Origin of the sequence: Streptomyces sp. NPDC015144 (assembly GCF_043079735.1) — a bacterium.
Lineage (GTDB): Bacteria > Actinomycetota > Actinomycetes > Streptomycetales > Streptomycetaceae > Streptomyces.
This window is the reverse complement of the sequence record NZ_JBIBUU010000023.1, coordinates 56,979-106,781: the sequence shown is the minus strand read 5'-3', so window position 1 is coordinate 106,781 and position 49,803 is coordinate 56,979. Positions and strand designations below refer to the sequence as shown.

The following is a 49,803-nucleotide window of genomic DNA, read 5'->3' as shown; positions in this document are numbered from 1 at the left end:
GGTTTTTTTGGGGGGGGGGGGGGGCGCCCCCCCCTTACTCTTTTTTTACTCGCCCGCGCCCCCCCGGGGTGGGGGGGGGGGGCGCGGGGGCGGCCCCCCCCCCCCCCCCCCCCCCTTTCCCGTCCCTCAGCTCCCGGAATCGCCCCGGCGCACCGACAGCAGGTCCTCCAACTGCTCCTCGCGCGCCTGCGCGGCCACGAACAGCAGCTCGTCACCGGCCTCCAGGGTCTCCTCGGTGCTCGGCGTCAGTACCCGCTGCCCCCGGATGATCGTGACCAGCGAGGTGTCCTCCGGCCAGGCCACGTCCCCGACCTGGGTGCCGGCCAGCGCCGACTCCGGCGGCAGCGTCAGCTCGACCAGGTTGGCGTCACCGTGGCTGAAGCGCAGCAGCCGGACCAGATCGCCGACGCTCACCGCCTCCTCGACCAGGGCCGACATCAGCCGCGGCGTCGAGACCGCCACATCGACGCCCCACGCCTCGTTGAACAGCCACTCGTTCTTCGGGTTGTTGACCCGGGCGACGACCCTCGGTACGCCGTACTCCGTCTTGGCGAGCAACGACACGACCAGGTTCACCTTGTCGTCGCCGGTCGCGGCGATCACGACGTTGCAGCGCTGGAGCGCCGCCTCGTCGAGCGAGGTGATCTCGCAGGCGTCCGCCAGCAGCCACTCGGCCATCGGCACCCGCTCCACCGAGATGGCCGTCGGCGCCTTGTCGACGAGCAGCACCTCGTGGCCGTTCTCCAGCAGCTCGCCCGCGATGGAACGCCCCACCGCACCGGCCCCGGCAATCGCGACACGCATCAGTGACCGCCCTCCTCGGGCCCCTCGGCGAAGGCCGCCTCGACCTTCGCGATCTCGTCCGTACGCATCATCACGTGGACCAGGTCGCCCTCCTGCAGCACCGTCTGCGACGTCGGCAGTATGGCTTCGCCCAGCCGGGTGAGGAACGCCACGCGGACGCCCGTCTCCTCCTGGAGCGTGCTGATCTTGTGGCCGATCCAGGACGGGGTGGTGTGCACCTCCGCGAGCTGCACACCGCCGCTCGGATCGCGCCACAGCGGCTCCGCGCCCGAGGGCAGCAGCCGCCGCAGCATCTGGTCCGCCGTCCAGCGCACGGTGGCGACGGTGGGGATCCCCAGCCGCTGGTAGACCTCGGCGCGCCGGGGGTCGTAGATCCGCGCCGCGACATTCTCGATGCCGAACATCTCGCGGGCCACTCGCGCGGCGATGATGTTCGAGTTGTCGCCGCTGCTCACCGCGGCGAACGCGCCGGCCTCCTCGATGCCCGCTTCCCGGAGGGTGTCCTGGTCGAAACCGACCCCCGTGACCCGCCGTCCGCCGAAGCCCGACCCCAGGCGCCGGAACGCCGTGGGGTCCTGATCGACCACGGCGACCGTGTGCCCCTGCTGCTCCAGGGTCTGCGCGAGGGCGGCCCCCACGCGCCCGCAGCCCATGATGACGATGTGCACCTTGCGCCTACCTCGCAGTCCTGGTCGTCCGGCTGACCTGCGAAAACACCCTGCTCACACTTCTTTCTCAGCTTGCCGGGCAAACAACGGGGCAACGGTCTGTCCCGTTGCCCAGGATGAGCTTATGCGGACCGGGATGCGATGCCTCATCCGAGTGGGGCTTCGACGCGTCCCTCGACCCCGGCCACTCCTTCATGTCGGCCTCGCGCAACTCCCCGTACGGGCCCTTGAGTCCGGGGCCAACAGACATCTAACATGTCAGTTCATGGAGACCTTGCGCCCCGTCCGCCGGACACTGCTGCGGGACACCGCCTACGAGGCGATCCGCGACGCCATCGTCCGCGGCGACCTCCCGCCCGGCGCCCCCGTGCGCGACGCCGACCTCGCCGAGCGGCTGGGGCTCTCCCGCGCCCCGGTCCGCGACGCCCTCGCCCGGCTCACCGCCGAGGGCCTGGTCGAATCCAAGCCACAGAGCTATACGCGGGTGACCCGGCTGGTGCCGCGCGACGTCCGGGACGCGGCCGCCGTCGTACGCGCCATGCAGGAACTGGCCGCCCGGACCGCCGTGCCCTTCCTGGTCGACGCGGACATCACCGTGATGCGCACGGCCAACGGCCGCTTCCGCGACGCCACCCGGGCGGGGGACGTGGCGGGCGCGTTGCACGCCGACGACCTGATCCACGACGTCCTGGTCGCCGCCTGCGGCAATCGCGCGGTGGCCGCCACCATCGAGCGCTACACGCCGCTGATCCGGCGTCTGGAGTGGCGGCGGTTCGGCACGGCGGACGCGGCGCACGGGTCGGCGGAGCTGCACGACCGGCTGATCGAGGCGTGTGCGGCGCGCGATGCCGGGGCTGCGGCCCGGATCACCGCCGAGATCTGGCGGACCCTCGAAGAACTCGCCGACGACCCGGACGGGCCGGAGGGCCCGGACGAGCCGGATGGTCCGGACGAGCCCTCCACGTAGCCGGGCCCCTCCGGCCCCCGTACCCCCCCGAGCCCGGCAGCAGCGCAGTGCAGACCGGAGCAGCACCACCCCGCCCCCCTACCCACACCAGCCAGGGAGCCCCCGTGACCGCCGCACCGCCCACCTCGCCGTCCGCCCCGCACCCGTCCGCCGTGCCGTCCCTCCCCGGGCACGCGCGCTACCCCCTGCTCTTCGGCCCCTCCCCGGTCCACCGGCTCGACCGCCTGACCGAGCACCTCGGCGGCGCCGCGATCTGGGCCAAGCGGGAGGACTGCAACTCCGGCATCGCCTACGGCGGCAACAAGACCCGCAAGCTCGAATACCTGGTCGCCGACGCCCTCGCGCAGGGCTGCGACACCCTGGTGTCCATCGGCGGCGTCCAGTCCAACCACACCCGCCAGGTCGCGGCGGTGGCCGCCCGTGCCGGACTCGGCTGCGTCCTGGTCCAGGAGAGCTGGGTCGAGTGGCCCGACGCCGTCTACGACAAGGTCGGCAACATCCTCATCAGCCGGCTCGCGGGCGCCGACGTCCGGCTGGTGCGCGCCGGGTTCGGCATCGGCGTCAAGGAGAGCTGGGAGCAGGCGCTGCGCGAGGTGGAGGAGAGCGGCGGCAAGCCGTACGCCATCCCCGCCGGCGCCTCCGACCACCCGCTGGGCGGGCTCGGCTTCGCCGGCTGGGCGTACGAGGTCGCCGAGCAGGAACGCGCGCTCGGCGTGTTCTTCGACACGGTGGTGGTCTGCTCGGTGACCGGTTCCACCCAGGCGGGCATGGTCGCGGGCTTCGCCGCGCTGGAGGAGGCGGGCGGACGCCCCCGGCGCGTCCTGGGCATCGACGCCTCCGCCGAGCCCGCCCGCACCCGCGCGCAGATCGCCCGGATCGCGGCCGGCACCGCGCACCTCATCGGCGTACGCCGGGAGGTGACCGAGGCCGACATCGAACTGGACGAGCGCTACCACGCGGGCACCTACGGCCTCCCCGGCGCCGCCACCCTCGACGCGATGCGGCTCGCCGCCCGTACCGAGGGCATGGTCACCGACCCCGTGTACGAGGGGAAGTCGATGGCGGGAACGATCGACCTCGTGGGCCGTGGCGAGATCGCCCGCGATTCCACCGTCCTCTACGCCCACCTCGGCGGGCAGCCCGCGCTCAACGGATATAGCGCTCTTTTCGCCGACTCCTGAGCTCCTGTTCCGCGGTCTTCCGCTGATCTACCGGCGATCTCGCGGCGATCTCGCGGCGATCTCCGAGGGATCATCGGGTGATCTCCGGGTGATCTTCCGGAGGTGTCTCGAAGCCCGGACGGAGTGCAAGGATTTCGTTAAGGATTTCGTGGCGTTTTCGGCCGAGTGCAGGAGTTTGCAGGGTAGTGGCGGTGGGGCGGCGAAAGCCGCCGAACGGAGCGCTTACGATCCTCTGCGTGTCCAAACTGACCGACCTGCCCAAACGGATTCTGATCGGGCGGGCGCTGCGCAGCGACAAGCTGGGGGAAACGCTCCTCCCGAAGCGCATCGCACTTCCCGTCTTCGCATCCGACCCGCTGTCCTCGGTGGCGTACGCGCCAGGAGAAGTTCTCCTGGTGCTCTCCGTCGCGGGCGTGTCGGCGTACCACTTCAGCCCCTGGATCGCGCTCGCGGTCGCGGTGCTGATGTTCACCGTCGTCGCCTCGTACCGGCAGAACGTGCACGCCTACCCGAGCGGTGGTGGCGACTACGAGGTCGCCACCACCAACCTCGGGCCCAAGGCCGGCCTCACCGTGGCCAGCGCGCTGCTGGTCGACTACGTGCTGACCGTGGCGGTGTCGATCGCCTCCGGGGTGGAGAACCTCGGCTCCGCGATCCCGTTCGTCGTCGAGCACAAGACGATCTGCGCGACCGTCGCCATCGTGCTCCTGACACTGATGAATCTGCGCGGCGTCAAGGAATCCGGAAAACTCTTCGCCATCCCCACGTATCTGTTCGTGGCCGGTGTCTTCATCATGATCGCCTGGGGCGCGTTCCGGGGACTCGTTCTCAACGACACCATGAACGCGCCGACCGCCGGATTCGAGATCAAGGCGGAACACCAGGGACTCGCCGGATTCGCACTCGTCTTCCTGCTGCTGCGGGCCTTCTCCTCCGGCTGCGCCGCCCTCACCGGTGTCGAGGCGATCAGCAACGGCGTCCCCGCGTTCCGCAAGCCGAAGAGCAAGAACGCGGCGACCACGCTCGCGATGATGGGCCTGCTGGCCGTCACCATGTTCTGCGGCATCATCACCCTGGCCATGGCCACCGACGTGAAGATGGCCGAGAACCCGGCCCGGGACCTGATCAACCACGGTGTCCCGGTCGGCTCCGCCTTCGTCCAGGACCCGGTGATCTCGCAGGTCGCGGCGGCCGTCTTCGGCAAGGGCAGCTTCCTCTTCGTCGTCCTCGCCGCCGCCACCGCGCTCGTCCTCTTCCTCGCCGCGAACACCGCGTACAACGGCTTCCCGCTGCTCGGCTCGATCCTCGCGCAGGACCGCTACCTGCCCCGCCAGCTCCACACCCGCGGCGACCGGCTCGCCTTCTCCAACGGCATCGTGCTGCTGGCCGGCGCGGCGATCCTGCTGACCTGGATCTACGGGGCGGACTCCACCCGCCTGATCCAGCTCTACATCGTCGGCGTCTTCGTCTCCTTCACCCTCAGCCAGACCGGCATGGTCCGGCACTGGAACCGCCATCTGCGGACGGAGAAGGACGCCGCCAAGCGCCGCCACATGAAGCGCTCCCGCGCCATCAACACCTTCGGGGCCTTCTTCACCGGACTGGTCCTGGTCGTCGTGCTCGCGACCAAGTTCACCCACGGCGCCTGGGTGGCCCTCCTCGGCATGGTGATCTTCTACGGCACGATGACCGCGATCCGCCGCCACTACGACCGGGTCGCCGAGGAGATCGCCGCCGAGGAGACCCCGTCCGACGAGACGATAAGGCCCTCCCGGGTCCACTCGATCGTCCTGGTCTCCAAGCTCCACCGGCCCACCCTGCGCGCCCTCGCCTACGCCAAGCTGATCCGCTCCGACCAGCTGGAGGCGCTCTCCATCAGCGTCGACCCGGCCGAGACCAAGACGCTCAAGGACGACTGGGAGCGGCGCGGCATCGACATCCCGCTGAAGATCCTCGACTCCCCGTACCGCGAGGTGACCCGCCCGGTCATCGACTACGTGAAGAGTCTGCGCCGGGAGAGCCCGCGCGACGTGGTCAGCGTGTACATCCCGGAGTACGTGGTCGGCCACTGGTACGAGCACCTGCTGCACAACCAGAGCGCGCTGCGCCTCAAGGGGCGGCTGCTGTTCACCCCGGGCGTCATGGTGACCTCGGTGCCGTACCAGCTGGAGTCCTCCGAGGCCGCCAAGAAGCGGGCCAGGAAGCGTGCCGAGTGGAACGCGCCGGGCTCGGTGCGCCGCGGCCCGGTGGAACGCCGGCCCAAGGAGGCCAGCACCAAGGGCTGAGCCCCCGCCCCTCCGCCGCCTGCTTGCCCGCCCGCTCGTGGTGAACGGCCGGACGACACCCACGTAGACTGGTGGGTCGTTGTCCGGCCGTTTCCCCCTTGATCCCTGGAGCCACCCCGTCATGCAGAACGAACCCACGTTGTCGCTGGTCGGGGAGGAGTACGAGGTCGAGGTCGGTCCCGTCGCGCACGGCGGTCACTGCATCGCCCGTACCGAGGCGGGCCGGGTCCTCTTCGTCCGGCACACGCTCCCCGGCGAGAAGGTCGTCGCCCGGGTCACCGACGGCGACAGCGACTCCCGCTTCCTGCGCGCCGACGCGGTACGGATCATCGAGGCGTCCAAGGACCGCGTCGAGGCGCCGTGCCCGTACGCCGGACCCGGCAAGTGCGGCGGCTGCGACTGGCAGCACGCCAAGCCGGGCGCCCAGCGCCGCCTCAAGGGCGAGGTCATCGCCGAGCAGCTCCAGCGCCTCGCGGGCCTCACCCCGGAGGAGGCGGGCTGGGACGGCACGGTCATGCCGGCCGAGGGCGACAAGCTCCCGGCGGGCGAGGTCCCCGCCTGGCGCACCCGGGTCCAGTACGCCATCGACGAGGAGGGCCGGGTCGGCCTGCGCAAGCACCGCTCGCACGACGTGGAGCCGGTGGAGCGCTGCCTGATCGCGGCGCCCGGCGTCACGGAGCTGGGCATCGAGAAGCGGGAGTGGCCGGGCATGGCCTCGGTCGAGGCGATCTCCGCCACCGGCTCCCACGACCGCCAGGTCATCCTCACCCCGCGCCCGGGCGCCCGGCTCCCGCTCGTCGAGCTGGACAAGCCGGTCTCGGTGATGCGCGTCGACGAGCGCGACGGCGGCGTCCACCGCGTGCACGGCCGCGCCTTCGTCCGCGAACGCGCCGACGACCGCACCTACCGGGTCGGCTCCGGCGGCTTCTGGCAGGTCCACCCGCAGGCCGCCAACACCCTGGTCCGCGCGGTCATGCAGGGCCTCCTGCCCCGCAAGAACGACACGGCCCTCGACCTCTACTGCGGCGTCGGCCTGTTCGCCGGCGCCATCGGCCAGCGCATCGGCGAGAAGGGCGCCGTCCTCGGCATCGAGTCCGGCAAGCGCGCGGTCGAGGACGCCCGCCACAACCTGCAGGACCTGGACCGCGTCCGCATCGAGCACGGCAAGGTCGACCAGGTCCTCCCGCGCACCGGCATCACCGAATGCGACCTGATCGTCCTCGACCCGCCCCGCGCCGGCGCCGGCAAGGCCACGGTCAAGCACCTCTCCACCCTCGGCGCCCGCCGCATCGCCTACGTCGCCTGCGACCCGGCCGCCCTCGCCCGCGACCTTGCGTACTTCCGCGAGGGCGGCTACCGGGTGCGGACGCTGCGGGCGTTCGACTTGTTTCCGATGACGCACCATGTGGAGTGCGTGGCGATTCTGGAGCCGGTGAAGAAGGACGCCTGACCTGGGGTTTTGCGGGTGTGCGCAAACGCACCGCGCACTGTCCACCCGCTCCTCAAGCTTCTTGATGCGCTTCTGCCGTTTGAAGGCGCTGCGGGCCGGGATGGCGCAGGAGCAACTGGCTGAGGCCGCCGGGGTGTCACGATCACCAGGGTCGCCTTTGGCTCGAAGCGGCACCGTTGGAAAACTACTGGAGACGGGCTCTCCGGTAGCCGGTCTGGTCCGCCTCCGGAGTCGGTGCAGGGCTATGACTCCAGGTACCGGAGCACCGCCAGGATCCGTCTGCTGTAGCCGGTTGTGCGGGACAGGTCCAGTTTGTCGAAGACGGAGTTGAGGTTCTTCTCCACCGAGCTCAGCGAGAGGTGCAGCTTCTGGGCGATGGCGGTGTTCGTGTGGCCCTGGGCGAGGGCCTCCAGGACCGTGCGTTCCCGGGGGGTCAGTCGTGCCAGTGGGTCGCCGTGGGTGGTTCGGACGACCAGTTGGCGTACGACTTCCGGGTCGATCGCCGCTTTGCCGGCGTGGATGCGGTCGAGGGCGTCGAGGAACTCCTCGACCTGTGCCACCCGGTCCTTGAGGAGGTAGCCGACCCGTTCGGCGTTGGACGCGAGCAGCTTGGCGGCGTAGTTGCGTTCGACGTGCTGGGAGAGAACGAGCACGCCGGTCCCGGGGAAGCGTTCCCTGATCTCGACGGCCGCCCGTAGCCCTTCGTCGGTGTGGGTCGGGGGCATCCGGATGTCGACGACGACGATGTCCGGGCGCTGCTCCTCGACCTCCTTGAGCAGGGTCACCGCGTCGCCCAGCGCCGCCAGCACCTCGTGGCCCTCCTCGGCGAGCAGCCTGACCAGGCCCTCGCGCAGCAGGGTCGAGTCCTCGGCCAGGATTACGCGCATGGGAGCTCCGCGGTGATGGTGGTCGGTCCCCCGAGGGGGCTGTGGAGGTGCAGGGTGCCGTCGAGCGCGGCCACCCGGCTGCGCAGACCGGTGAGGCCGCTGCCGGTTCCGTCAGCGCCGCCGGTGCCGTCGTCCTCGACCCGTACGGTGAGGAGCGCGCCGTCGAGGGTCACCGCCACCGAGATCGCCGAGGCGCGGGAGTGCTTCGCCGCGTTCGTCACGGACTCGGACACCACGAAGTAGGCGGCGGTCTCGACCGGCCGGGGCAGCGGGCCGCCGACGTCGAAGCGGGTCCGCAGCGGAATGCCGCACCGTTCGGCGACGCCGCCGATCGCCTCTTCGAGCCCGAGGCTGTCCAGCGCCGACGGGTACACCCGCCAGGCGACCTCGCGCAGTTCGGTCAGTACGTTCCGGGACTCCTCGTGCGCCTGGAGCAGCAGTGCGGCGGCCTGCTCGGGGTCGCGGCCCCGGCGGGCCCGGCCGATCAGCATGCCGAGCGCCACCAGCCGCTGCTGCATCCCGTCGTGCAGATCCCGCTCGATGCGCCGCCGCTCGGCGTCCACGGCCGCGACGACCGCGGCCCGGCTGGCGGCGAGTTCGTCGATGCGGTGCCGGAGCAGTTCCCGTTCGGAGGGACCGAAGCACTCCCGGGTGATCCGGGCGTCGAGCGCGGCCAGTGAGCGCAGGCCCTGGACATCGAGGAAGAGCAGGACGCCGCCGAGCAGGACCTGGGTCAGCAGCTCGTCCCAGTCGAGGGTGCCCCGGACCGCACCGCCGGCCAGGAGACCCGCCAGGACGGCTCCGAAGACGAGGAATCCGACGACCACCGCGCAGAGCAGGCCCGTGAGGACGCGGATCGCGAGGTAGCGCACGACCTTCTGGTCGGAAGTCGTGTAGTGCTCGGGGAAGAGGTCGCCGAAGAAGACGGAGCGTCGGACCCGTTCGAGGGCGACCAGGCGCCGGGCGCCGGCCATCAGGATCGCCAGGGCGCTCGGCCGGGTGTGCGGCCAGAGGAGGAACGGGCCGAGAGCCGCGCCGGTGAGGAGGAAGTACAGGGCGCCTGTCAAGGCGGTCGCGCTGCCGACGAGGGTTCCCAGGCCGCGCCGGGGCCAGGACGGAACGGTCGTACGCGTGAGGGTCCCGCCCCCGCCGGAGTTGGCACCGCCGGAGTCGTCCCCACTGGAGTCGTCCCCATGGGAGCCGTTCCCGGCGGGCTCGGCCGGTGGCCGGTCGGTCGCGGTGCCTCCCAGATCCCCTTGCACGGGGCCCGAGGCTAGTGCGCCCGTGCGGACCGGGCAAGATCGTCCGGGTGGTACGGGGAGCGGGGCCGTGCCGTTCGGGCGGGAGCCGGGGGTCACGAGGCGCGGCGGTGCCGGGCCCGGCCGCGGCTGCGCAGCCGGACCGCCAGGTAGGCGGCGACGGCGACGAGGACCAGGGCCGCGACGACCTTCGACAGAATGCCGACGTACGTCTCCACGACATCCCACTGGTCGCCCAGCCAGTAGCCCGCCATGACGAGGACGCTGTTCCAGACGAGGCTGCCGAGTGTGGTGAGCATGAGGAACACCGGCAGGGGCATCCGCTCCACGCCCGCCGGTACCGAGATCAGGCTCCGGAAGATCGGCACCATCCTGCCGAGAAAGACCGCCTTGGTGCCGTGCCGGGCGAACCACTCCTCGGTACGGACCAGGTCCGACGCGTTCACCAGCGGCAGCTTTCCCCAGATCGCGTGCATCCGTTCGCGGCCGAAGAGCATCCCGATCCAGTAGAGCGCCACCGCGCCGACCACGGAGCCCAGCGTCGTCCAGAACAGTGCCGAGACCAGGCTCAGTACGCCCTGACCGGCGGCGAATCCGGTCAGCGGCAGGATGACCTCGCTGGGCAGCGGTGGGAAGAGGTTCTCCAGGGCGATGGCCAGACCGGCTCCCGGGCCGCCCAGTGTGTCGACGAGACCGGCGGCCCAGCCGGCGAAGCCGTCCGTGGGCTGCTGGGCGAGGGCCAGGGTCGTGAGGTGCATGAGCGACTCCACATCGGAGGGGAGGCGGGGCGGTTGCCCCGTTGTTCTCCCGGTTCTCCCTCGAACCTAGGAATCGCCGCTCCGCACCGGTACGCGGGTTGCCTCCCACCCCGGTGGTGTTCCCCGCACATCGACCCTGCGGTTTTCCGCAGGGTCGGACGCGCGAAAGGCGGGCGGCCCCGGGGGGTTGGGCCCGCCGGGGCCGTGACGGCCGGTCAGGACTCGGCGGGGTTTCCCCGGACGAAGTCGATGACCAGGCGGTTGAACTCCTCGGCGTGCTCGATCATCGCCCAGTGGCCGCAGCGGTTGAGCAGGACGAGGCGGGAGTCCGGGATGTTCGCCAGGAGGAACAGGGAGTTCTCGAAGGGGACCACCCGGTCGTCGCGGCCGTGGATGAGCAGGGTGGGCACGGTGATGCCGCTCAGCCGGGCCGGATCCACCCAGCGGGGCAGGGGGGCGCCCTTCGGGAGGCCCGCCACGTAGTTGGAGAGGTGCTCGGGGCGGGCCAGGGCCGCCTGGGAGCGGGCCTCGCACAGCTCGGGGGTCGCGAAGCGGGCCTTGTCGTAGCACATGATCTCCACGAGCCGGCGCATGTTCTCCGGGCTCGCGTCCCGGTACGCCTCGATGAGGACCTTCAGCCCCTCGGACGGCCCGTCACCGGCGGCGAACAGGTTGGGGATGCGCCCGACCGGCGGGCCCATGGTCACCAGGTGGCTGATCCGGTCCGGGTGCTCGGTGGCCAGCCGGAGCGAGGTCTGGCCGCCCATGGAGTTCCCCACGAAGGCGGCGCGGGGGATGTCCAGCGCGTCGAGGAACTGGATCGCGGCGTCGACGTGGTCGAGCTGGTCGACCGTGGCCGCGTCCGATTCGCCCCAGCCGGGCATGTCGACGGCGTACACGTGGAAGTGCTCGGCCAGCGCCTCGATGTTGCCGCTGAAGTTGCTCCAGCCGGTCGCCCCCGGGCCGCTGCCGTGCAGCAGCACCAGCGGATGGCCGGAGCCGGCCTCGTAGTAGCGCAGCGTCCAGTCGCGGGTCCGGACGGTCCGGGTGATCCGTTCCTTGTCGAGTGCCATCAGCTCTCTCCTCCTTCGGTGTCCAGCGGGGACGGCGCGGCGGCCAGCAGCTCGGCCACCACGCCCGGCGGGCGGTGGCCCCAGCTGTGCAGCCGGTCCAGGGTGCGCACCTGCCAGGTGGCGTCGTCGATGATCAGCCCGCCCCAGCCGTACTCGACGGAGAAGCCGGAGGGGGTGAAGACGTAGAAGCTGAACATGTGGTCGTTGGGGTGCATCCCCAGCGTCATCTCGAACGGCTGCTTGGCGTCCATGCACCGGTCGTAGGCCAGGCCCACGTCCCGGATGTCGGTGACCTCGACCATGAAGTGGTGGGTGCGCTTGGGGGACGGCATGTCGCCGAACGCGACCGTGTGGTGGCGGCCGTTGCAGTGCAGGAAGATCAGGTCGGCGACGACGCCGGGGGCCAGCTCCTCGACGATGATGTCGCTGATCCGGAAGCCGAGCAGGTCCTGGTAGAAGCCCAGGTACTCCTCACGGCTCACCCCGTGGGCCAGCAGCACCTGGTGTCCGGCGCCGCCGGGTCCGGTGACGAAGCCGCCGAGCAGCGACGCGGAGGCGAACGGGGTGTCGGCGTCGGCGAGGCCGGTGACCAGCTCGACGCGGTTGCCCATCGGGTCGGTGGTGGTGAAGATCCGGTCCACCCGGCGGGCCGCGGCGAGCGCCGGGTCCCCCTCGTCGACCCGGAGGCCGGCCGCCCGCAACCGCTCGACCAGCGCGTCGAGTTCGCCGCCGTCCTCGACCTCGTACCCGCTGGCCGCCAGGTCGTCGGCCGGTCCCCGGGTGACGATCCAGCGGTGCGCCTTCTCGTCCAGGCGCAGGCCGAACCAGTCCTCGCCGCGTTCGCCGAGCTGCATGCCGAGCAGCTCGACCCCGAAGCGTTCCCAGTCGGTGAGGTCGCTGACCTCGTAGACCACGTAGGCGAGTTCCTTGACTCCGCTCATGGGAGGTTCCTCCTTCTGAAGGGTGGTGGACGACGGTCAGGCGGGGACGGCGAGGCCGCTGGTGTCGGCGGCCGCCACGAAACGGTCGGGGCGCAGGGCCACGGCGCGTACGCCGTACCGGCGCAGCCACGGACCGAGCACGCCCTCCAGGTCGACGAGCTCGTCGGGCCCCTGGGTGTAGGCGCTCTGCGGGCGGACCGCGAGATAGCGGGTGCCGAGCGCGTCCCACTGGGCGCGCTCCGGGCCGGTCAGCAGGGTCGAGGGGTCGACGTCGTCGCCCAGCAGGACGAAGGCGTCGCCGAGCAGTTCGTCCAGGCGGGCCATCCGGCCGACGGTGTCGCCGACCACCGGCTGCGGCACCATCCGGCCGACGATGCTGGCGTCACCGACCGGGCCGCGCAGCCAGCCGGCCGTCAGCACCGGCGGCGCGATCAGCGGCGGCTCGAAGGGGGTGACGAGCGCTCCGGACGGCGGCGCGGAGAGGGCGGCCTGCTCCTCCTCGGACGCCTCCTGCTTGATCACCCGGCCGAGCCGCACGGCCAGCCCGGTGTAGAAGTCGGCGTTGGGACGGCGCTCGGCCTCGTAGGTGTCGAGCCAGGACTCGTCCAGCTCCCCGGCCAGCACCCGGCCGAGCTTCCAGCCCAGGTTGTGCGCGTCGCGCATCCCGGTCTGCATCCCGGCCCCGGCCCACGGCGGCATCAGGTGCGCGGCGTCGCCGGCGAGGAAGACCCGGCCGGAGCGCCAGGTGCGCGCCGACCGCACATGGTGGCGGTAGAAGGCGTGCTGGTGGATCTCGACGTCCTCCTCGCTCACCCCCAGTGCCTCGAGCAGCGGCCACACCTCGGTGCTGGTCGGGAAGTCGGCCTCGGTCTCGTGCGGCTTGAGCGGGATCTCCCAGCGGTGGTTCCCTGCCGACAGCGCGATGTCGACGACCGGCCGCTCCGCGTCCGTCCAGAAGGTGAGGAAGTCGCGGTCGGGCCACCAGCGCTTGGCCCGGCAGTCGATGACCACCCAGGTCACCTCGTTGGTGTCGCCGTCCAGCGGGATGCCCAGGCTCTGCCGGGTCGGGCTGCTGCCGCCGTCCGCGGCGATCGCGTACCGGGTCCGGTACCGGTGGACCTCGCCGGTGGCCGTGTCGGTGGTGGTGACCGTGACCCCGGAGCCGTCCTGCTCGATCCCGGTCACCTCGGCGCCGTAGCGGACGGAGAGCGAGTCCCCGCGTTCCTGCGCGCAGGAACGCAGCTCGGCCTCCATGACCGGCTGGTAGATGTTGTAGAAGCGGGGCCCCGCCCCGAGCGTCGACGGCGGGTGCTCGATACGCATCACCTCGTGGCCGTCGTACGTCACCCAGCGCAGCGCCCGCTGCGGGTCGATGACCTTGCCGATGCGCTCGCCGATGCCCAGGCTCTGGAAGATCCGCATGGTCCAGTCGTTGACCGTGACCGCCCGGGCCCGGGGGTAGATCTCCTTGTCCCGTTCGAAGGCGATCACTCGCGCGCCCTGCTGGGCGAGGGACAGAGCACCGACGACGCCCGTGGGCCCGTAGCCGATGACGGCGACGTCCGCGTCGAAGTTCTGGGGCATGGCGGCCTCCTTGCCGGTCGTCCCAAGTTTTGGACCGGTCGTTCAGTCCAATAGTGGGGACTGTCACACGGCTGAAAAAAGCCGGTCAAGAGGGTGCAAGCCGGATTCCGCAGAGCAGAATCAGCCGCTGTTCGGGCGCCGGACACCTAAAATCCACCCGGTCGAGCGCGGGTATGCTTCAGCGCGTGGATCCCAGGCGCGACATGACCGGCAACCGCAGAGGGCGGCGCTCCCGGGAAGAGATACTCGAGGTCGCGTCCCGCCTGATGGCCGAGCGCGGCTACGCGGCGACCACGTTGTCGGAGCTCAGCCGGGAATCGGGGCTGCCCAAGAGCGCGGTCTACCACCACTTCCGGTCCAAGGCCGGACTGCTCTCCGCGGTGATGGAGCACGGCGCCCGCGCCTTCTTCCAGGGCATGGCCCGGGCCCAGGAGAACCCGCCGCGCCAGGGGAGCGTACGGGAGCGGCTGGGGTGGTACCTCCAGCGCACCGGGGAGGTATTTCTCGCCAACCCGGATTTCCTGCGGCTGCACCTGATCCTGCTGATGAACGCCGAGGCGGGCGAGGCCGCGGAGGCCGCGGAGATCGACCGGATCCTGGACCGGGTGCGGTGGGACGGCCGTGCGCACATGAACCGCATGCTCGCCGACTCGTTCGCCGTGTACGGGGCGGAGATCGCGCAGGCCGTGGCCGACCGGCTGGACTACTTCGCCATCGCGGGCTTCGACGGGGCCTTCGTCGCCTGGCAGGCGGACCCGTCCCGCTCGATGGCCGACGCGATGGAGCTGCTGACCGACGCGGTCGCGGCCCTCGGCGAGTCGTTCGCGGAGGGGCTGCGGGCCTGAGCGCCCGAGGGCCGCGCGCGCCCGTCACCGGGGCTCGGCCAGGTCCTCCTCCAGAGCGCGCGCCGTGGCGTTCAGGGCCGCGACCAGGGACGGAAGCCGGTGGGGGTCGTAGCGCACACTGGGCATCGACACCGACAGGCCGGCCAGCGCGGTGCCCTCCCGGTCGCGGACCGGCACGCCGACGGCGATCAGGCCCCGCTCGGAGCGTTCCCGGTTCACCGCGAACCCGTTGCCCCGCAACCGCTTCAGCTCCGCACGCAGCCGGGCCGGGTCCGGCCCGTCCGCCGGGCGGTCGTGGTGCGGCGCGGTCGCGTACACCTCGTCCAGCTCCTCGTCGGAGAGGTCGGCGAGCAGGAGCAGCCCCGCCGTGGTGCGGTGCGCCGGGAACACCATGCCCTCCCGGGAGCCGACCCGCAGGGCCTGCCGGCACTCGACGCTGGCGATGAACCGGACCGTGCCGCCGGTGCGCACCGTCAGGTTCGCGGTCTCGCCGAGCAGGTCGACGACCTGGTGGAGATGGGGCATGGCCGCCGTGCGCAGCCGTGAGACCAGCGACTGGGAGTGCGCGGCGAGCTCCAGCACCGGCCCCGCCCGGTAGAGGCGGTCCTCGTCCTGCACCGCGAAGTCCCGGTAGACCAGCATCGCCAGGACCCGGTGGGCGGTGGACCGGGCGACGCCCAGCCGCTCGGCGATCTGCGAGACGGTCGCCCCGCCCTCCAGCTGGAGGATGGCGGCGGCGCGCAGCGCGTGGTCCACGCTGGCGATCGGATAGGGCGGCGGTGTCTTCAGCGGTTTGTCCATGACGGTCCTCTGATTCTGCTCTCCAGAATCTCCATGTTCTCCCACCAGACGCCGCGCAGGCTGAGCCCGTGACTGAGATCTCCATCGCCCAAGACGCCGCCACGGCTTCCCCGGTCCGGCTCCAGGCCGTCGCCGCAGAGGGGCAGCCGGAGGTCACCCCGGCCCTCGAAGAGCTCTACCGGGGCTTCGAACAGGAACTCCTGGTCCCGCTGTGGACCGAGATCGGCGACCTGATGCCGTCCCACCCGCGTTCGCGCGCCGTGCCGCACCTGTGGCGCTGGGAGCGGCTGCGGGAGCTGGCGGCCCGGGCCGGGGACCTGGTCCCGGTCGGCCGGGGCGGCGAGCGCCGGGCCATCGCGCTGGCCAACCCCTCGCTCGGCGGCCGTCCCTTCGCCACCCCGACCCTGTGGGCGGCCATCCAGTACCTCATGCCCGGTGAGGACGCCCCCGAGCACCGGCACACCCAGCACGCCTTCCGCTTCGTCGTCGAGGGTTCGGGCGTGTGGACGGTCGTCGGCGGCGACCCGGTGCCGATGAACCGCGGCGACTTCCTCCCGCAGGCCGGCTGGAACTGGCACGCCCACCACAACGCGACCACCGAACCGATGGCCTGGATCGACGGCCTGGACATCCCCTTCCAGTACGTCACCGAGGCGCAGTTCTTCGAGTTCGGCCGCGACGAGATCGGCGACGCCGAGCGGATCACCCCGCGGCGGTCGCGCTCCGAGCGCCTGTGGGGCCACCCCGGCCTGCGCCCGCTCGCGGCCGCCCCGACCACGCCGGGCAGCCCGCTGCTCTCGTACAAGTGGGAACACACCAACGCCGCCCTGCGCGACCAACTCCTGCTGGAACGGGAGGGGTTCGGGGCCACCGTGGAGCCCGGTCACGCGGCGGTCCGCTACACCAACCCGCACGACGGCTCCGACGTGCTGCCCACGCTCCGCGCCGAGTTCCACCGCGTCGCCCGCGGCGCCGAGACCGCGCCGGTGCGCGAGACCGGCTCGTCGGTGTACCAGGTCTTCGACGGCTCCGGTGTGGTGACCGTCGGTGGGAAGTCCTGGACGGTGACCCGCGGCGACCTGTTCGCCGTCCCGTCCTGGGAACCGTTCACCGCCAGGTCCGAGGCCGGTACCACCGACTCCGACGAGGGCTCCCTCGACCTCTTCCGCTTCTCCGACGCGCCCGTCTTCGAGGCGCTCAAGCTCGACCGCACCCAGAAGGACGCCTGACCATGAAGCTCGCCACCATCCGCACCACCGACGGCACCCGCGCGGTCCGCCTCGACGGCGACCACCTGGTCGACCTCGGCCACGCCGAACTGGGCGCACTCCTCGCCGAGACCGACTGGCGGGCCTCCGCGGCCGCCGCGACCGGCCCCACGTACCCCGTGGCGGGCGCCGACTTCGCGCCGGTCGTCCCCAACCCCTCCAAGATCATCTGCGTGGGGCACAACTACACCAACCACATCAAGGAGATGGGCCGGGAGCTGCCCACCCACCCCACCCTCTTCCCGAAGTTCGCCGACACCCTGATCGGCGCCGGTGACGACATCGTCAAGCCGGCCGAGACCGACGCGCTGGACTGGGAGGTCGAACTGGCCCTCGTCATCGGCAAGCAGGTCCGCCGCGCCGACGAGCGGCAGGCCGCCGACGCCATCGCCGGCTTCACCGTCATGAACGACATCTCGGCGCGCGACTGGCAGTTCCGCACCATCGAGTGGACCCAGGGCAAGATCTGGGACTCCTCCACCCCGGTCGGCCCCTACCTCGTCACCCCCGACGAGGTCGGCGGCGTCCGCCCCTCGCTGGAGGTAAGGACGACCGTCGACGGGCGGACCATGCAGCACGACGACACCGGAACCCTGCTGTTCGACCCGGTCTTCCTGGTCCAGTACATCTCCACCGTGATCACACTGCGCCCCGGCGACATCATCGCCACCGGCACCCCCGCCGGGGTGGGCAACGCCCGCGACCCGAAGGTCTTCCTGCTGCCGGGCCAGAGCGTCGTCACCGAGATCTCCGGCCTGGGCGCCTGCGCCAACAAGGTGGTCGAGGCATGACGGCCCCCGCCCGGACCGTCGCCGACGCGCGCGCCTGGGCCCGCGCGGGCACGGAGCTGGTCCTCGATGCCGTCGCGGACCTCGACGAGGCCGGATTCCGGGCCGACTGCGCCCTGCCCGGCTGGACCCGGGGCCACCTCGCCGCCCATGTCGCCGCCAACGCCGACGCCCTGGGCAACCTCGTCCACTGGGCGGCCACCGGGGAGGAGACGCCCATGTACGCCTCCGCCGAGGCCCGCGCCGAGGGCATCGCCAGGGGCCCGGCCCTCTCCGCCGACGAGCTGCGGTCCTGGCTGACCGCCTCCGCGCGGCGGCTCGCCGAGGGGCTCGACGCCCTCACCGACGAGCAGTGGCACCATCCGGTCGTCACCGCCCAGGGCCGCACCGTCCCCGCCACCGAACTGCCCTGGATGCGGGCCCGGGAGGTCTGCGTCCACGCCGTCGACCTCGCCACCGGCACCGCCTTCACCGACCTGCCGGACGGCTTCCTCACCGCGCTGGCCGACGAGATCCGCGACCGGCGCGGACTGGCCGGCCTGCCCGAAGGACCGCTGCCGGAGATCGCCGCCTGGCTGTCCGGCCGCCCGCACTCGCTCGCCGACGCCCCCGCGCTCGGCCCGTGGCTCTGAGGAGTCGAACCATGTCCCACCCCGAACCCGATGTGATCGTCGTCGGCGGCGGCCTCGGCGGCCTCGGCGCCGCGCTCTCGCTGACCCGCCAGGGCCTGACCGTCCGCCTGCTGGAGCGCGCCCCGGCCTTCGGCGAGGTCGGCGCGGGCATCCAGCTCGCGCCCAACTGCACCCGGATCCTCGACGGCTACGGCCTTCTCGCGGAGGCCAGGAGCCTCGGCGTCGTCCCGGACGCCATGGTCATGCGCGACGCCGTCGACGGCGACGAGCTGACCCGGCTCGACCTGCGGGACCTGGAGCAGCGCTACGGCTACCCGTACCTCGTCATCCACCGCAGCGACCTGCACGGCCTGCTCCTGCGCGCCTGCGAACGGGCGGGCGTCGAGCTGGTCACCGACGCGGAGGTGGTCGCGTACGAGAACACCGACGTCGGCGCCCGCGCGACCCTCGCCTCGGGCGAACGGCACGAGGCCGGTGTCGTGATCGCGGCCGACGGGCTGAACTCCGTCGCCCGCAAGCTGCTCGTCGACGACGAGCCGGTCTCCTCCGCCTACGTCGCCTACCGGGGCACCGTCCCCGCCGACCAGCCGCGGGTACGCTCCCTCGACCTCAGCGAGGTCGTGGTGCACGTCGGCCCCGCCTGCCACTTCGTCCACTACGGCCTGCGCGGCGGGGAACTGCTCAACCAGGTCGCCGTCTTCGAGTCGCCCAAGGCGCTGGCCGGTCGGGAGGACTGGGGCACCCCCGACGAACTCGACGCCGCCTTCGCCGGGACCTGCGACTTCGTCCAGGACGGCCTGCCGTTCATGTGGCGGGAGAAGTGGTGGCGGATGTTCGACCGCGACCCGGTCATGCACTGGGTCCACGGCCGGATCGCGCTGCTCGGCGACTCCGCGCACCCGCCGCTCCAGTACATCGCCCAGGGCGCCGTCATGGCGATCGAGGACGGCTGGGTCCTGGGCGAGCACGTCGCCCGCAACCGCTCCGCCGACGGCACGGTCGACTGGGACACCGTCTTCGCCGCGTACGAGGCGGTCCGCCCGGAGCACTGCCGCCGCGTACTGACCACCTCCCGCGCGTGGGGCGAGCTGTGGCACCTCGACGGCACCCCGCGCGAACAGCGCAACGCCCTGCTGCGGTCCCGCGACACCTACGACTACACGTTCGTCGACTGGCTCTACGGCCCGACCGCCCTGACCCCGGACCAGGAACCGCCCATGTTCACCCCGATCCCCCTGGCACCGGAGGAGGCCAAGGCCGGCGCCGTGTGACGGCCCGGACGGGTGCGCAGGACGACGCGGTGTCCGGCTCCCTCCGCGAACCGCGGCTGCGCGGCATCGCGTTCGATCCGGCGGCCACCTCCGGCGTACGGATACGCCCAATGGGCCCGCGACGGGCGGGGCCGGTCCGCTGATGTGCGAGGGGCGCAACGTCCCCGCCGCGTAGACATCCGTCGCGGCCGTCAGGCCCGTTCGGCCGTGCGGGCGATGTTGCGGGCCATGCCGCCGAAGACGAGGGCGTGGAAGGGGGAGACGCTCCACCAGTAGGCGTGGCCCAGGAGGCCGTGCGGGTGGAACAGGGCGCGCTGGCGGTAGCGGGTGCGGCCGGATGCGTCGGTGTCGGTGCGCAGTTCCAGCCAGGCCAGTCCGGGCAGCCGCATCTCGGCGCGCAGCCGCAGCAGACGGCCCGGCTCGATCTCCTCCACCCGCCAGAAGTCGACCGAGTCGCCGACCCGCAGCCGGTGCGCGTCCCGGCGTCCGCGGCGCAGGCCCACACCGCCCACGAGCCGGTCGGCGATGCCCCGCACGGACCAGGCCAGGGGGAAGGAGTACCAGCCGTTCTCCCCGCCGATGCCCTCGACGACCTGCCACAGGGCCTCCGGGGAGGCGTCGACCAGGCGTTCCCGCCGGTCGGTGTAGAGGCTTCCGCCCGCCCAGTCGGGGTCGGTGGGCAGCGGGTCGCTGGGGGCGCCGGGGACCGAGGCGGAGGACCAGCGGGTGGCGACCTCGGCGTCGCGTACGCGTTTGAGGGCCAGCCGCACCGCCTCGTCGAAGCCGATGGGGTGGCCGGGCGGGTCGGGGGCGTAGCGGGTGATGTCGTTCTCCCGGCACACCACCTCGTGCCGCAGCGACTCCGCCAGCGGGCGGGCGATGGACGAGGGGACCGGGGTGACCAGGCCGACCCAGTGGCTGGACAGGCCGGGGGTGAGGACCGGCACCGGCAGGATCACGCGCCGGGGCAACCCTGCGACCGCCGCGTAACGCAGCATCATGTCCCGGTACGTCAGCACGTCGGGGCCGCCGATGTCGAAGGCGCGGTTCACGTCGGCGGGCATTCCGGCGGAGCTCACCAGCAGACGCAGCACGTCGCGGACGGCGATGGGCTGGATGCGGGTGTGGACCCAGCTCGGGGTGACCATCACCGGGAGCCGTTCGGTCAGATAGCGCAGCATCTCGAAGGAGGCCGAGCCGGAGCCGATGATCACTGCGGCCCGCAGCACCGTCGTCGGCACCCCGCTGTCCAGCAGGATGCGCCCGACCTCGGCCCGGGAGCGCAGATGCGGGGACAGCTCGCGTTCGGGCACCCCGGCCGGGGTCAGCCCGCCGAGGTAGACGATCCGGCGCACCCCGGCCGCGGCGGCCCGCTCGCCGAAGATCCTGGCCCCCGTACGGTCGGTGGACTCGAAACCGCGCCCGGTGCCGAGCGCGTGCACCAGGTAGTAGGCCACGGTGACGTCCCGCATCGCGGCCCCGACCGTGTCGGGATCGGTGACGTCCCCCCGGACCACCTCCACCTCCCCGGCCCAGGGATGGTCGCGCAGCTTCCCGGGGGAGCGGGCCAGACAGCGCACCCGGTACCCGGCGGCCAGCAGCTCCGGCACGAGTCGCCCGCCGATGTAGCCGGTGGCCCCGGTCACCAGACACAGGGGCCGGTCCGCCGTCGCTTCCATGCCGTCCGCCTCTTCCGTCCGTCGGTCCTGTCCATACTGCGCAACCGCGGGCGGGAGCGCGCGGCGGGCGGTCCCGCCCGCTCCGGCCCGGCTCAGGGGTCCTCCGCCGGGCCGATCTCCCGGGCGGCGGGGGATTCCAGGGCGGGGCCCGGGGGGTGGGTGAGGGCGTGGGCCAGTTGGTCGGCCAGGCGGGGGAGGGTGGCCGGGGGGAGGTAGAGCTCGGCTCCGGCGTCGAGGAGGCGGCGGACGGGGCCCTGGTAGTCGACGCCCAGCTCGGGGTCCTCGATCTCGGTGACGACGACCCGGGCGTCGGGGAAGGACGAGCGCAGGGACCCGATCAGCTGCGGGCTGACCGGGGGGACCAGCAGGACGTCGGCCGAGCGGGGGGCGGAGCGCATGTCGAGGACGATGTAGTCGGGGCCGAGCCGGTCGGAGAGCGCGGTGCGGGCCGTGTCCGACAGCTCCATGGCCGTGGCGACGACCGTGACGGACCCGTCCGGGGGGCGCGGTTCCTCCTCGGGGGTCCCGGAGGTCCCCGAGGTGTCGGAAGTCTTCGGCGGGGCGACGAGCGTGCCGACGAGGACGGTCCTGGTGACGGGGGAGACCCGGGCGAACGGCGCGCCGTCCCGGGTGATCACCAGCTCCTCGCCGGGGCCGAGGGCGTCGACGAGGGCCAGGACGTCCTCGGGTAACCGGTCCGCGTCGATCGCGCGCGCGGTGTTCTCGCCGGTCATCGGGGAGCGGGAGGGACGGGTGCGGTGGGCCGAACGGGAAGCGTCCTCACAGCGCCCGATCCTCCCATATGCGGCGGAAGATCCCCGGGTGCCTCAACCGGTGACTCCGGCGCGGGTCGCGATCCGTTCGGCCAGTTGCCGGGGGCTCGCCGTGCCGGTCGGCAGGACCAGGGTGTCCGCGCCGAGCCGGTCCTCGCAGGCCAGCGCGGCGTCGATCCGGCCGAGCCGCCAGGCCCGCACGTCCGCGTCCCGCACCGGGTCGTCCGGATGGATCACCTGGGCGGTGATGCGGCGGGTCAGCAGGGCGCGGTCGGCCGACAGCCAGACGTGCAGCAGGTCGTCGCTCTCCTCGCGGACGATGTCGAAGATCTCCCGCCGGTACGCGTCGTTCACCACGGTCATCGGGACGACGAGGAGGTGGTCCGGATAGTGCCGCACGAACGCCGCACACGAGCGGGCCACGACCTCGCGCCAGCACGCCAGGTCCTGGAAGTCCCCGGAATCCGGCATCGGCACCCAGGCCCGCAGATGGAATCCGGCCTCCTCCGGGTCGAAGACGATGATCCTCTCCACGATCCGCGTCAGCTGCTCCGTGACGCTCGATTTGCCCGCGCCGAAGGCGCCGTTGATCCAGACCAGCATGGCTCTCTCTCCAGGGTCACGGGACAGGGGTCACGGGACAGGGGTCACAGGAAGGGGTCACGGGAGGTGCTTCGGACAGCAGCGGTCGACGGGCTCGTACATGTGCAGGATCACCCCGACGCGCCCCGGCCACCGGGTGTCGAGCGATCCCAGCGCGGCGGCGCGGGCCAGTTCCGCGCAGACGGACCGCGCAGTGTGCTCGTCGATGCCGGAGAAGGACGGATAACTGGCGTTGACCAGGCCCTGGAGCCAGTCGCGGAGCGTCCGGGTCTCGTCCCAGCGGGCCAGCTCGATCCTGCGGTGCACGAAGCCGCGGCGCAGCAGCCAGCCGTGCAGCCGCTGCCGCTGCCCCTTCGTCCAGTACGGGAAGACCCCGCCGGCCACCTCCGCCAGCCGCGCGGTGACCGCCTCCTGGAGGCGGCCGACCCCCGCGGCGGGCGCGGTCTCCAGCTCGACGCGGTAGAACCGGCCGCCCAGCGCCAGTACGCGTTCCACCTCGGTGGCCGCCAGCAGCGGCTCCGTGCAGAAGTCGATGCTCTCGTGCTCGACGACCGCGTCGAACGATCCGGTGGCGAACGGCATCGCCATCATGTCGCCGTGCCGCACGTCCAGGCCGTCCCGGCGCCCCGCCTCGATCATCGCGCGCGATGCCTCGATCCCGGTGTACGAGCCCGCGAAGGGCGCCACGTTACGGGCCAGCCTGCCGGTGCCCGTACCCAGCTCCAGGACCCGGAGCGAACCGAGGAAGTCCCGGGCGAAGCCGCGCAGCACGGCGTTGAACCGCTCCGTCACCGGCCGGGCCGGGGCGTACCGCCGGGCCAGCTCCGGCCCGTAGAGCGCGCCGTCGCACGTGCCCGCCCCGGGGAGGTCCACCCGGGTGAGCGGGCGCTGGTTGGCGTCGAACCAGCCGACGCACTCCCGCGCCGCCCGTACCGTCATCCGCTCCGTACGGGCGTGCTCCACCAGCTCCGGCGGCAGCCCGCCGAACGCGAGGACGCAGCCGTCCGGCGCGCCCCGCAGCCGTACGTACGCGCAGGCCGCGAGCAGCGTCGCCGTCTCCTCGGCGGTGACCTCGGCGTCCGGCCGGGCGGCGGCGTACCGGGCCGCGACCTCGGCGACCGGGGGCAGGACCTGCCGCGCGAGCGCCGTCAGCGTCGCCGCCCGCCACGGCGGGACGTAGTGGAACCGGCGGTCGCACGGCGGCACGGCACCGCCCTCGCCCGCCTCGCGCAGTACCTCGGCCGCGGCGCTCACCGGGCTTCCCCTCCGCCGGCCGGCGAGCCGGGGCCCGGCCAGGTCAGGACGAGATTGCCGCGTACGTCCCCGTCCGCGAGCCGCTTGAGCGCCGCGCGCGCCTCCTGCGCCGGCAGCACGTCGTCCACCAGCGGCCGGATGCCGGTGGTGCGCATCAGGGTCACCATCCGCGCGTACTCCTCCCGGGTCCCGCTGAACGAACCGACGACGTTGATCTGGTGGAAGTAGATCCGGTGCAGCCGGGCGGGCGGGAGGTCGCCGGTCGTCGCGCCCGCGACCACCACCGTGCCGCCGTGCCGGACGCTGCGCAGGGTGTGCGTCCAGGTCGCCCGGCCCACACTGTCGATCACCGCGTCGACCGGTGCGGGCAGTTCGGCCCCCGGCTCGAACGTGGCGCTCGCGCCCAGCCGCCGGGCCAGGGCCCGCTTGGCGGCGGACCGGCCGGTCACCCAGGTGCGCACCCCGCTCGCCGACGCCAGGCTGGTCAGCGCGGTGGACAGGCCGCCCGCCGCGCCCTGGACGAGCACGGTGTCCCCGGGACGCAGCGCCGCCTTGGTGAACAGCATCCGGTACGCGGGAAGCCAGGTGCACACCAGGCAGGCCGCCTCCTCCCACGACAGATGGTCCGGGACGGGCAGCAGGCTCTCCGGGGGAGCGGCGAAGAACTCGGCGAGGGTGCCCGGCCGGGCACCGACGAGCTGTGCCGCGGGCATCGCCAGAGTCTCGTCGGCGAGGCCCGGCGGGGAGTCGAGGAGGGGATAGAGCACCACGCGCGCCCCGTCCGGCCGCATCCCCGCCGCCTCGCAGCCGAGGATGCGGGGGTACTGGTCCCGGTTGATCCCGACGCCGCGCAGGGTCCAGAGGTCCTTGTGGTTGAGGGAGGCCGCCCGGACCGCCACCTGGACCCAGCCCGGGGGCACCTCGGGGTCGGGGCGGTCCCCGACGACGACGGTGGACAGCGGGTCGTCGGGGTCGGGGGCGGTGGCGAACACGGCCTTCATGAGCCCTCGCCCTCGGGCCGGCCGGCAGCGGTGCCGCGCATACGGCCTCGGCCTCCTTCGTGTCGGGGGGAACCGGACGGGGGCGGGGCGCCGAGCAGTTCGGCGGACGGCACGGTCGCCCGCGCGAACCAGATCGCGAACCCGGACACCACCAGGGCCCGCACCCGCAGCGAGGGCCCCGCGCCGCCCATGTCGCACCGCACCCCCACCGCTCCGCCCGGCGCGAGAACGTGCGCGCTCCTGGTACGCAGGCCCCCGGACCCGTCGTCGATGTCCACGACCACCCGGGCGGCCGGTTCCGGCCGGGCACCGCCGGGGCGGGGGTCCGTGCCGTAGAACCGCACGCCGACCGCGCCCGGCCCCGCCACGGTGACCAGCGGGAACCGTTCCCCGTCCGGCGACCGCGCCAGGTCTCCGCAGACGTCGCACCGCGCCCAGTGGCATTCCCGGTCGTCCGCCGCGCCCCGGGCCGCGCCGACCCGGACCGGGAGCCCGCACAGATGGCAGGCGCACAGCACGTCGGGCCCCGGCGGCCCGAAGAGCAGCCCGGACCTCATGGCGCGCTCGACGGCGCGGGCACCGACCACCGGAACACTCCCCGGCGGGCCCGCCGGAACGCCCGCGCCTCCGGCAACCTCCGCCCGTGCACCTTCGGCAACCTCCGCCCGCGCGTCTTCCGGAACGTTCGCCAGGAGGGCGACCAGATCCCGTTCGAACCGTTCGCCGAGGGACTCCATTCCGGCGACGCAGCGGGCGAACTCGGCCCGGACGGGCTCGCCGTACACGGTCCGCCCGCTCGCCGCCGACAGCACCGCCGCCGCCCGTGCCGCCCAGCCCCGGGCCCCGTCGATCCCCCGCGCGCAGGCGGCCGGCACCCCGCGCCCGGAAGGGCCCACCGCCAGGCGCAGGGCGACGAGCAGACCCCGGGCGTCCTCGACGGTCCGGGTCAGGGCCAGCAGCCGGGCCCGGTCCTCGGCCAGGCGCGCCGAACCCGCCTCGATCTCGCCGAGTTCACCGCCCAGCGACGCCAGGGCCGCCTTCCGGTCCGGCGCGTCGGAGCGGTGGCGCAGCAGCACCGGATCGCCCAGGCAGAGCGTCCCCGCCGACCGGTCGTCCCCGCCCGGAGCGGCGCCGCCGAGCTGGGCCAGCTCATGGACCAGGATCGCCCGGCGCGACGTCGGCATGCGGTAGAGCGAGCCGCACAGGGTCGCCGCGTAGGAACTCGCGAAGGCGTCGACGAAGTTGGTCGCGGGCCGACTGCGCCGCCAGTCGGGGATCAGCGCCCCGCACGACCCCAGGTGGATCCAGCCGCAACGGATGTCGTCGAGCCGGCAGAGCCGCAGGCCGTTCGGGGCGCACGCGCAGTCCTGCCCGGGGAAGCCGCTCGTGCTGTGCGCGCAGACGAACCGGTTGCCGATCTTCACATGGGACTCGTTGCCGTGGCCGTACACCGAGACGGTGCGCACGCCCTCGGGACCGGGCGCGGCCAGCTCCGCCGCGTCGCCCACCACGGACGAGGAATCGGCCGCGTCCACGAAGACGTGGGCCCCGGCCCGGGCCCTTCTGGCCAGGGCCATGCGCCGGAGCATGAAGCCCAGCTCCCCGGCGGAGCGCGCGGGCAGCGTCCCCACCGGGAGCCCGGTCCGGTGCCCGAGGGCGACGACGTCCCGGGCGAACCGGAGGTCGAACGCGTCCCTGGCGACGGTCACCAGGACGTATCCCGCCGACGACGGGACGGCCCGCTCGACGGCCCCGGCCCCCGCACCGGTGCCCCGCCGCCAGGCGTCGAGCGGGACGTGCGCGGCCATGCGGCAGCCGAGGGCCGCCAGATCGGCTCCGTGCGGGTGCGGGCCGCGCCCCACGACGACCACCGCCCCCTCGGGCCACACCCGCCCGGAGCCCCGTCCGGCGTCCGGTCCGGCGTCCGTCCCGGCAGGCCGGGACGCGTACCAGTCGAGTACCTCCCGCCGCCGGGCGCGAAGCGGGCCGGTGTCGGGGTGCCGGGCATGTTCGGTGACGTGCCCGCTGGCGCGGTGCGACGGTTCCACGATGCTCCTCACCGTTCTCTAGATCCCCGGGTAAGGGGCCAGTTCGTCCAGCGCGAGCACGGACCCGACGTTCTCCTCGGGAACGTCGTCGAACCAGTCGGCGTCCGCCTCGACGGGACCGGCCCCGGTCCCGGCCGCCACCGTTCCTTCGTGTTGTTTTTGCTGTTGCTCGTTGTCGTGGGTCTGTTCGGCGTCCTGCACGTCATTTCCTCCTCGTCGGATTCGATCCGGTCCGGGACGGACCGGCCCTACCCCAGGCGGGCGCGGATCCGCTCCGCCAGATACGCCCCGTACCTGCGGTGCGCGTCCGATGTCAGGTGGATGCCGTCGGCGAGGAAGTCGGACTCGTCGACGTCCGCCCACTGGCGCACCGGGTGGACCCGGCCGTCGCCCCACTCCATGACCGCCGCCACCACGGCGTCGTGCACCGTCGCCCACTCCGTCGCGGTCAGCCCGCCCGGTCCCTTGCGGTCGCGGAACCGGGGGCTCGCCGGAGCCAGGACGACGACCACCTCGCAGTCGGGCACGGTGTCCACGACGCGTTTCACGAAACCGAGCATGTTCGTCAGATACGTGTACGGGTTCAGTGAGCCGGTGAGATAGACCATGCCGCCGACCGCCATCGTCAGGTAGCGCGGCCGCAGTTCGGCGATCAGATCCGCGAAGACCGGCTCCAGATGCGTGCCCTTGCCCCGGGCCAGCGACACCAGGTCGAGATCGTCGCGCCACCGGCTCGACTGCACGTAGTTGGTCAGCGGCGAGTCCGCGCCCATGCCCTGCGAGAGCGAACCGCCGTAGTGCACCCACCGGTTCGGGTTCGGCGCCGGTACGGAGGCCGTCGCCCCCGCGTCGATCCGGAGGTCGATCAGGCGGAACTGGGCGTAGAGCGGCAGCCACAGCTCGATCTGTCGCATCGGCCCCGCGCCGGCACCGCCCTCCGCACCGCCCACCGCGCCGCCGAGGTCGAGCCGCAGCGTCTCGGTGCTCCGGGAGGCGGACAGGGCGCGCCGGCCACGCCGTACCCCGTCCACGACGACGTCGACCGACTCCAACTGCTCGATGTCCTCGGCCAGTTCGACGATGTTGTCCGGGCACCGCGAGCACAGGTAGTCGAGTTCCAGGCGGTCCGTGTCCGTCGTCAGCACGACGGCGACCCCGGACGGCATCCCCGCCCGCCCGATGCCGCCCTCGGGGAAGTACAGCCGGGCCCGGTCGAAGGGCACCCGCCACGGCGCCACCCAGCCCTCGCCCCGCTGCAACGACACCGCCCCGTTGAACCGGAACTCCTCACCGCAGGTCAGTGACCTCATGTCCTCGCTCCTCGTCCTTGTCCTCGGTCCCGGACCGGCCCTCGTCCCCGGTCGCGGTGTGGTGGTGCGTCGGCGGCGGAAGCCGCCCAGAGGTCCGCGTAGAGCCCGCCCGACCGCAGCAGGGACGCGTGCCCCCCGACCTCCAGCAGCCGTCCCCGTTCGACGACGGCGATGGCGTCCGCCTGCGCGGCGGTGGCGAGCCGGTGGGCGACCAGGACGGTCTTCCGCCCGCTCCGGTCGCCGCGCAGGGCGTGGACGACGGTGCGTTCCGCCTCCGCGTCCAGTGCTCCGGTGGCCTCGTCCAGCAGCAGGAGCTGGGGGCGGGAGACCAGCGCCCGTGCCACGGCGACCACCTGCCGCTGCCCGGCGGACAGGGCGGCTCCCCGGGGGCCGACGTCGTGGTCCAGCCCGCCGGGCAGGGCGTCGATCAGTTCCGCCGCGCCGAGCGACCGCAGGACCGCCGTGATCTCCGCACGGGAGACATCGGGCCGCCCGAAGGCGATGTTCTCGCCGACGGAACCGCTGAACAGATGGGCCTCCTGCGGCACGATGGCGGTCCGCAGCCGGTAGTCGCGCAGCGGGATCAGCCCGACGTCCACACCGTCCAGGCGGAGCGTTCCGCACTGCGGGTGGTAGAACCGCGCCAGCAGTTTGATGATGGTCGACTTGCCGGCCCCGGTCGGGCCGACGACGGCGAGCGACGCCCCCGGCGGGATGTCGAGCACGACGTCCTGGAGCGAGTACGGGGCGTCCTCCCGGTACCGGAAGCCGACCCGGTCGAACCGGATGCCCGCACCCGCCGGTCGCTCCGGCACGGGAAGCACCGGTGCAGGCACTGCCGGCCCCCCAGTCGGCCCCCCAGTCGGCCCCCCAGTCGGCCCCTCAGCCGGCCCGTCCGTCGGTTCCTCCGCCGGTTCGGACAGCAGGCCGTTGACGCGCAGCAGACCCACCCGGGCCTGCTGCGCGCCGTCGTAGACCGTCGCGATCTGCTGGATCGGGTAGGACAGCAGCGAGAGGTACAGGACGAGGGCGGCGGCGGTCCCGCCGTCGAGGACACCGGCCCCGGCCGGCCCGTCCGTCGCGGCGGGCAGCAGCAGGCAGACCAGTGTGAGGTCGACGGCGAGCGCGACCAGGGGGAAGAACCACGCCACCGCCGTCTGCCCGCGCAGGCGTTCGTCGCGGTACGCCGCCGACCGCTCCGCGAACTCCGCGACGATCCGCCCCGTGCAGCGGAAGATCTGCGCCGTACGGATGCCGTGCGCCTTCTCGTGCAGGTCGGTGTTGACCGCCGCGAGCAGGTCGCGCGCCCTGGGGTACGAACGGGAGACGACACGCCGGAACGCGGTCGCCCCGGCCAGCACCGCGGCCGCCGCCCCCGCCAGGACGGGCCAGCCGTCCGGCGCGATCCAGACCACGGCCAGGACGACCCCGCCCACCAGCGGCAGATTGACCGCCAGGGACACCAGCCCCGTCTGCACGAACGCGGAGAGCGAGTCGATGTCCGACGTCAGCCGGGTCAGCAGCCCGCCCGACCGCACCCGGTCCACGTACGGCAGCGGAAGCCGCTGGACGTGCCGGAAGCACCGCAGGCGTACGGCGAACAGCACCCGGTCGCAGACCCGCGCGGTCGTACGGATGGTGCCCCACCCGGCGGCCCAGCCCACCGCCGTGACGGCCAACCCCAGGGCGAACAGCGCCCCGACCGCCGACGCGTCGCCGTCCGCCGCGGCCGCGAGGACGGACCGGGCCACCGCCGGGAGCGCCACGGCCGCGGCGACCTCGGCGGCGATGCAGACGAGGGCCGCGAGGGCGGGGCCGCGTACCGGCCGCAGCGCCGCCCGGAGGGTGAACGGGCCGCCCTGCCGTCCACTCTCCAGATCCGCCGGCGCGGGTGCGTCCACCACCCCGGGCAGCCGGACGGCGTACGCCCCGGCCGGGTCCTCCCTGGTGCCGGCGCGGGCCCGGCCGGGCGGGGGGCCGTCCGCCGCCGGTCCGGCCGCCGGGCCGTCGGCGCCCAGCGTCGGTGTCCCGGCGGCCTCGCCCATCAGGGCCCTCAGCCGTACGGAACGTCCCATCAGCTCCCCGGCGGCGCCGTGTTCGACCACCCGGCCGCCCTCGACGACCGCGATCCGGTCGGCCAGCGCCAGCACCGCGCGCCGCCGCCCGGTCACGACGACGGTGCACCCGTCCCCGAGCCGCCGCCGCAGCGCGGTGAGCACCCGCGCTTCCGTCAGGGTGTCCAGGGCGGACATCGCGTCGTCGAGCAGCAGCAGCCCCGGCGCGCCGTACAGGGCCCGGGCGAGGGCGATCCGCTGCCGCTCGCCCCCGGAGAGCCGGGCCCCGTCCTCACCGGCACGGGTCAGGTCGCCGTCCGGCAGCCGGTCCAGCATCGTGTCCACGGCGGCGTCCGCGACCGCCGAGGCGTACCGGCCGCCGTGGAACTCCCGGCCCAGCAGGATGTTGTCCCGGACCGTGCCGGAGAACAGGAACGGCTCCTCCGTCACCAGCGCGGCACCGGGGCCGCCGGGCGCCGGTGCCCGGACGCGCCCGGTACGGTCGGTGAACTCCAGCCGCCCGCAGGTGGGCCGGTACTGCCCCGACAGCAGCAGCCCCAGCACCGACTTCCCGGAGCCGGTCCGGCCCGCGACACCCAGGCACTCCCCGGGGGCGACGGTCAGGCTCAGGTCCCGCAGGACGTGCCGCCGCTCCGGCCCGAGCCGCAGCCCGACGCCGGACAGCACCACTCCGACCCCGTCCCCGTTGCCTTCTTCACCGGGTCCGGCCTCCGGGTCCGGCCCGGGGCCGCCGCTGTCGATGACCGCGTGGACGCGCTCGGCCGAGGACCGGGCGAGCGCGACCGCGGAGACCGCCCCGGCCAGCAGCCGTACCAGCCCGGTCATGGTGAGCAGATACGTCGCGAACACCACGAAGGTGCCGACGCCGAGGTCGCCCCGCAGGGCCATCGCCCCGCCGACCCCGACGACCAGGACGAGCGCGCCCTGCGGCAGCGTGGCCAGGACGGGCGTGAACACGGCGTTCAGCCGGGCGACCCGCTGGCGGCGGCCGAACAGCTCGGCGGCCAGGGCCCGGAAGCGGCCCTCGACCAGCTCCTCCCGCTGGAAGACCTTGGTGACGGGCAGCCCGGCGACGGCCTCGCCGGTGAACGAGGTGAGGTCGGCGGCGGCCTGCTGGGACAGCCAGGTGGCCGCGTGGAGCCGCCGCCGGGACCGGACCACCACCGCCCCCGCGACCGGCAGGGCGACGAGCGTCGCCGCCGCCAGCACCGGGGAGAGCACGAACATGATCACGACCTGGACCGCGACATGGCAGACCGCCGCGGCCGCCTGCGGGGCCAGGGTCAGCAGCGACTGCACCACCTGGAGGTCGGTGACCGACCGCGAGACCACCTCGCCCCGCCGTAACGCGTCCTGCTGCTCGCCGGAGTGGCGGCACAGCGACGCCAGCAACGCCACCCGCAGCTCGTGCTGGACCCGGGTCGCCGGCCGGCTCGCGGAGACGCGCTGGCCGAACCGGACGACGAACCTGAGCACGGCGGCGACGGCCAGCAGGACGAGCGTGCCGAGGGCGACCGCCCGGCCGGCGGCCAGTCCGTCGACCACGGACCCGACGACCAGCGGCGTCGCCAGGTCGATCCCCGCCCCGGCCAGCGCCAGCGCCACGGCGCAGACCGCCGTGGGCCGCTCCGCGGCCCAGGCCACGAGCAGCCGCGCCGCCCACGACGGCGCCGCCCGAGATTCCGTACCCACTCCCCGTCCCCCCGCCCCCGCTACCGGCCGGCTGCCGCGTGGTCGTCGTCCAGCGGCCACACTGCGCTCTCCACCCGGGGCTCCCGCCCGATCCGGACCAGCCGCTCCGCCGCGCGGTCGTACACCGGCCAGCGGACCCCGCCGGCCGACGGCCCCCTCCCGTGCGCGAACTCCACCAGCGCCCCCTGGACATGGCGGGCCACCACGACGTCCGCCTCCGACGCGGTGCCGGGGGAGGCGGGGTCGAAGAAGAGCGACGCCAGGTCCATGCCGTGCACCGCGCGCCCGGCCCCGGCCAGCCCGTGGTCCGAGGGGACGTGGTCGTAGACCTGGTACCAGCACCGGCCGCTGCCCGACGCGGACTTCGCCCGCAGCAGGTCGCGCGAGGGGCGCAGGAACAACTCCGCCTCGATGAACGCCTCGTGGTCCGCCCCGTACCGTGCGGCCGGTACGGCGCTCCGCGCGCCCCGCGCCACCACCCGCGCCCCGCCCGGCATCAGGTGGTCCCAGAGCCCGGCCTCGTCCGCCGTGTTGGAGACCAACAGGTCGACCCCGGCCGACGCCCCCGCCGCGATCGCCGCGATCGGCGGACGCGTCAGGTGCGTACCGTCCACGACATCGCGGTAGTACACGATCTCGTGGCGCCCCAGCAGGCGTTCGTGCGCCACCTTCAGATGCACGTTCGGTACGGTGGCCAGCCGCTCGGGCGCACCGGCGAGTCCCGCGCACTCCAGGAACTCCCGGGCGAGGGCGGTCGCCTCGTCCCTCGGCACCGCGTTCTCGCAGCCGCCGCTGTACAGGGCGGCCCGCTCGAAGAGCCCCTCGGCGGCGGCGCACCCCAGGACCGAGCCGATGTTGTGGGCCCCCGCGGACTCCCCGAACAGGGTGACGTTGCCCGCGTCGCCGCCGAAGGCCGCGATGTTCTCCTTCACCCAGGTGAGGGCGAGGACCTGGTCCCGCAGCCGGAGGTTGGCCGTGTCCCGCCAGGCCGGGCCCGACGGGCCGGTCAGCTCGTCCAGGAAGAGATGGCCCCAGCACCCCAGCCGGAAGTTGACCGTCACCACCACGACGCCGTGGGTGCGGCTCAGCACCTCCGGACGCCTGCCGGGCATGCTCCCCGCCCCCGCGACCTGCATGCCCGGGTGGAACCAGACGAGCACGGGAAGCCCCGCCCCACCCGGGTCCGGGGTGTGCACGTCGAGGTTCAGACAGTCTTCGTGCTCCGTCCCGCCGGTGTGCGGGAAGCCGAAGTGCCGCAGCGTGTCGGACGCCCGGTCGTGGACCGGCGGGAGCTGCCAGGACACCCGGCCGGGCCGCAGCGCCGGACGCACCCCCTCCCACGGCTCCGGCCGCACCGCCCCGGCGAACCGGCCGCCGTCCGCCCGGACCGTGCCGTACGGGACGCCCCGCCACCGGGCGGAGCCGGAGGGCCGGTCCAGCACCCCGCCGACCCGGCCCGCGGCGGTCTCCCGTACGACGGGGACCCGTCGCCCCTGACGCGTACCGCCCATCAGTAGATCCCCTCGACGATCCGGCTGCCCTCGAACTCCGCCATCGGGACGACGTCCGCGACCGAGTCGCCCCGCCACTCCTCGCCCCCGGTCCCGGCCGTCCGCACCGCCAGGTCCCGCTCCAGGTTGTTCGGCAGGAACATGTCCCGGGTGACCGTGTGCATCAGCACCTGGCCCCGGGCCCCGTACGGCACCGGCGCGCGGGTGCCCGGATCGACGACGCGGACGAACAGCTCCGGGCCGGCCGGGTCGAACACCGGATGGTCGTCGTACGACGTCGTCCGCCGGAGCAGCGCCCGCGTCCCCGTGATCGAACTCGCGTACGTGGCGACGAAGACGGCGTCCGGGAAGACCAGCCGCGCGTACTCGTACACCTCCTCGCGCGTCATCCGGGCCCCGCCCCAGGTGACGACCCGCACCGTGGCCCGCACCCGGTCCGCCAGCTCCTCCGAGCGGGCCAGGGCGCGCAGCAGGGGCGGGGTCACCAGCAGATGCCCGACGTGCTGGGTGCGGAGCACGTCCAGGGCCTGGGCCAGTACGTGCTCGACGTACCGGCGCCGCACGTCCGCCCCGATGCCGGACTTGACCCACCGCGGGTCGATGTCCACCTGGAGGTAGGGCACGCGCAGCCGCCGGGCCCACCGCCGCTGCCAGTTCCCCGCGAGATGGGGGCCGGTCGGGAACAGCGACAGCATGGTGTGCCCCGCGGCCTCCGGCACGTACGCGCAGTACAGGTCGACCAGTTGCTCGATCCGGGAGAGCGACAGCACGGCGCGCTTGGGCCTGCCGGTCGTGCCGCCGGACTCCACCACGTAGGGCGGGGGCTCGTCGGCCAGGCCCCGGGGGACCAGGTCCTCGACCCGGGCCTCGCGCAACTCGTTGACCCGGGACGGGAAGCGGCGCAGGTCGTCGAAGGTGTGGATGTCGGCGACCGGGTCGAAGGGCAGGGCGGCGCGGTGGTCGGCCCAGAACCGGGAGCCGGTCTCCTCGCTGAAGTGCCAGCGCAGCATCGCCGTCAGGTACTCCCGCAGCTCCGGCTCGGCGGCGGGGGCGGCCACCGGGCCCGTCGTCGGATCAGACATGGACCGTCCCCGTTCCCGTTCCGTTCGTGGCGGCGTCCGCGAAGACGCCCGTGGAGACATGGGCCGGTACGTCCGCGCAGGCGTCGGTCCCGGACAGCGGCTCCGGCGCGCGCGGCGCCCGGCAGTCCTCCCGGGGGCCGACCCGGACCGCCCCGGCCACCAGCTCCACCGCCGCCCCGGCGTCGAGCCCCTCCCGGTGGAACACCTCGGCCAGGACGTCCCCCTCCGCGACCCGCCCGCCCAGGGGGTGGGCGAGCCGGATCCCGGCGTGCGGGTCGATGACATCGCCCGCGAACACCTTGCCCGCGCCCAGCTTCAACGCGGCCCGTCCGATGTCGAGCGCCGAGACGTCCGTGATCCACCCGGCCCGCCGGGCCCGGACGAGTCCGCGCACCCCCGGCCGGCAGTACCCGTCGCCGCGCAGGACCGGCGCGGTGTCACCGCCCTGCGCCGTCAGCATCCGGACGAAGACCGACAGCGCCGCCCCGGAACCCAGCGCCGACCGCAGCCGCTCCCGGATCCTGCCCTCCGGCTCGTCCGGCTCGGCCACCCGCACCATCTGCACGGCCAGGGCCTCGCACTCCGCCGCCAGCCCCCGGTCCCCCCGCCCGCGCAGGAAGTCGACCGCCTCGTCGACCTCCGCCGCGTTGCCGACGGCCCGGCCCAGCGGAACGGAACCGTCACTGAGCACCGCCCGGCAGCGCAGCCCGAACTCGCCCCCGAGCCGCACCAGAAGCCCCGCCAGCCGCCGCGCCGCCCCGTGGTCCGGCACCAGCGAACCGTCCCCGTACCGCACGTCGAACACCACCGCGTCGGCACCGACCGCCACCTTCTTGCTGACGATGCTCGCGGCGATCAGCGGCGCCGACCGCACGCAGCCGCTCACCGACCGCAGCCCGTACGTCGCCGTGTCACCGGGCACCAGCTCACCGGAGAACGATCCGATGACGGCGTCGTCGGCGGCGAGCCGGGCGGCCAGCTCCGCCTCGGTGAACTCGAGCCGCAGCCCGGGCACGCTCTCCAGCTTGTCGATCGTGCCCCCGGCGATCCCGAGCCCCCGCCCGCTCAGCTTGCAGACCCGGACCCCGAGCGCGGCCACCAGCGGCACCACCACCAGCGTCGTCTTGTCGCCGATGCCTCCCGTGCTGTGCTTGTCCACCACCGGCCGCCGGCCGCCGCCCATCGCCGCCCCGGGCCGGACCGGACCGAGATACGCCCTGGTCAGGGCCACCGTCTCGGTGAACCGCAGCCCGCGCGCCGCGATCGTCGCCAGCCAGGCGGAGAGCTGGTAGTCGGCGAGGCGGCCCGCCCGGTGGAGGGCGAGGACCGCCGAGGCCCGTTCGGTGGTGAGCGCCTCGCCGTGGCGCAGCCGCTCGATGTGCTCCAGGGCGTCGTCGACGCCGATCATGTCCGTCATCGTCGGCTCCTCACCGCGCTGCGACCACTTTGCGGACCCCGGTGACCAGATGGTCGACGAGCCGCTCCTCCTCCGCGCCGCTCAGACAGGCGGGCGGTGCGAGCAAAACCGTGGAGCCCTGCTGCCGGGTGTAGGCCCCGAGGTCGTAGACCACCCGCTGCACGCTCCCGGCGCAGTCGGCGCCGTCGAGCTCGACACTGAGCGCCAGACCGTGCCCCCGGACGTCGAGCACACCGTCCGTACCGCGCAACTCCCGCTCCAGCGCGTCGAGCAGCCGGGCACCGGAGGCCCGGGCCGCCGCCACGGCCCCGGTGCCGCGCAGGTGCTCCAGCGTCGCGTGCGCCGCCGCGCAGGCCGCCGCGGAGGCCGACATGGTGTGGCCGTAGGGCACGATGCTCCCGGCGGGCAGCCGGTCCAGGACCCGGCGGTCGGCCGCGACGGCGGACAGCGCGCACACCCCGTTGGTCAGCCCCTTGCTGAACGCGGTGAGATCGGGGCGCACCCCCGGATGGTCGTGCGCGAACCACGCCCCGGTCCGCCCCATCCCGGTGAACACCTCGTCCAGCACCAGCAGCGCCCCGTGCTCGTCGCAGATCCGACGGACGTCGCCGAGCAGCCCCTCGGGGAGCCGGATGCCGCCCCCGACGTTCAGGAACGGCTCGATCAGCACCGTCCCCGCCGCCGTACGGGCCAGCAGCGACCGCAGCCGCGCGGTGATGTACGCCCGCGCCGCCTCCGACCGCTGCCCGGCGCCGATGAACCCGCCGAAGGTCAGACGGTGGACGCGGACCGCGTCCCGGCCCGGGGCGTCACCGGTCTGCGGCAGCCCGGACAGCGCCTGGCACAGCGCGGTCGAGCCGTGGTAGCCGCGCTCGAAGGCGACGATGTCCGTACGCCGCCCGTCGACCGCCGCCCAGTACCGGGAGGCGAGCCCCACGGCCAGCTCGATCGCCTCCGAACCGCTGTTGGCGAAGAAGAACCGCTCGCCGCCGTGGCCCCGGACGTCCCGCAGCGCGTCCGCGAGCCGGTGGGCCGGTCCGGCGAGGCCCTGTGCCATGTCGACATGGGCCAGCTCCCTCAGCTGCGCCAGGTAGGCGTCGACCACCGGCTCGACCCCGTGCCCGCAGAACACGTTCAGCGCGCCGGACGTCGCGTCGATCACCCGGTGCCCGGTCCGGTCGGTCAGCCAGGCGCCCCGCCCGGCGACGAACGTCGGCCCGGAGTGGTCGCGGGGAGCCCGCCAGGGACGTCCCAGCGCCGAGACGGCCGCCCCCCTCCCGCCCCGTTCCGCCCTCTCGTCCTCGGAACTCATCGTTCCCCCTTCCGCTTCTCGATCCATGCGCACAGGTCGCGCGCGGTACGGCGGTACGCGTACGCGTCGAGCGGCGCGCGTTCGCCGCGCCGCCGGTGGATCACCGCCAGGGCGGCGGCCCCCTCCTCCGGGTCGTCCGCGCCGTGGGCCAGCCCGTCCCTGGCCAGCTCGTCGAAGGTCGGCCCGTGCCGGTCCACCACGGTGGGCAGGCCGAACAGCCGGGAGTCCCTGATCCGCAGCCGCACACAGGTGTCGTTCTCGACGCCGCGCCGCCCGACGCAGAGCAGCGCGGACGCCCCGGCCAGCACCCGGAAGTACTCCGCCCGGCCCAACGGTGCCTGCCGGATCGTCACGTAGCCGCCGCAGCCGTACCGTTCGACGGCACCGAGCAGACCGGACAGGACCGCCGCGTTGTCCGGGTTCTCCCGCCCGTACAGGAACACCAGCTCCACGGGGACGCCGCGGCTCCGGGCGATCCGTACGGACTCCAGCGCGAACAGCGGGTCCAGATACGTCCACAGACCGCCCGACCAGACCACCCGGAACGGCCCCTCCCGGGACGACCTCTCCCCACCGGCCTCGGCCAGCCGGCGCCGGGCCGCCTCGGCGGCGGACTCCGAGAACCCGACGGGGATGGTGGTGACCAGCCCGTCCAGCGCGCCCGACGCCCGCATCGCCTCCACCGTCACCCGGCCGGTGAGACAGAGGTTCGCCACCAGCGTCGCCCGCTCCACGGCCGACCGGCAGGTGAAGAACGCCCCGCCCGCCAACTGCCGCCGGTACGCCTCCACCGTCTCCCGGTACCGGCTCTCGCGGTCCGCGCGCCGCGCCAGCGAGGGGTACAGGGCGTGTTCGAGCGGCGGGGCGTTCTCCACGATCATCGGCAGACCCCTGTCGGCCACCGACGCCAGCCGCTCCGGGGACGGCGAGTCGAAGGAGTAGACGATGTCGCTCCGGCGCAGCTCGGCGGCCCAGGCGGATTCCCGGGTCACCAGCCGGACCCCCGGGCCGAGCCGCTCGGGCAGCGAACCGGGGGAGAAGACCGTCACCCCGGCGACCCGGGCGATCTCCGCGGCCAGCTCCCGCGCCCGCAGCCCGATCCCGCCGAGCGACGTCCAGTCGACCCGGTGACCGGTGCAGTCCATCAGTACGTCGGACATCGAAGCCCCCACACGTCCGACGGCCGCGTCACATTGACGTAGCTCCCGACCTCGACACAGGCGGCCCCGGTCAGGACACGCGCCGGGTCCGTCGCCACCGAGGGCAGCAGCTCCCGGTGGTCGGGGCCGGCCATCGGGACCACCCACAGCCCGTCGAACCGGCCGAGATCCCGCTCCGGCTTCTCCTCGCACGCCGTGATGAGACCGGACTCCCGGTCGTACGCCACCGCGCCGTCGGCGCGCAGCGCCCCGGGGTCCGTGGTCGGGTGGACCAGGGCCGAACGGCCGTGCCGGCGCGCCAGGTCCATCGCCACCGCGAAGTCGCCCGGCTCCCGGGTGGTGAAGATCTGGTCGGGGAGCACCAGGGCGGTCACCCCCTCGCAGTACGGCAGCCCGGCGCGGACGGCACCGCCCAGATCGGCCCCGTGCCGCCGACGGTTCTGCACGGTGAAGACCACGTCGGCGCCGCGCCCGCCCAGCTCCTCGGCGACCACGTCCATGGACCGGGCCCGGTCCGGGCCGACCACGCAGACGACCCGCAGCCGCTCCGGGCCGAGCGCGGTCAGCGGCCCGAGGCAGCAGTGCAGCACGGTGCGGTGCGCCGCCACGACGTGCAGCTCCTTCGGGTACGGGGCCCCGAAACGCGTCCCCCGCCCGGCCATCGGGATGATCACGGAGTCCCTCATGACACACACTCCGGGGCGTCGGTGTGCAGGCTCCGCAGCAGCAGGCGCGGACGGCGGGGGTCGTCGGTGAAGTGCTCCCGGCCGTGGGCCAGTACGTCGTTGCGGAAGACCAGGCACTGCCCGGCCCGCAGGAGCAGATCGATCCGGACGTCGGGACCGTCCCGGCGGTCCTTGAAGTAGCGGAGCGCGCGGGCCAGGCACCGCTGCTCCTCGGCGTCCCTCGGATACCAGCGCTCGACCCGGCCCTCGCCGTACCGGGTCGCGTAGTGGCCGTCGCCGAGCGCGGCGAACACCGGCCCGACGGCCTCGCGGACCGCCCCCGGGATCGTCGACCGCCGGCCGAGGATGGTGCCCCGCAGCAGGACCTCGGCCGCCTCCGGGTCCCGGTCCCGCAGCTCCGCGAAGACCCGCCCCGCGTTGAGCAGGAAGGTCCGGCCGCCGACGCGCGCCGGGCGTACGCAGTACAGCAGGGTCGTCCGGATGGTCCCGATGTCCTCCAGGAGGCCGTCGGTGTGCCAGCCCTGCGCCGCGCCGGTGTGGAACGTCGGATGGTCCGAGTCGGCCTTCCGCGTCACCTCCGTGACGGGCGGCGCTCCCCGGTCGCGGTAGAGGAGCGGGACATAGGGCTTCCCGAGACCGAGGCCGGCCCGCACCGCCGCCATCCCGCGGTGGGCGTCCTCGGCGGACACCGCGCCGGACGGGCCGCGGACCACCGCGAAGCCGTAGCGTTCCAGCAGGTCGTGGGTCATGTCGGGGCGCAGCGGACCGGTCACGTAGCCGTGGCCGGGCGTGGAGAGCTCCGTGTAGTCGGACGTCATCAGTCGCATGCCACGCGCCCCCGCACCCCGGGGCCCGCGGGGCCGGCGGGATCCGCGAGGGACGGCCCGGCACCGCGGGGCCCTCCGGTCAGCACGTACACAGCCCGGCCTCCACTCCCAGCTTCTCGGGATCGGTGTAGAAGGGCGCACCGAACCGGGCGCGGATACCGCTCGCGGTCCGGGGCCCGAGCGGTCTCTCCCGCGCCGTGGCCAGGGCGGCGGCCAGTTCCTCGATCGCCCGTGGACCGGCGCCCTGGAAGGTGATCTCGTTCGCCCCGAGGCGCAGGTGCACCCCGGGCATCCGGGGCATCGACGACTGGAGGTTGACCCGGATGCCCGCCTCGGCCAGCCGGTTCGACAGGGTGTACGCGGCCGCCGGGGAGTCCATCGCCACCCACACCTGGTGGGTGTCGGTGTAGCCGGTGCCCCGGTCGCCGTGGACCCGGAACCCGGCGTCGGCCAGGGCGGTGGCGAGCCGTCGCGCGTTGTCGCGGGTGGTCCGGGCGTACTCAGCGATCCGGGGCTCGATCTCCAGCGCGGCCAGGGACAACGCCAGGGTCTGCGCGAAGTGGTGACTGCTGACCAGGTCGAACTGGGCGGCGCGCAGACTCTCGTCGATCTCCTTCCCCTCGGTGAAGACCACGCCCTTGTGCGGTCCGGGGAACGACTTGTGGGTGGAGCCGCCGAAGGCGTCGGCCCCGCACCGCAGGGGGTTCTCCACCAGGCCGCCCAGCACGAGCCCGAGATAGTGGCTGGCGTCCACGTACAGCCGGGTGGCCGGGCTCACCCTCCGCACGACGTCCGCCATCGCCGCGAAGTCCGGCACCCGGACGCAGTTCTGCACGTCCACGTAGACCAGGTCCACGTCGCCCGGGGCGAGCGCCCGGGCCAGCCCCTCGGTGTCGACCCGGCCGCCCGGGCAGCCGAGCAGCCGGGACCGGCGGCCCAGCCTGCCGAGCAGTGCCGGGGTGGCGTAGTGGCCGCCGGAGTCCTGGTCGACGCTGACCACGGCCGAGCCCGGCGCGGAGAGCGCGGCGACGGTCAGGATCATCGCGCTCATCCCGGAGACGGGCCGCAGGTTGCAGTACCGCGCCGAGGCCATCCGCCGGAGCGCCCCGGCCCCGAGCGCCTCGATGTGCGCGATGTCCTCGCCGCCCCGGAACTCCCAGAACAGCGGGTCGCCCGCGGTGTTGAAGAAGTACCGGTTGGCGAAGTCGGAGCCCAGCGGCACCGAGGCCAGGGGCGAGACGCGGTTCTCGCTGGGTACGAGGTTGAGGGCGTGCGCGGCCCGCCGGTCGGCCTCGGCTATCGCCCTGCCCAGCGCCAGTGGGTCGGTGGTGCCCGTCGGTGTCCGTCCGCCCGTTCCCTGCGTCACCTCATCACCCCAACGCCGTTTCGAGGATGCCCACGGTGTGCACGGCATCCGGCTCCGCTACCGAGCAGTTGAACCGCACCCAGGGGCGGGTGCAGTCGTACAGGGCGGCCCACGGCTCGTCGTCGCCGCCGAAGACCGCCGCCGGGTTGAGCTTGAGTCCGGCCTCCCGGCCGACCCGGTTGCACCAGCCGACCGCCCCCTCCGGGCCGTCGACCCGGACCGGCAGCGGCAGGAACAGCGAGTAGCCGGTCTCCGGGTACCGGGGGACCGGATCGACGCCCAGGGGCACGAGCCGGCTCCGGTAGGCCGCGAGGACGGTGGCGTAGTGCCGGGCCATGCCGCGCAGGTACCGGTCGAGGACGTCGACGACCGGCGACCGCCACAGCATCCGCACGAGCGGGTCGTCGCCGCCCGGCCGGACCGGCGCGACCTCGGGGGGAAGCAGCCGGGGCCGCGCCGGTACCGTGCCGTCGCGCCGCGCGGCCCGGGCGCACATCAGCGCGACGTAGAGCGCGACGACCGCGGTGGACAACGGGCTCAGCGCGTAGCAGCGCTCGAACCGGTCCGCCTCCAGGTACCGCCGCAGCCCGGGGTCGCGGGTGATCAGCAGGCCCGCGCGGAGTCCGGGCACCGACAGGTCCTTGCTCGCGGTGAGCATCACGCAGCCGCGGCCGAGGTCGAGGTCCCGGACGGCCTCGCGCAGATGGCCGTCGTCCACCCCGCCCTCCCCGCCCGGGGCCGCGGAGACCTGGAAGACCGAGTCGAGGACGCGGAAGTCGCCTGCCGCGGCGCCGGGAAGCCGGAAGCGCCGGCCGGTCACCCCGTTCGGCACGATGTCGACCAGGGCCCGGGGCCCGCCGGACCGGGCACGGGGCGACCGGCTCCGGTACAGCAGGCCGTCCCCGTTGTAGTGGGCGGCGACCGGCATGCGCCGGCGGCGGGCGGACTGCTCGAAGGCGTAGTAGCAGGGCAGCGGCAGCACGTACGCGTACCCCCGCGCGGCGAGGTAGCCGGTGACCACACTGATCGCCTCCGTCGACCCGGACATGACGAACACATCGCCCGGTCCGATGTCGGGGCGGCCCAGCCAGTGGGCGGTGAGCGCGCTGATCAACTCCCGGTCGGAGCCGTCGAACCCGGTCGAGTAGTCCGTCATGCGCTGCTGCTCGAACAGCACCGTGACCAGCGAACGGACCCGCGCCACGAGCTCCGGGGCGGCCGGGTACATGTTGCGGCCGTATCCGATCTGGTGCGGGGTGGACACCCCGTGCCGCAGGCGCCGGTAGGCGACCACGCACTCCGCGTCCGCGTCTCCGGGGTCCCGGGCCGGTGCCGTGGCCTCCTTCGGACAGACCGTCATGGGCACCCCTCGGCCGTCATCGCCCGGACGAGCGAGGAGACCACCTGCTCCGACGACATGCCGGGCAGCAGCTCCACCCAGTCGTCGACCGGTGCCCCGGGGGCGGCCGCGAACTCCAGGTACGCGTCGAGCCGGGCCAGTTGCCAGCTCCGCACCCGGTGGTAGTCCGCCGAGCCCCGTTCGAAGAACGCGTAGGTGTCGGCCAGCTCCTCGCAGTACTCCCGGGACGCCCGCAGGCCGATCACCGAGACCGCCGCTCCCCGGGCCGTGAGACCGGCCCGTAAGCGGGCCAGCCGCTCACCGCAGTGGATGTTCATCGGCGCCAGGACGCGGCCGTCGGCGCTGTGCCGGGCGGTGTGGACGCACAGGGTGGTGAAGAGCGCCTGCCAGACGGGGTCCTCCTGGAAGTCGTCCGGCAGGCCGGGGCGGAACTCCATGAGGGCGAAGCCCAGTTGCTCCCCGTCGACGACCTCGACACCGCTCCGGCCGCCCGGCCTTCCGCCTTGCCCTCCGCCCGGCCGGGCGCCGAGCCGGGTGGCGACGGCCTGGGCGATCTCCATCCTCGGCAGCGCCCAGGGGCCCGTGACGACAGTGATCATCGGCTCACCCGGAACATCACGTGGAGGTCCTGGTCCGCCGTCGCCAGCTCCGGCCGGTGGGAGATGCTCGACCAGCTGGTACGGGCGAAGCCGTGCCGGGCGAAGATGTCGCGCAGGACGTTGGGGTGCCAGCCGCCGAACCCCGGCAACTCCCCGCCCACCTCCCGGAAGTCACCGTTCGGCCGGCCGTCCCAGATCGTCTCGACGGCGATCCACACGGCGTCCCGCGCCAGGTGCGCCGCCACCGCCGCCGCCAGCCGGCCGGGGTCCGCCACGGTCCACAGCACGTTCCGCGAGAACACCGCGTCGTACGGGCCGCCGAGCCCCTCGGCGTTCCCCGCGTCGAGCCGCGCGAACGTGACGGCCGGGCCGACGCCCCCGGTGCGCCGTTCGAGGGCCTTCCGCCGGGCCCGGGCGAGCATCCGCTCCGAGGTGTCCACCCCGTGGACGTCGAAGCCCAGCTCCGCGCAGAGCAGGGTGTAGGTGCCCGTCCCGCAGCCGATGTCGAGCAGCCGCCCCGAACGGGCGGGAAACGCCTCCGCCAGCATCGATTTCCACGCCGCCGCCTGTTCGGCGGTCAGCGCGTTGCCCGGTGTCTCGTCGTAGTTCTCGGCGCGGTGGTCCCAATGCGCCACCAAATTCGTCACACCCGACTCCTCCGGCCGCTATTCCCGCTCGTTGTCCGTTCCGAAAACGATGTGGATGCGCAGGTCGTCGCCCCCGTTGAACGCGCTGTGCAACTGCCGGGTGTCGACGTAGTACAGATGGCCGTCGGCCGGAATGTTCACCACTCTGTCGTGCTCGACGAACACGAAGCGCGCGTGCTCGCTGGTGGTGACGGCGAGGTGGTAGCGGGGTGTCGGGTCGCGGTGCACGGAATAGCAGTGCTTCGCGTCCAGCGCCATGATCCGGGTGCGGACGGGGGCGAACGGCAGCCGGTCGAAGACCTCGCCCAGATAGCTGTCGCGCAACTCGGCGTGGACCTCGGTGAAATCCGTGTCCGAGGAGATCAGCGACTGGCGCAGGCACCCCTCGTACCACGGGTCCGACGCCTGCGGCCGGTGCTGGAGAGCGAGCTGCCGCGTTCCCTCGAAGACGAGTGGATGCCTTTCCAACAGGCTTTCCACCGAGGCGCGGAGCTCATCGGGGTCGATATCGAGATCGGTCCTGGACGTCAGCACGGTCACGGGGTGAATCCTTCCGTGAAACGGATCGGCCGGGCCCGCCGACGGCGAACCGGTTCTCGCTTTCCCGCTCTTCTGCCTCTACTAGATTTTTCTGGCAGTCGCAGGGTCTGTCATTGCCGAGACGCGACCACCTGATTGGCCGATCGCGTCCTGCCGGAACCAGTCGTCCCGGAACCTGCCCGGCGGCAGCCCGTACCGGGCCCGGAATACCCGGCTGAAGTCGGACGGCTGGGTGAATCCGTTCCGCAGGCCGATCTCGCGGACCGAAACCGATCGCAGCCGGGCGTCGCAGAGTTCACGGCGGCTGTTCTCCAGCCTCCGCTGCCGGATCCAGTCCGACGGCGTGCTTCCCTCCGTCTTGAACAGCCGTTGCAGATAGCGCAGGGAGATGTGATGGGCCGAGGCGACCAGGCCCGGAGTGAGGCCGCAGTCGCCGAGATTGCGGTCGATGAATCCCCGGATACGCGTTATCAGTTCGTACTGCTGGGTCTGCGGGCACACCTCGTCGGCCTCGACGAAATGCCGCTCCAGCACCGCCGCCGCCAGATGCAGGGCCGCGTCGCCGAACCGGGCCACCTCGGGCGCGCCCAGCCCGGCCGCCCGGCCCGCCGCCTCGACCAGGAACGAACGGAGCAGCGGCCCGGAACCGGCCGCCTCGCGGACCCGGATCTGCGCCGCGGCGGCGTCCGGCGGAACCGTCGGCATCGCGGAGCCCGGGAAGACCATCACGACCGCCTCCGCCGCCGCCCGGTTCTCCGGCGCCGGGCCGATGCCCAGGGGGAGCAGGGTGTCGCAGAGCGCCACCGCAGCGTCCCGCACGACGAGTTCGCACCCGGCCCGCGCCACCCCGATCCCGCCGAACGAGCTGAGCACCAGCGCGTGCCGCCCGGGATCGGCCTCCAGCGCATGGGGGACGCAACCGGCGCCCCGGAACGTGATCCGGTGGGCCGTGACGCTGCCCAGCTCCGTGGTCCGCAGCACCGGGCGGAGCCCGCGGAGCGCCGGCTCCCGGCGCCCGGGGTCACCGGCCCGCCCCGCCCATGGCGCCCACACGGCCCCTTCGGGCCTCCACCGGTCCCCCCGCCGGACGGCACCGCCCAACGGCACCGTCTCACCGCTGTGCCGCATTTCCAAACTCCCGTTCTAGTGAATAACCGGGTCCATGGCCTCCAGAAGCAGTCCGTCCCATACTGCCGCTGGTGAAATATCACTGTCATTGATAGGGGGCGACCAATCGCTTGACCTCGTGCGCCGATCTGTTCGATGTCGTCGGAATACGCGCCATTGCGCTAGTACGATGAAAAGCACAAAGAAATGCGGGAAGAAAAATATGAAGAAAGGCGTCGTGTTGACTTCTTCAACCCCGATCGACCCCGGCCGGGAACCCTGGGTTCTCGCCCGGCGTTTCACGCACCGGCTCGCCGATGTCCTGGGGGACACCCTCCGCGATGTCGTGGTGGTGGGGTCCGCGTCGCTCGGCGACTGGCGGGCGGAGAGCGATGTCGACCTCGTCTGCGTGGTGGAGCGGGAGCTCGACGCCCCGGCCCGGGAGGCGGTCGCGCCGCTGCACGAGCGGTCCCGGGAGGAGTACGGCCACACCGTCGACGCGATGTACGTGACGAGGGACGGGCTGGCCAAGGGCCCCGATGCCCTCCGGTCGGTGGTGGCGACGGTCGCCGGGGTCCTGCACCCCGAGTCGACGGACGGACCGATGAACTGGCCGACCTGGCTCAACATCGTGCAGTGCGGGGTGCGCGTCCCGCTCGCCGGGGACGGCGCGTTGAGCGCGGTCGCGGCGGGAAGCGCCGGATTCCCGATCGAGGAGGAGGCCGCGCGGGACGGGGCGGTCGGGTTCTCCCGCGCCAATCTCGACCAGTACTGGCGGGGCCGGGCCGATCTGTCGGAGCGGTTCCACCTGGCCGAGGGGGCGACCCGGCCGGTCTCCGCCTTCGAGGTCGAATGGATGTCGCTGGGCCCGGCCCGCCTCCTGGCGACGGTCCGCACGGGGCGGATCGTCTCGAAGTCGGAGGGCGGCGAGCTGGCCGCCGAGCTCTTCGCGGAGTTCCGCCCGCACCTCGCCCGGGTGCTCGACGCCCGCCGGGGCGAGGGCCCCGCCCGGACCTGGGGCCGTGCGGACCTGGAGCGCTCCCTCGACATCGCCCGCCGCTGCGTGCGCCTGGGCACGGAGGGCTGAGGGAGGAAGAAGTCCGGGACCCCGGGGCCCGTCCGCGTCCCCCGCCCTCCTATCCTCTGCTGGTCCGTCCGGTCCCGGGCGGTCCCGGGGAGGGGTGGGGTTCATGCGGCGGCGGAGAGCGGGACACGGACTGAGGGTGGCGGCCCGGGTGCTGGTGCCGCTCGGGCTGGTCCTGGCGGCGGTGGGCGCGGGGTACTTCTTCACGGCCTACCGGGGCATCACCGTCGTCGGCTCGGCGATGGAGCCCACGTACCGCAGGGGCGACCGGCTGGTGGCCGAGCGGGTGGACGCCGACGCGATCCGCCGGGGCGACGTCGTACTCGTCCGGGTGCCCGGCCGCTACGGGGACCAGCCGGTCCTCCAGCGGGTCATCGGGACGGGCGGCGACCGTGTGGTGTCCGACGGCGACCGGGTCACGGTGAACGGGAAGCCGGCCGAGGAACCCTATGTGCGACGCGGCACGGCACCCCTGGACCCGTACGACGTGACGGTGCCGCAGGGGCGGCTGTTCCTGCTGGGCGACAACCGGGGCGACGCGAACGACTCGCGGTTCTTCCTCGACGAGCGGTCGGGCAGTGTGGCGGCCTCCGGGGTGCTCGGGCGGGTCCGGGGTGACTTCGTCGCACCGGTGCTGCTCCTGGGGCTCGGTGCGTTCGGCGGAGTGCTGACCGTGATCGGGATCGGCCTGGGGATCGGCGGGTACGCGGCCGGGCGGAGCGCCGCGGCGCGTCCGCCGGCTACCGGGCGGTGGTGAGGCGGTACCGCCCCGCCTCGCGGTGCAGCACCCCGAGGTCGACCAGGGCCCGGCGCAGCGACACCGCGTCCGCGGCCCCGGCCTGGCACCACGGCTCCAGACGCTCCGTCACCGCGCGTTCGTCGTACTCCTCGTCCGAGGGCGCGAAGGCGGCCGCGGCCACGTGCCGCAGCACCGCCTCGCGCGCCTCGGGGGCCGTCTCCTCGGGGAGCCGCAGCAGGGCCCGGCCGCGTACGAAGCCGCGGAGCCGGGCGTCGGGCTGCTCGGCGGCGGCCTCCTCCTCCCGACGGCGCCCGGCGGACTCCGCGGCCCGCGCCACGGCGGTCTCGTCGACGGCGAGTCGGCCGTTTCCCCCGGGCACGAGCAGTCCCGCCCGGGTCAGCCGGCCGATGGCCTTGGCCGCCACCGGAGCGTCGAGCCCCGTGGCCGCGAGGATCGCGGACGGGGTGGACGATCCGAGGACGACCGCGCCGAAGACGCGGCGCGATGCCGGGTCGGCCAGCGCGAGGGTGAACTCGTCCGGGGTGAAGGCGGGTTCGCGGGATGTCATGGGTTCTCCTCTTCCTGTTCCGTCGATGCCGCCGCCGCTCCGGGGGCAGGGTTCTCCGGGCCGGTCCCGGCGGTCGGGGCGGTACGCGCGAGCGCGGCCCAGGAGGCGAGCAGGAGCTCCACCGCGTCCACGACGGATTCCGATCCGCCGCCGGTGGGGGCGAGCACCCGCTGGATGGACAGCCCGTCGTCCAACGCGTGCACGATCAGGGCGAGTTGTTCCGCCGGGGCCGGCAGGACGATGCCGCGTTCGGTGAACCCCTGCTCCAGCGAGCGGGCGATGATCTCCCGGGAGTGGCGCTCGCGCTCCGCCAGCACGGGCCGCAGCTCCGGGTCGCGCAGTGCGTAGAGCCAGAGTTCGGTGCGCAGGGCGAGCCAGCCGGCGAGGTTCTCGTCGCGGCGGCGGTGCCAGGCGCGGAGCCGGTCGAGGGTCTCCTCGAAGCCGCCCGCCCCGACGTCCATCGCCCGGACCTCGGCCAGTTCGTGCCGGGTCCGCTCCTCCAGCAGGCCCAGGACGAGTTCGTGCTTGCCGTCGAAGTTGCCGTAGAAGGCGCCCCGGGTGTAGCCGGCGGCCTCCACGATCTGCTCGACCGACGTTCCGCCGACCCCCTGGTCGGCGAAGAGCCGGGCCGCCGCTTCCAGGAGCCGTTCGCGGGTGAGCTGCCGGCTCTGCTGCCGGGTGAGCCGCTCGGTGATGGGGTCCGCCTCCCTCCTGTGTTGTGCCGTCCCGTCAGGTGACGCGCTTTCGGATACAGGACTGTATTCGCATACGGTTCCGTATCCAAAAGGTTTTCGAGGCTGCCCGGAGGGCTCTACGGGGCGCCCACGACCACGGCGCCGCGGAACGGAGCCTCCCCGGCGATCAGCGACATCGCGTCCAGCGACGGATCGGGCACCGGCAGCAGATGGGCGTCGACCCAGGTGTCGCCCGAGGCGGTCTGTGACCAGGGGTCCTCGATCACGAGGGCGCCGGGCACGGCTCCGTGGCAGAGCACCCAGTGCGGTACGTCGAAGCCCTGCATCGCGGCGAGCGAGACCAGGAGCAGCACATGGCCCCGCCGGGCGACCGCGTCCCGGATCGCGGTCACGGGCAGGCGGGAGGGCTCGACCGGCAGCCCGGTCCGTCCCGCCTCCTCCCGCGACGCGCGCTGGAGCACGGCGCGCCAGTCCCGTTCCTCCTGGGTGCAGTGGTCGAGCAGTACCGGCCGGTCGGTGTCGAGGTGGACGGTGACCGGGGCCGAGGGCCACGCGCGGCGGACGGCGACGCCCAGGCCGACGGGTTCGCACGCGGGGAAGTTCGTCGCCTCCCGCCAGAGCGTCAGCTCCGCCGTACGGTCGAGCGAGGCCCATGGCACGGCCCCCGCATGGGCCCGCGCGACCAGGGCGGTGACCGCGCCGCAGGTGAAGTGGGTGGTCTGCCCGTAGTACGCGGGCTCCGGGACGGCCACCTCCGGGCCGGGCAGCCAGCGCACGTATCCGGTGGGCGGGGCGTCCGGCCCGGTCGCCGTCAACGGGGCGCGCAGCGGCGCGAATCCGGCGGCGAGGGCGGCCCCCGGGTCCACCGTCCACCCTTCCCACTTGACCTGGACGAGCCCCTGGCGGCGTGCGTGGCCGACCACCGCCCCGGCGGCCGCCGTCACGTCGCCGACCGCGTCGACGATCTTCAGGTAGGCGGTTTCCGGACGGGCCGTCACGAGCGCGGCGGCCGCCCAGCCCGCGCCGTCCTCCCGGGCGACGGCCACCAGACGCGGGGCATGGGCGGACCGGTCGACGTCCCGCCAGTGCTCCGGCACACCGCCGAGCCGGGCCAGCGCGGCCGGGGGAGCGGCGGGATCGAACGGGACGACGACAACAGCGCCGCTCTTCACGGGCGGACTCCTCCGCTCGTACGGACGGGGCAAC

At 73.6% G+C, this 49,803-nt stretch carries 45 protein-coding genes; 11 read left to right on the top strand and 34 right to left on the bottom strand.

The genetic code is table 11. The annotated features are described in order from the left end of the window. Positions 1-126 precede the first annotated feature (126 nt). Together ACF08W_RS30320 and ACF08W_RS30315 are read right to left on the bottom strand one after the other, a co-directional pair. Positions 127-804 (bottom strand): TrkA family potassium uptake protein, encoded by a 678-nt coding sequence (locus ACF08W_RS30320; RefSeq protein ID WP_352273217.1) that lies wholly within the window; start codon positions 802-804, stop codon positions 127-129. Beyond that, positions 804-1,472, bottom strand: a complete 669-nt coding sequence (locus tag ACF08W_RS30315) for a TrkA family potassium uptake protein (protein WP_124721011.1) — start codon at positions 1,470-1,472, stop codon at positions 804-806. Before ACF08W_RS30315 ends, ACF08W_RS30320 begins: the two co-directional genes overlap by 1 nt. 265 nt (positions 1,473-1,737) lie before the next feature. Here ACF08W_RS30315 and ACF08W_RS30310 point away from each other — a divergent pair, with 265 nt between their 5' ends. The 4 genes from ACF08W_RS30310 (at position 1,738) to ACF08W_RS30295 (ending at position 7,355) form a co-directional block, all read left to right on the top strand. Continuing rightward, complete coding sequence (locus tag ACF08W_RS30310) at positions 1,738-2,439, top strand: GntR family transcriptional regulator (RefSeq protein ID WP_385205497.1); 702 nt, start codon at positions 1,738-1,740, stop codon at positions 2,437-2,439. A gap of 152 nt (positions 2,440-2,591) precedes the next feature. Next, on the top strand, positions 2,592-3,620 hold the full coding sequence (locus ACF08W_RS30305; protein ID WP_392281223.1) for a 1-aminocyclopropane-1-carboxylate deaminase: 1,029 nt from the start codon (positions 2,592-2,594) through the stop codon (positions 3,618-3,620). 236 nt (positions 3,621-3,856) lie between these two features. After that, positions 3,857-5,905 carry an APC family permease gene (locus ACF08W_RS30300; protein WP_392281219.1) on the top strand — a complete coding sequence of 683 codons (2,049 nt, stop codon included), beginning with the start codon at positions 3,857-3,859 and terminating at the stop codon, positions 5,903-5,905. Positions 5,906-6,026: 121 nt separating this feature from the next. Further along, a complete protein-coding gene (locus tag ACF08W_RS30295) occupies positions 6,027-7,355 on the top strand; it encodes a class I SAM-dependent RNA methyltransferase (RefSeq protein ID WP_385205501.1) in 1,329 nt (442 codons plus the stop codon). A gap of 242 nt (positions 7,356-7,597) precedes the next feature. Here ACF08W_RS30295 and ACF08W_RS30290 read toward each other — a convergent pair whose 3' ends face one another. The 6 genes from ACF08W_RS30290 to ACF08W_RS30265 all read right to left on the bottom strand — a co-directional run bounded on the left by ACF08W_RS30290 (position 7,598) and on the right by ACF08W_RS30265 (position 13,857). Then, on the bottom strand, positions 7,598-8,242 hold the full coding sequence (locus ACF08W_RS30290; protein ID WP_352273213.1) for a response regulator transcription factor: 645 nt from the start codon (positions 8,240-8,242) through the stop codon (positions 7,598-7,600). Beyond that, positions 8,233-9,339 (bottom strand): sensor histidine kinase, encoded by a 1,107-nt coding sequence (locus ACF08W_RS30285; RefSeq protein ID WP_392281222.1) that lies wholly within the window; start codon positions 9,337-9,339, stop codon positions 8,233-8,235. The genes ACF08W_RS30290 and ACF08W_RS30285 overlap by 10 nt, the downstream gene beginning before the upstream one ends. A 257-nt stretch (positions 9,340-9,596) precedes the next feature. Continuing rightward, complete coding sequence (locus ACF08W_RS30280; RefSeq protein WP_392281218.1) at positions 9,597-10,259, bottom strand: DedA family protein; 663 nt, start codon at positions 10,257-10,259, stop codon at positions 9,597-9,599. Positions 10,260-10,474: 215 nt separating this feature from the next. Further along, positions 10,475-11,332: an alpha/beta hydrolase gene (locus ACF08W_RS30275; RefSeq protein ID WP_352273210.1), complete on the bottom strand. Its 858-nt coding sequence runs from the start codon at positions 11,330-11,332 to the stop codon at positions 10,475-10,477. Then, a complete protein-coding gene (locus ACF08W_RS30270) occupies positions 11,332-12,273 on the bottom strand; it encodes a VOC family protein (RefSeq protein ID WP_392281217.1) in 942 nt (313 codons plus the stop codon). The genes ACF08W_RS30275 and ACF08W_RS30270 overlap by 1 nt, the downstream gene beginning before the upstream one ends. 36 nt (positions 12,274-12,309) lie before the next feature. Next, entirely contained in the window at positions 12,310-13,857 is a 1,548-nt protein-coding gene (locus tag ACF08W_RS30265; RefSeq protein WP_385205526.1) for a bifunctional 3-(3-hydroxy-phenyl)propionate/3-hydroxycinnamic acid hydroxylase, read from the bottom strand. A gap of 185 nt (positions 13,858-14,042) precedes the next feature. On the opposite strand from ACF08W_RS30265, the gene ACF08W_RS30260 reads away from it, so the two are divergent. Beyond that, on the top strand, positions 14,043-14,702 hold the full coding sequence (locus ACF08W_RS30260; protein WP_352273207.1) for a helix-turn-helix domain-containing protein: 660 nt from the start codon (positions 14,043-14,045) through the stop codon (positions 14,700-14,702). A 24-nt stretch (positions 14,703-14,726) separates the two neighbouring features. On the opposite strand, the gene ACF08W_RS30255 is transcribed toward ACF08W_RS30260, so the two are convergent. Beyond that, the gene (locus ACF08W_RS30255) at positions 14,727-15,503 is read right to left on the bottom strand and encodes an IclR family transcriptional regulator (protein WP_392281216.1); all 777 of its coding nucleotides are present in this window, start codon (positions 15,501-15,503) and stop codon (positions 14,727-14,729) included. Between the two features lie 68 nt (positions 15,504-15,571). On the opposite strand from ACF08W_RS30255, the gene ACF08W_RS30250 reads away from it, so the two are divergent. Genes ACF08W_RS30250 through ACF08W_RS30235 form a run of 4 tightly spaced genes read left to right on the top strand, consistent with a single transcriptional unit; the run spans position 15,572 to position 19,462 of the window. Next, positions 15,572-16,732 (top strand): cupin domain-containing protein, encoded by a 1,161-nt coding sequence (locus ACF08W_RS30250; RefSeq protein WP_385205534.1) that lies wholly within the window; start codon positions 15,572-15,574, stop codon positions 16,730-16,732. 2 nt (positions 16,733-16,734) lie between these two features. Next, positions 16,735-17,562, top strand: coding sequence for a fumarylacetoacetate hydrolase family protein (locus ACF08W_RS30245; protein WP_385205537.1), 828 nt, complete (start codon positions 16,735-16,737; stop codon positions 17,560-17,562). After that, the gene (locus ACF08W_RS30240) at positions 17,559-18,191 is read left to right on the top strand and encodes a maleylpyruvate isomerase family mycothiol-dependent enzyme (protein WP_392281215.1); all 633 of its coding nucleotides are present in this window, start codon (positions 17,559-17,561) and stop codon (positions 18,189-18,191) included. The genes ACF08W_RS30245 and ACF08W_RS30240 overlap by 4 nt, the downstream gene beginning before the upstream one ends. Before the next feature lie 32 nt (positions 18,192-18,223). Next, on the top strand, positions 18,224-19,462 hold the full coding sequence (locus ACF08W_RS30235; protein WP_385206385.1) for an FAD-dependent monooxygenase: 1,239 nt from the start codon (positions 18,224-18,226) through the stop codon (positions 19,460-19,462). Between the two features lie 191 nt (positions 19,463-19,653). Here the strand turns inward: ACF08W_RS30235 and ACF08W_RS30230 are convergent, their stop codons facing one another. The 22 genes from ACF08W_RS30230 to ACF08W_RS30125 form a co-directional block, all read right to left on the bottom strand. Then, the gene (locus tag ACF08W_RS30230; RefSeq protein ID WP_392281214.1) at positions 19,654-21,141 is read right to left on the bottom strand and encodes an SDR family oxidoreductase; all 1,488 of its coding nucleotides are present in this window, start codon (positions 21,139-21,141) and stop codon (positions 19,654-19,656) included. Positions 21,142-21,233: 92 nt separating this feature from the next. Continuing rightward, the gene (locus ACF08W_RS30225) at positions 21,234-21,875 is read right to left on the bottom strand and encodes a hypothetical protein (RefSeq protein ID WP_385205547.1); all 642 of its coding nucleotides are present in this window, start codon (positions 21,873-21,875) and stop codon (positions 21,234-21,236) included. A gap of 93 nt (positions 21,876-21,968) precedes the next feature. After that, positions 21,969-22,517, bottom strand: a complete 549-nt coding sequence (locus ACF08W_RS30220; RefSeq protein WP_385205550.1) for a tunicamycin resistance protein — start codon at positions 22,515-22,517, stop codon at positions 21,969-21,971. Between the two features lie 57 nt (positions 22,518-22,574). After that, the gene (locus ACF08W_RS30215; RefSeq protein ID WP_392281213.1) at positions 22,575-23,771 is read right to left on the bottom strand and encodes a class I SAM-dependent methyltransferase; all 1,197 of its coding nucleotides are present in this window, start codon (positions 23,769-23,771) and stop codon (positions 22,575-22,577) included. Further along, positions 23,768-24,772, bottom strand: coding sequence for a zinc-binding dehydrogenase (locus tag ACF08W_RS30210; protein WP_392281212.1), 1,005 nt, complete (start codon positions 24,770-24,772; stop codon positions 23,768-23,770). The genes ACF08W_RS30215 and ACF08W_RS30210 overlap by 4 nt, the downstream gene beginning before the upstream one ends. Next, positions 24,769-26,820 carry a hypothetical protein gene (locus tag ACF08W_RS30205; protein ID WP_392281211.1) on the bottom strand — a complete coding sequence of 684 codons (2,052 nt, stop codon included), beginning with the start codon at positions 26,818-26,820 and terminating at the stop codon, positions 24,769-24,771. Before ACF08W_RS30205 ends, ACF08W_RS30210 begins: the two co-directional genes overlap by 4 nt. An 18-nt stretch (positions 26,821-26,838) precedes the next feature. Then, on the bottom strand, positions 26,839-27,021 hold the full coding sequence (locus ACF08W_RS30200) for a hypothetical protein (protein WP_392281210.1): 183 nt from the start codon (positions 27,019-27,021) through the stop codon (positions 26,839-26,841). A 47-nt stretch (positions 27,022-27,068) separates the two neighbouring features. Next, positions 27,069-28,130: a hypothetical protein gene (locus tag ACF08W_RS30195; RefSeq protein ID WP_392281209.1), complete on the bottom strand. Its 1,062-nt coding sequence runs from the start codon at positions 28,128-28,130 to the stop codon at positions 27,069-27,071. Beyond that, a complete protein-coding gene (locus tag ACF08W_RS30190) occupies positions 28,127-31,897 on the bottom strand; it encodes an ABC transporter ATP-binding protein (protein ID WP_392281208.1) in 3,771 nt (1,256 codons plus the stop codon). Before ACF08W_RS30190 ends, ACF08W_RS30195 begins: the two co-directional genes overlap by 4 nt. Positions 31,898-31,917: 20 nt before the next feature. After that, complete coding sequence (locus tag ACF08W_RS30185) at positions 31,918-33,408, bottom strand: carboxylesterase family protein (RefSeq protein WP_392281207.1); 1,491 nt, start codon at positions 33,406-33,408, stop codon at positions 31,918-31,920. Further along, positions 33,408-34,490 carry a phenazine antibiotic biosynthesis protein gene (locus tag ACF08W_RS30180; protein WP_392281206.1) on the bottom strand — a complete coding sequence of 361 codons (1,083 nt, stop codon included), beginning with the start codon at positions 34,488-34,490 and terminating at the stop codon, positions 33,408-33,410. The genes ACF08W_RS30185 and ACF08W_RS30180 overlap by 1 nt, the downstream gene beginning before the upstream one ends. Beyond that, positions 34,483-35,907 (bottom strand): thymidine phosphorylase, encoded by a 1,425-nt coding sequence (locus ACF08W_RS30175; protein WP_392281205.1) that lies wholly within the window; start codon positions 35,905-35,907, stop codon positions 34,483-34,485. The genes ACF08W_RS30180 and ACF08W_RS30175 overlap by 8 nt, the downstream gene beginning before the upstream one ends. Before the next feature lie 10 nt (positions 35,908-35,917). Then, the gene (locus ACF08W_RS30170) at positions 35,918-37,219 is read right to left on the bottom strand and encodes an aminotransferase class III-fold pyridoxal phosphate-dependent enzyme (protein ID WP_385205580.1); all 1,302 of its coding nucleotides are present in this window, start codon (positions 37,217-37,219) and stop codon (positions 35,918-35,920) included. Then, positions 37,216-38,379, bottom strand: coding sequence for a hypothetical protein (locus ACF08W_RS30165; RefSeq protein WP_392281204.1), 1,164 nt, complete (start codon positions 38,377-38,379; stop codon positions 37,216-37,218). Before ACF08W_RS30165 ends, ACF08W_RS30170 begins: the two co-directional genes overlap by 4 nt. Next, entirely contained in the window at positions 38,364-39,065 is a 702-nt protein-coding gene (locus ACF08W_RS30160; RefSeq protein WP_352273188.1) for a hypothetical protein, read from the bottom strand. Before ACF08W_RS30160 ends, ACF08W_RS30165 begins: the two co-directional genes overlap by 16 nt. Beyond that, complete coding sequence (locus tag ACF08W_RS30155) at positions 39,062-39,892, bottom strand: TauD/TfdA family dioxygenase (protein WP_392281203.1); 831 nt, start codon at positions 39,890-39,892, stop codon at positions 39,062-39,064. Before ACF08W_RS30155 ends, ACF08W_RS30160 begins: the two co-directional genes overlap by 4 nt. Positions 39,893-39,971: 79 nt before the next feature. Beyond that, a complete protein-coding gene (locus tag ACF08W_RS30150; protein WP_392281202.1) occupies positions 39,972-41,258 on the bottom strand; it encodes a hypothetical protein in 1,287 nt (428 codons plus the stop codon). Positions 41,259-41,262: 4 nt separating this feature from the next. Next, positions 41,263-42,618: a hypothetical protein gene (locus tag ACF08W_RS30145; RefSeq protein WP_392281201.1), complete on the bottom strand. Its 1,356-nt coding sequence runs from the start codon at positions 42,616-42,618 to the stop codon at positions 41,263-41,265. Then, the gene (locus tag ACF08W_RS30140; protein ID WP_392281200.1) at positions 42,615-43,217 is read right to left on the bottom strand and encodes a hypothetical protein; all 603 of its coding nucleotides are present in this window, start codon (positions 43,215-43,217) and stop codon (positions 42,615-42,617) included. The genes ACF08W_RS30145 and ACF08W_RS30140 overlap by 4 nt, the downstream gene beginning before the upstream one ends. Beyond that, positions 43,214-43,864 (bottom strand): class I SAM-dependent DNA methyltransferase, encoded by a 651-nt coding sequence (locus ACF08W_RS30135; protein ID WP_392281199.1) that lies wholly within the window; start codon positions 43,862-43,864, stop codon positions 43,214-43,216. Before ACF08W_RS30135 ends, ACF08W_RS30140 begins: the two co-directional genes overlap by 4 nt. Before the next feature lie 18 nt (positions 43,865-43,882). Then, entirely contained in the window at positions 43,883-44,404 is a 522-nt protein-coding gene (locus ACF08W_RS30130; RefSeq protein WP_392281198.1) for a hypothetical protein, read from the bottom strand. Between the two features lie 81 nt (positions 44,405-44,485). Beyond that, positions 44,486-45,385 (bottom strand): helix-turn-helix transcriptional regulator, encoded by a 900-nt coding sequence (locus ACF08W_RS30125; RefSeq protein ID WP_392281197.1) that lies wholly within the window; start codon positions 45,383-45,385, stop codon positions 44,486-44,488. A gap of 364 nt (positions 45,386-45,749) precedes the next feature. Between ACF08W_RS30125 and ACF08W_RS30120 the strand changes: the two genes are divergently transcribed. Together ACF08W_RS30120 and lepB are read left to right on the top strand one after the other, a co-directional pair. Further along, entirely contained in the window at positions 45,750-46,598 is an 849-nt protein-coding gene (locus ACF08W_RS30120) for a nucleotidyltransferase domain-containing protein (RefSeq protein WP_385205609.1), read from the top strand. A 103-nt stretch (positions 46,599-46,701) separates the two neighbouring features. Further along, positions 46,702-47,352 carry a signal peptidase I gene (gene lepB, locus ACF08W_RS30115; RefSeq protein ID WP_385205611.1) on the top strand — a complete coding sequence of 217 codons (651 nt, stop codon included), beginning with the start codon at positions 46,702-46,704 and terminating at the stop codon, positions 47,350-47,352. Here the strand turns inward: lepB and ACF08W_RS30110 are convergent. From ACF08W_RS30110 to ACF08W_RS30100, 3 genes are all read right to left on the bottom strand, one after another. After that, positions 47,336-47,902, bottom strand: coding sequence for a DUF2087 domain-containing protein (locus ACF08W_RS30110; RefSeq protein WP_392281196.1), 567 nt, complete (start codon positions 47,900-47,902; stop codon positions 47,336-47,338). The genes lepB and ACF08W_RS30110 overlap by 17 nt on opposite strands. Then, positions 47,899-48,543: a TetR/AcrR family transcriptional regulator gene (locus ACF08W_RS30105; protein ID WP_392281221.1), complete on the bottom strand. Its 645-nt coding sequence runs from the start codon at positions 48,541-48,543 to the stop codon at positions 47,899-47,901. The genes ACF08W_RS30110 and ACF08W_RS30105 overlap by 4 nt, the downstream gene beginning before the upstream one ends. A gap of 170 nt (positions 48,544-48,713) precedes the next feature. After that, positions 48,714-49,769: a peptidase C39 family protein gene (locus ACF08W_RS30100; RefSeq protein WP_385205619.1), complete on the bottom strand. Its 1,056-nt coding sequence runs from the start codon at positions 49,767-49,769 to the stop codon at positions 48,714-48,716. Positions 49,770-49,803: the final 34 nt, after the last annotated feature.

Excerpts from the sequence above, each read along its gene's own strand:
- ACF08W_RS30320 (WP_352273217.1), bottom strand. The coding sequence starts at position 804 with ATGCGTGTCGCGATTGCCGGGGCCGGTGCGGTGGGGCGTTCCATCGCG.
- ACF08W_RS30310 (WP_385205497.1), top strand. The coding sequence starts at position 1,738 with ATGGAGACCTTGCGCCCCGTCCGCCGGACACTGCTGCGGGACACCGCC.
- ACF08W_RS30295 (WP_385205501.1), top strand. The coding sequence starts at position 6,027 with ATGCAGAACGAACCCACGTTGTCGCTGGTCGGGGAGGAGTACGAGGTC.
- ACF08W_RS30290 (WP_352273213.1), bottom strand. The coding sequence starts at position 8,242 with ATGCGCGTAATCCTGGCCGAGGACTCGACCCTGCTGCGCGAGGGCCTG.
- ACF08W_RS30280 (WP_392281218.1), bottom strand. The coding sequence starts at position 10,259 with ATGCACCTCACGACCCTGGCCCTCGCCCAGCAGCCCACGGACGGCTTC.
- ACF08W_RS30275 (WP_352273210.1), bottom strand. The coding sequence starts at position 11,332 with ATGGCACTCGACAAGGAACGGATCACCCGGACCGTCCGGACCCGCGAC.
- ACF08W_RS30270 (WP_392281217.1), bottom strand. The coding sequence starts at position 12,273 with ATGAGCGGAGTCAAGGAACTCGCCTACGTGGTCTACGAGGTCAGCGAC.
- ACF08W_RS30265 (WP_385205526.1), bottom strand. The coding sequence starts at position 13,857 with ATGCCCCAGAACTTCGACGCGGACGTCGCCGTCATCGGCTACGGGCCC.
- ACF08W_RS30255 (WP_392281216.1), bottom strand. The coding sequence starts at position 15,503 with ATGGACAAACCGCTGAAGACACCGCCGCCCTATCCGATCGCCAGCGTG.
- ACF08W_RS30245 (WP_385205537.1), top strand. The coding sequence starts at position 16,735 with ATGAAGCTCGCCACCATCCGCACCACCGACGGCACCCGCGCGGTCCGC.
- ACF08W_RS30240 (WP_392281215.1), top strand. The coding sequence starts at position 17,559 with ATGACGGCCCCCGCCCGGACCGTCGCCGACGCGCGCGCCTGGGCCCGC.
- ACF08W_RS30230 (WP_392281214.1), bottom strand. The coding sequence starts at position 21,141 with ATGGAAGCGACGGCGGACCGGCCCCTGTGTCTGGTGACCGGGGCCACC.
- ACF08W_RS30225 (WP_385205547.1), bottom strand. The coding sequence starts at position 21,875 with ATGACCGGCGAGAACACCGCGCGCGCGATCGACGCGGACCGGTTACCC.
- ACF08W_RS30220 (WP_385205550.1), bottom strand. The coding sequence starts at position 22,517 with ATGCTGGTCTGGATCAACGGCGCCTTCGGCGCGGGCAAATCGAGCGTC.
- ACF08W_RS30210 (WP_392281212.1), bottom strand. The coding sequence starts at position 24,772 with ATGAAGGCCGTGTTCGCCACCGCCCCCGACCCCGACGACCCGCTGTCC.
- ACF08W_RS30195 (WP_392281209.1), bottom strand. The coding sequence starts at position 28,130 with ATGAGGTCACTGACCTGCGGTGAGGAGTTCCGGTTCAACGGGGCGGTG.
- ACF08W_RS30185 (WP_392281207.1), bottom strand. The coding sequence starts at position 33,408 with ATGGGCGGTACGCGTCAGGGGCGACGGGTCCCCGTCGTACGGGAGACC.
- ACF08W_RS30180 (WP_392281206.1), bottom strand. The coding sequence starts at position 34,490 with ATGTCTGATCCGACGACGGGCCCGGTGGCCGCCCCCGCCGCCGAGCCG.
- ACF08W_RS30175 (WP_392281205.1), bottom strand. The coding sequence starts at position 35,907 with ATGACGGACATGATCGGCGTCGACGACGCCCTGGAGCACATCGAGCGG.
- ACF08W_RS30170 (WP_385205580.1), bottom strand. The coding sequence starts at position 37,219 with ATGAGTTCCGAGGACGAGAGGGCGGAACGGGGCGGGAGGGGGGCGGCC.
- ACF08W_RS30165 (WP_392281204.1), bottom strand. The coding sequence starts at position 38,379 with ATGTCCGACGTACTGATGGACTGCACCGGTCACCGGGTCGACTGGACG.
- ACF08W_RS30160 (WP_352273188.1), bottom strand. The coding sequence starts at position 39,065 with ATGAGGGACTCCGTGATCATCCCGATGGCCGGGCGGGGGACGCGTTTC.
- ACF08W_RS30155 (WP_392281203.1), bottom strand. The coding sequence starts at position 39,892 with ATGCGACTGATGACGTCCGACTACACGGAGCTCTCCACGCCCGGCCAC.
- ACF08W_RS30145 (WP_392281201.1), bottom strand. The coding sequence starts at position 42,618 with ATGACGGTCTGTCCGAAGGAGGCCACGGCACCGGCCCGGGACCCCGGA.
- ACF08W_RS30140 (WP_392281200.1), bottom strand. The coding sequence starts at position 43,217 with ATGATCACTGTCGTCACGGGCCCCTGGGCGCTGCCGAGGATGGAGATC.
- lepB (WP_385205611.1), top strand. The coding sequence starts at position 46,702 with ATGCGGCGGCGGAGAGCGGGACACGGACTGAGGGTGGCGGCCCGGGTG.
- ACF08W_RS30110 (WP_392281196.1), bottom strand. The coding sequence starts at position 47,902 with ATGACATCCCGCGAACCCGCCTTCACCCCGGACGAGTTCACCCTCGCG.